The 54,368-nt window shown below is 68.9% G+C and carries 67 protein-coding genes (2 of these 67 cut by a window edge); 22 read left to right on the top strand and 45 right to left on the bottom strand.

Going from position 1 to position 54,368, the window contains the following annotated elements:
• The 3 genes in view from AC27IY_RS27475 to AC27IY_RS27465 are tightly spaced (at most 20 nt apart) and all read left to right on the top strand, a layout consistent with a single transcriptional unit that may run on beyond the window.
• Positions 1–118: the 3' portion of a hypothetical protein gene (locus tag AC27IY_RS27475; protein ID WP_487179683.1), read on the top strand. The gene continues 107 nt to the left of window position 1, outside the view; 118 of the gene's 225 nt are visible here — the last part of the coding sequence; its start codon lies off the left edge, out of view; it ends in the stop codon at positions 116–118.
• Positions 111–761 (top strand): GntR family transcriptional regulator, encoded by a 651-nt coding sequence (locus tag AC27IY_RS27470; RefSeq protein WP_423448453.1) that lies wholly within the window; start codon positions 111–113, stop codon positions 759–761. The genes AC27IY_RS27475 and AC27IY_RS27470 overlap by 8 nt, the downstream gene beginning before the upstream one ends.
• 20 nt (positions 762–781) lie before the next feature.
• Positions 782–1,981, top strand: coding sequence for an MFS transporter (locus tag AC27IY_RS27465; protein WP_487179681.1), 1,200 nt, complete (start codon positions 782–784; stop codon positions 1,979–1,981).
• Between the two features lie 9 nt (positions 1,982–1,990).
• On the opposite strand, the gene AC27IY_RS27460 is transcribed toward AC27IY_RS27465, so the two are convergent.
• A complete protein-coding gene (locus tag AC27IY_RS27460) occupies positions 1,991–3,268 on the bottom strand; it encodes a chymotrypsin family serine protease (protein WP_487179680.1) in 1,278 nt (425 codons plus the stop codon).
• A gap of 198 nt (positions 3,269–3,466) precedes the next feature.
• On the opposite strand from AC27IY_RS27460, the gene ppk2 reads away from it, so the two are divergent.
• From ppk2 to AC27IY_RS27445, 3 genes are all read left to right on the top strand, one after another.
• Positions 3,467–4,393, top strand: a complete 927-nt coding sequence (gene ppk2 / locus AC27IY_RS27455) for a polyphosphate kinase 2 (RefSeq protein WP_364452167.1) — start codon at positions 3,467–3,469, stop codon at positions 4,391–4,393.
• A gap of 114 nt (positions 4,394–4,507) precedes the next feature.
• Positions 4,508–5,074: a helix-turn-helix domain-containing protein gene (locus tag AC27IY_RS27450; protein ID WP_487179678.1), complete on the top strand. Its 567-nt coding sequence runs from the start codon at positions 4,508–4,510 to the stop codon at positions 5,072–5,074.
• A gap of 110 nt (positions 5,075–5,184) precedes the next feature.
• Positions 5,185–6,111 carry a DUF8094 domain-containing protein gene (locus tag AC27IY_RS27445; protein WP_487179677.1) on the top strand — a complete coding sequence of 309 codons (927 nt, stop codon included), beginning with the start codon at positions 5,185–5,187 and terminating at the stop codon, positions 6,109–6,111.
• 36 nt (positions 6,112–6,147) lie between these two features.
• Here AC27IY_RS27445 and AC27IY_RS27440 read toward each other — a convergent pair whose 3' ends face one another.
• Positions 6,148–6,390: a hypothetical protein gene (locus AC27IY_RS27440; protein ID WP_487179676.1), complete on the bottom strand. Its 243-nt coding sequence runs from the start codon at positions 6,388–6,390 to the stop codon at positions 6,148–6,150.
• A 366-nt stretch (positions 6,391–6,756) separates the two neighbouring features.
• Between AC27IY_RS27440 and AC27IY_RS27435 the strand changes: the two genes are divergently transcribed.
• The 3 genes from AC27IY_RS27435 to AC27IY_RS27425 all read left to right on the top strand — a co-directional run bounded on the left by AC27IY_RS27435 (position 6,757) and on the right by AC27IY_RS27425 (position 8,891).
• A complete protein-coding gene (locus AC27IY_RS27435) occupies positions 6,757–7,344 on the top strand; it encodes a hypothetical protein (RefSeq protein ID WP_487179675.1) in 588 nt (195 codons plus the stop codon).
• Positions 7,337–8,224: a transporter substrate-binding domain-containing protein gene (locus AC27IY_RS27430; protein ID WP_487179673.1), complete on the top strand. Its 888-nt coding sequence runs from the start codon at positions 7,337–7,339 to the stop codon at positions 8,222–8,224. Before AC27IY_RS27435 ends, AC27IY_RS27430 begins: the two co-directional genes overlap by 8 nt.
• Positions 8,225–8,714: 490 nt before the next feature.
• Positions 8,715–8,891, top strand: coding sequence for a hypothetical protein (locus AC27IY_RS27425; RefSeq protein WP_423448468.1), 177 nt, complete (start codon positions 8,715–8,717; stop codon positions 8,889–8,891).
• Positions 8,892–9,316: 425 nt separating this feature from the next.
• Here AC27IY_RS27425 and AC27IY_RS27420 read toward each other — a convergent pair whose 3' ends face one another.
• Complete coding sequence (locus tag AC27IY_RS27420; protein ID WP_487179672.1) at positions 9,317–9,505, bottom strand: helix-turn-helix transcriptional regulator; 189 nt, start codon at positions 9,503–9,505, stop codon at positions 9,317–9,319.
• A 210-nt stretch (positions 9,506–9,715) separates the two neighbouring features.
• The gene (locus AC27IY_RS27415; RefSeq protein WP_487179671.1) at positions 9,716–10,003 is read right to left on the bottom strand and encodes a hypothetical protein; all 288 of its coding nucleotides are present in this window, start codon (positions 10,001–10,003) and stop codon (positions 9,716–9,718) included.
• 247 nt (positions 10,004–10,250) lie between these two features.
• Between AC27IY_RS27415 and AC27IY_RS27410 the strand changes: the two genes are divergently transcribed.
• Positions 10,251–10,595 (top strand): hypothetical protein, encoded by a 345-nt coding sequence (locus AC27IY_RS27410; protein WP_487179670.1) that lies wholly within the window; start codon positions 10,251–10,253, stop codon positions 10,593–10,595.
• Between the two features lie 103 nt (positions 10,596–10,698).
• On the opposite strand, the gene AC27IY_RS27405 is transcribed toward AC27IY_RS27410, so the two are convergent.
• From AC27IY_RS27405 to AC27IY_RS27365, 9 genes are all read right to left on the bottom strand, one after another.
• Positions 10,699–10,980, bottom strand: coding sequence for a hypothetical protein (locus tag AC27IY_RS27405; protein WP_487179669.1), 282 nt, complete (start codon positions 10,978–10,980; stop codon positions 10,699–10,701).
• Positions 10,977–12,878, bottom strand: coding sequence for a hypothetical protein (locus AC27IY_RS27400; RefSeq protein ID WP_487179668.1), 1,902 nt, complete (start codon positions 12,876–12,878; stop codon positions 10,977–10,979). Before AC27IY_RS27400 ends, AC27IY_RS27405 begins: the two co-directional genes overlap by 4 nt.
• A 40-nt stretch (positions 12,879–12,918) precedes the next feature.
• A complete protein-coding gene (locus tag AC27IY_RS27395; protein WP_487179666.1) occupies positions 12,919–13,770 on the bottom strand; it encodes a hypothetical protein in 852 nt (283 codons plus the stop codon).
• Positions 13,767–14,180 carry a hypothetical protein gene (locus tag AC27IY_RS27390; RefSeq protein WP_487179665.1) on the bottom strand — a complete coding sequence of 138 codons (414 nt, stop codon included), beginning with the start codon at positions 14,178–14,180 and terminating at the stop codon, positions 13,767–13,769. Before AC27IY_RS27390 ends, AC27IY_RS27395 begins: the two co-directional genes overlap by 4 nt.
• A gap of 14 nt (positions 14,181–14,194) precedes the next feature.
• Complete coding sequence (locus tag AC27IY_RS27385) at positions 14,195–14,641, bottom strand: hypothetical protein (RefSeq protein ID WP_487179664.1); 447 nt, start codon at positions 14,639–14,641, stop codon at positions 14,195–14,197.
• A 5-nt stretch (positions 14,642–14,646) separates the two neighbouring features.
• On the bottom strand, positions 14,647–14,862 hold the full coding sequence (locus AC27IY_RS27380) for a hypothetical protein (RefSeq protein WP_487179663.1): 216 nt from the start codon (positions 14,860–14,862) through the stop codon (positions 14,647–14,649).
• Between the two features lie 161 nt (positions 14,863–15,023).
• Positions 15,024–15,449: a hypothetical protein gene (locus AC27IY_RS27375; RefSeq protein WP_487179662.1), complete on the bottom strand. Its 426-nt coding sequence runs from the start codon at positions 15,447–15,449 to the stop codon at positions 15,024–15,026.
• A complete protein-coding gene (locus AC27IY_RS27370) occupies positions 15,449–17,107 on the bottom strand; it encodes a hypothetical protein (protein WP_487179661.1) in 1,659 nt (552 codons plus the stop codon). Before AC27IY_RS27370 ends, AC27IY_RS27375 begins: the two co-directional genes overlap by 1 nt.
• Positions 17,104–17,427, bottom strand: a complete 324-nt coding sequence (locus AC27IY_RS27365; RefSeq protein WP_487179660.1) for a WhiB family transcriptional regulator — start codon at positions 17,425–17,427, stop codon at positions 17,104–17,106. The genes AC27IY_RS27370 and AC27IY_RS27365 overlap by 4 nt, the downstream gene beginning before the upstream one ends.
• 287 nt (positions 17,428–17,714) lie before the next feature.
• Between AC27IY_RS27365 and AC27IY_RS27360 the strand changes: the two genes are divergently transcribed.
• From AC27IY_RS27360 to AC27IY_RS27310, 11 genes are all read left to right on the top strand, one after another.
• Positions 17,715–18,416, top strand: coding sequence for a GntR family transcriptional regulator (locus AC27IY_RS27360; RefSeq protein WP_487179659.1), 702 nt, complete (start codon positions 17,715–17,717; stop codon positions 18,414–18,416).
• 147 nt (positions 18,417–18,563) lie between these two features.
• Positions 18,564–19,793 carry a helix-turn-helix domain-containing protein gene (locus tag AC27IY_RS27355; RefSeq protein WP_487179657.1) on the top strand — a complete coding sequence of 410 codons (1,230 nt, stop codon included), beginning with the start codon at positions 18,564–18,566 and terminating at the stop codon, positions 19,791–19,793.
• A gap of 107 nt (positions 19,794–19,900) precedes the next feature.
• Positions 19,901–20,116 carry a hypothetical protein gene (locus AC27IY_RS27350; RefSeq protein WP_487179656.1) on the top strand — a complete coding sequence of 72 codons (216 nt, stop codon included), beginning with the start codon at positions 19,901–19,903 and terminating at the stop codon, positions 20,114–20,116.
• 152 nt (positions 20,117–20,268) lie between these two features.
• Complete coding sequence (locus AC27IY_RS27345; protein WP_487179655.1) at positions 20,269–21,057, top strand: SAM-dependent methyltransferase; 789 nt, start codon at positions 20,269–20,271, stop codon at positions 21,055–21,057.
• A 172-nt stretch (positions 21,058–21,229) separates the two neighbouring features.
• On the top strand, positions 21,230–22,120 hold the full coding sequence (locus AC27IY_RS27340; RefSeq protein WP_487179654.1) for an ABC transporter substrate-binding protein: 891 nt from the start codon (positions 21,230–21,232) through the stop codon (positions 22,118–22,120).
• Complete coding sequence (locus AC27IY_RS27335) at positions 22,117–23,241, top strand: methyltransferase (RefSeq protein WP_487179653.1); 1,125 nt, start codon at positions 22,117–22,119, stop codon at positions 23,239–23,241. The genes AC27IY_RS27340 and AC27IY_RS27335 overlap by 4 nt, the downstream gene beginning before the upstream one ends.
• Positions 23,242–23,429: 188 nt before the next feature.
• Entirely contained in the window at positions 23,430–23,744 is a 315-nt protein-coding gene (locus tag AC27IY_RS27330) for a hypothetical protein (RefSeq protein WP_487179652.1), read from the top strand.
• Positions 23,745–23,962: 218 nt separating this feature from the next.
• Positions 23,963–24,229: a hypothetical protein gene (locus AC27IY_RS27325; RefSeq protein WP_487179651.1), complete on the top strand. Its 267-nt coding sequence runs from the start codon at positions 23,963–23,965 to the stop codon at positions 24,227–24,229.
• Positions 24,230–24,279: 50 nt separating this feature from the next.
• A complete protein-coding gene (locus tag AC27IY_RS27320) occupies positions 24,280–25,395 on the top strand; it encodes a radical SAM protein (protein WP_487179649.1) in 1,116 nt (371 codons plus the stop codon).
• Complete coding sequence (locus AC27IY_RS27315; RefSeq protein WP_487179647.1) at positions 25,392–25,523, top strand: hypothetical protein; 132 nt, start codon at positions 25,392–25,394, stop codon at positions 25,521–25,523. Before AC27IY_RS27320 ends, AC27IY_RS27315 begins: the two co-directional genes overlap by 4 nt.
• Before the next feature lie 77 nt (positions 25,524–25,600).
• Positions 25,601–26,422, top strand: coding sequence for a hypothetical protein (locus AC27IY_RS27310; protein ID WP_487179646.1), 822 nt, complete (start codon positions 25,601–25,603; stop codon positions 26,420–26,422).
• Positions 26,423–26,500: 78 nt separating this feature from the next.
• Here AC27IY_RS27310 and AC27IY_RS27305 read toward each other — a convergent pair whose 3' ends face one another.
• The 9 genes from AC27IY_RS27305 to AC27IY_RS27265 are packed head-to-tail and all read right to left on the bottom strand — an operon-like array spanning position 26,501 to position 35,207.
• Positions 26,501–26,758, bottom strand: coding sequence for a hypothetical protein (locus AC27IY_RS27305; protein WP_487179645.1), 258 nt, complete (start codon positions 26,756–26,758; stop codon positions 26,501–26,503).
• Between the two features lie 51 nt (positions 26,759–26,809).
• The gene (locus AC27IY_RS27300) at positions 26,810–27,106 is read right to left on the bottom strand and encodes a hypothetical protein (protein WP_487179644.1); all 297 of its coding nucleotides are present in this window, start codon (positions 27,104–27,106) and stop codon (positions 26,810–26,812) included.
• A gap of 32 nt (positions 27,107–27,138) precedes the next feature.
• The gene (locus AC27IY_RS27295) at positions 27,139–28,104 is read right to left on the bottom strand and encodes a peptidoglycan recognition protein family protein (RefSeq protein WP_487179643.1); all 966 of its coding nucleotides are present in this window, start codon (positions 28,102–28,104) and stop codon (positions 27,139–27,141) included.
• A 37-nt stretch (positions 28,105–28,141) separates the two neighbouring features.
• A complete protein-coding gene (locus AC27IY_RS27290; RefSeq protein ID WP_487179642.1) occupies positions 28,142–28,480 on the bottom strand; it encodes a hypothetical protein in 339 nt (112 codons plus the stop codon).
• Positions 28,477–29,130 carry a hypothetical protein gene (locus AC27IY_RS27285; protein ID WP_487179641.1) on the bottom strand — a complete coding sequence of 218 codons (654 nt, stop codon included), beginning with the start codon at positions 29,128–29,130 and terminating at the stop codon, positions 28,477–28,479. Before AC27IY_RS27285 ends, AC27IY_RS27290 begins: the two co-directional genes overlap by 4 nt.
• 24 nt (positions 29,131–29,154) lie before the next feature.
• Complete coding sequence (locus tag AC27IY_RS27280) at positions 29,155–31,941, bottom strand: phage tail protein (RefSeq protein ID WP_487179639.1); 2,787 nt, start codon at positions 31,939–31,941, stop codon at positions 29,155–29,157.
• Positions 31,919–32,083, bottom strand: a complete 165-nt coding sequence (locus tag AC27IY_RS27275; protein ID WP_487179638.1) for a hypothetical protein — start codon at positions 32,081–32,083, stop codon at positions 31,919–31,921. Before AC27IY_RS27275 ends, AC27IY_RS27280 begins: the two co-directional genes overlap by 23 nt.
• On the bottom strand, positions 32,083–32,556 hold the full coding sequence (locus AC27IY_RS27270) for a hypothetical protein (protein ID WP_487179637.1): 474 nt from the start codon (positions 32,554–32,556) through the stop codon (positions 32,083–32,085). Before AC27IY_RS27270 ends, AC27IY_RS27275 begins: the two co-directional genes overlap by 1 nt.
• Positions 32,557–32,558: 2 nt before the next feature.
• Positions 32,559–35,207 carry a phage tail protein gene (locus tag AC27IY_RS27265; protein ID WP_487179636.1) on the bottom strand — a complete coding sequence of 883 codons (2,649 nt, stop codon included), beginning with the start codon at positions 35,205–35,207 and terminating at the stop codon, positions 32,559–32,561.
• Positions 35,208–35,656: 449 nt separating this feature from the next.
• Between AC27IY_RS27265 and AC27IY_RS27260 the strand changes: the two genes are divergently transcribed.
• Entirely contained in the window at positions 35,657–36,505 is an 849-nt protein-coding gene (locus tag AC27IY_RS27260) for a hypothetical protein (protein ID WP_487179634.1), read from the top strand.
• 15 nt (positions 36,506–36,520) lie between these two features.
• On the opposite strand, the gene AC27IY_RS27255 is transcribed toward AC27IY_RS27260, so the two are convergent.
• The 23 genes from AC27IY_RS27255 to AC27IY_RS27145 all read right to left on the bottom strand — a co-directional run.
• The gene (locus AC27IY_RS27255; RefSeq protein ID WP_487179633.1) at positions 36,521–37,390 is read right to left on the bottom strand and encodes a phage tail family protein; all 870 of its coding nucleotides are present in this window, start codon (positions 37,388–37,390) and stop codon (positions 36,521–36,523) included.
• Position 37,391: 1 nt separating this feature from the next.
• Positions 37,392–39,764 carry a phage tail protein gene (locus AC27IY_RS27250; protein WP_487179631.1) on the bottom strand — a complete coding sequence of 791 codons (2,373 nt, stop codon included), beginning with the start codon at positions 39,762–39,764 and terminating at the stop codon, positions 37,392–37,394.
• A gap of 6 nt (positions 39,765–39,770) precedes the next feature.
• Positions 39,771–40,457: a class I SAM-dependent methyltransferase gene (locus AC27IY_RS27245; RefSeq protein WP_487179630.1), complete on the bottom strand. Its 687-nt coding sequence runs from the start codon at positions 40,455–40,457 to the stop codon at positions 39,771–39,773.
• Between the two features lie 169 nt (positions 40,458–40,626).
• Complete coding sequence (locus tag AC27IY_RS27240; RefSeq protein ID WP_487179629.1) at positions 40,627–41,136, bottom strand: DUF7426 family protein; 510 nt, start codon at positions 41,134–41,136, stop codon at positions 40,627–40,629.
• Positions 41,133–41,609, bottom strand: a complete 477-nt coding sequence (locus AC27IY_RS27235) for a phage tail tube protein (RefSeq protein WP_487179628.1) — start codon at positions 41,607–41,609, stop codon at positions 41,133–41,135. The genes AC27IY_RS27240 and AC27IY_RS27235 overlap by 4 nt, the downstream gene beginning before the upstream one ends.
• 68 nt (positions 41,610–41,677) lie before the next feature.
• Positions 41,678–42,124, bottom strand: a complete 447-nt coding sequence (locus tag AC27IY_RS27230; RefSeq protein WP_487179627.1) for a minor capsid protein — start codon at positions 42,122–42,124, stop codon at positions 41,678–41,680.
• Positions 42,121–42,483 (bottom strand): hypothetical protein, encoded by a 363-nt coding sequence (locus tag AC27IY_RS27225; RefSeq protein ID WP_487179625.1) that lies wholly within the window; start codon positions 42,481–42,483, stop codon positions 42,121–42,123. The genes AC27IY_RS27230 and AC27IY_RS27225 overlap by 4 nt, the downstream gene beginning before the upstream one ends.
• Positions 42,474–42,785, bottom strand: coding sequence for a hypothetical protein (locus AC27IY_RS27220; RefSeq protein WP_487179624.1), 312 nt, complete (start codon positions 42,783–42,785; stop codon positions 42,474–42,476). Before AC27IY_RS27220 ends, AC27IY_RS27225 begins: the two co-directional genes overlap by 10 nt.
• Positions 42,782–43,171: a hypothetical protein gene (locus AC27IY_RS27215; RefSeq protein ID WP_487179623.1), complete on the bottom strand. Its 390-nt coding sequence runs from the start codon at positions 43,169–43,171 to the stop codon at positions 42,782–42,784. The genes AC27IY_RS27220 and AC27IY_RS27215 overlap by 4 nt, the downstream gene beginning before the upstream one ends.
• Positions 43,172–43,174: 3 nt before the next feature.
• Entirely contained in the window at positions 43,175–43,516 is a 342-nt protein-coding gene (locus AC27IY_RS27210) for a hypothetical protein (protein WP_487179622.1), read from the bottom strand.
• Entirely contained in the window at positions 43,503–43,787 is a 285-nt protein-coding gene (locus tag AC27IY_RS27205) for a hypothetical protein (protein ID WP_487179621.1), read from the bottom strand. The genes AC27IY_RS27210 and AC27IY_RS27205 overlap by 14 nt, the downstream gene beginning before the upstream one ends.
• Positions 43,784–44,650 (bottom strand): major capsid protein, encoded by an 867-nt coding sequence (locus AC27IY_RS27200; protein ID WP_487179619.1) that lies wholly within the window; start codon positions 44,648–44,650, stop codon positions 43,784–43,786. Before AC27IY_RS27200 ends, AC27IY_RS27205 begins: the two co-directional genes overlap by 4 nt.
• A 122-nt stretch (positions 44,651–44,772) precedes the next feature.
• The gene (locus tag AC27IY_RS27195; protein WP_487179618.1) at positions 44,773–45,609 is read right to left on the bottom strand and encodes a hypothetical protein; all 837 of its coding nucleotides are present in this window, start codon (positions 45,607–45,609) and stop codon (positions 44,773–44,775) included.
• Between the two features lie 76 nt (positions 45,610–45,685).
• Complete coding sequence (locus tag AC27IY_RS27190; protein ID WP_487179617.1) at positions 45,686–45,856, bottom strand: Rmf/CrpP fold protein; 171 nt, start codon at positions 45,854–45,856, stop codon at positions 45,686–45,688.
• Positions 45,853–47,826, bottom strand: a complete 1,974-nt coding sequence (locus AC27IY_RS27185; RefSeq protein WP_487179616.1) for a phage minor capsid protein — start codon at positions 47,824–47,826, stop codon at positions 45,853–45,855. The genes AC27IY_RS27190 and AC27IY_RS27185 overlap by 4 nt, the downstream gene beginning before the upstream one ends.
• On the bottom strand, positions 47,826–49,400 hold the full coding sequence (locus AC27IY_RS27180) for a phage portal protein (RefSeq protein WP_487179615.1): 1,575 nt from the start codon (positions 49,398–49,400) through the stop codon (positions 47,826–47,828). The genes AC27IY_RS27185 and AC27IY_RS27180 overlap by 1 nt, the downstream gene beginning before the upstream one ends.
• Positions 49,401–49,409: 9 nt before the next feature.
• Positions 49,410–49,574 carry a hypothetical protein gene (locus AC27IY_RS27175; protein ID WP_487179614.1) on the bottom strand — a complete coding sequence of 55 codons (165 nt, stop codon included), beginning with the start codon at positions 49,572–49,574 and terminating at the stop codon, positions 49,410–49,412.
• A complete protein-coding gene (locus AC27IY_RS27170; RefSeq protein ID WP_487179613.1) occupies positions 49,571–49,768 on the bottom strand; it encodes a hypothetical protein in 198 nt (65 codons plus the stop codon). Before AC27IY_RS27170 ends, AC27IY_RS27175 begins: the two co-directional genes overlap by 4 nt.
• 71 nt (positions 49,769–49,839) lie before the next feature.
• Positions 49,840–50,130 (bottom strand): hypothetical protein, encoded by a 291-nt coding sequence (locus AC27IY_RS27165; RefSeq protein WP_487179612.1) that lies wholly within the window; start codon positions 50,128–50,130, stop codon positions 49,840–49,842.
• Between the two features lie 803 nt (positions 50,131–50,933).
• Positions 50,934–52,055: a hypothetical protein gene (locus tag AC27IY_RS27160; RefSeq protein ID WP_487179611.1), complete on the bottom strand. Its 1,122-nt coding sequence runs from the start codon at positions 52,053–52,055 to the stop codon at positions 50,934–50,936.
• Positions 52,056–52,070: 15 nt separating this feature from the next.
• Complete coding sequence (locus AC27IY_RS27155) at positions 52,071–52,550, bottom strand: hypothetical protein (protein ID WP_487179610.1); 480 nt, start codon at positions 52,548–52,550, stop codon at positions 52,071–52,073.
• Between the two features lies 1 nt (position 52,551).
• Positions 52,552–53,022 (bottom strand): hypothetical protein, encoded by a 471-nt coding sequence (locus tag AC27IY_RS27150; RefSeq protein ID WP_487179609.1) that lies wholly within the window; start codon positions 53,020–53,022, stop codon positions 52,552–52,554.
• Positions 53,023–53,180: 158 nt separating this feature from the next.
• On the bottom strand, positions 53,181–54,368 hold the 3' portion of the coding sequence (locus AC27IY_RS27145; protein WP_487179607.1) for a PBSX family phage terminase large subunit. The gene runs 99 nt beyond the window's last position; only the last 1,188 of its 1,287 coding nucleotides appear in the window; its start codon lies beyond the right edge, outside the window; it ends in the stop codon at positions 53,181–53,183.

The raw sequence follows: 54,368 nt of genomic DNA, 5'->3' as shown, positions 1-54,368 counted from the left end.
GGACGTGGCGCGGCGGCACGCCGAGTCGCGCCCCACGGTCGAGCGGCTGAACAAGCTGCTGAGCGGCATCATAGATACAAGCATGGATGCATGCCCGGTACGCTGGGCGTATGCCTGATGCCGCCGCCAAGCGTCCCTCCGCCGCCGAGACCGCGTACACGCTGACCAAGGAGCTGATCCTCTCCGGCGAGCTGCCCGGCGGCAGCCTCATCAGCGAGGGCGAGATCGCCGGCCGGGTCCAGGTGAGCAGGACCCCGGTGCGCGAGGCGTTCCTGCGGCTGGAGTCGGAGGAGCTGCTGGCGCTGCACCCCAAGCGCGGCGCGGTGGTCGTGCCGGTGCCGCCCGGCGAGGCGGCGGACGTGCTGGAGCTGCGGCTGGCGCTGGAGCGCTCGGCCGCCGAGCGCGTCGCCCGCACCGGCCTGGCCGGCGAGCACCTCGACCGGATGCGCGAGCTGCTGCGGCGGCAGCGCGCCCTCGCCGCGGCGGCGGACGTCGGCGGGTTCGCCGCCGCCGACGAGGCGTTCCACCGGTGCGTCGTGGAGGCGTCGGGGAACCGGCTGGCCGGCCGGTTCTACGCCACCCTGGGCGATCGGCAGCGCCGGATGAGCGTGTCCGCGCTGACGCCCCGGCCGGAGCGGCTGTCGCTGCTGGCCGACGAGCACGAGACCCTGCTCGGCCACCTGGTGGACGGCGACGCCGCCGCCTTCGCCGCAGCGCTGCTCGCCCACCTCACCGCCACGCACGGCTCCCCTATCAGCTGACCGTGAAATCCCCTTCTCGCATGCTCCACAATCGTCCGCCCTGGCGGGTCGTCGCCCTGGCGATGTTCGCCTGCGGCTGGGGCGGCAACCAGTTCACGCCGCTCCTGCTCATGTACCGCCGGCTGGGCGGCTACTCGGCGCTCAGTGTCGACGCCTTCCTCGGCGCGTACGTCCTGGGCCTCGTCCCCGGCCTGCTGCTCGCCGGGCCGGTGTCGGACCGGCGCGGGCGCCGTCCGGTCCTGGTGGCGGGCACCGCCGCCTCCGCCGTCGCGAGCCTGGTGCTCTGCTTCGGCGGCGGGAGCGCCTCGCCCATCTACGCGGGCCGGCTGCTCACCGGCGTCGCCGTCGGCATCGCCATGGCCGTGGGCACGAGCTGGGTCAAGGAGCTGTCCAGCGGCGCCGACCGGGCGCTGCCGGCCCGCCGCGCCTCGCTCTGCCAGACGGCCGGGTTCGCGCTCGGCGCCGGGGTGGCGGGCGCGCTGGCGCAGTGGGGGCCGTGGCCGATGGTGACCCCGTACGCGGTCCACGTCCTGCTCACCGCCGCGGTGCCGGTGCTGCTCCTGCGGGTGCCGGAGACCCGGCCGCGGGCCGCGGCCTCCCCGCGAGGTGGCCTGCTGCGGGCGCTGCTGACGGACCTGCGCGTCCCCGCCCCCGCCAGGAGGCGGTTCCGGCTGGTGGTGCTGCCGATGGCGCCGTGGGTGTTCGGCTCGGCGGGGCTCGCCTACGCCGTCATGCCGCAGCTCGTCGGCTTCCGCGTGGGCGACTGGGGGCTCGCGTACGCGACCGGGCTCACCGTGCTGACCCTCGGCATGGGCCTGGCCGTGCAGCCCGTGGCCAAGAGGCTGCACGCCAGGGCCCGCGCCGGACGCGCGCCGGTGGCCGCGATGACGGCGATGCTGGCCGGCACCGCGCTTTGCGCGGCGAACGCGGTGCTGCTGTCCGCCTGGCTCGCCGCCGCGGCGGCGGCCGTCCTGGGCGCCGCCTACGGCATCGCGGTGGTCTCCGGCCTGCTGGAGATTCAGCGCATGGCAGGGCCGGACGACCTCGCCGGGCTGACCGGCGTCTATTACACGCTCGCCTACGCCGGATTCCTGCTGCCCACCTTGCTCGCCTCCCTGTCGGGGTGGCTGTCGTACCCGGTCATGCTGACCGCGGTGGCCGGGGCGGCGCTGCTCTGCCTCGCCCTGGTCGCGACCGGCGCCCGGACCACCACCGCCTGAGCGCCGGCCTCACCACACCTGCAGCGACGCGCCGAACTCCTTGTCCACGTCCCAGACGCGAGGGAAGGTGAGCACCCGCCCGCCGTCGAGGCCGCCGCAGTACACCTGCTTGCCCCAGGCCGACACGATGCCCTGGGCCGCCACCTGCCACCAGGCCGCGCCCGGGTAGGAGAAGATCGGGCCGCCGCTGTCGCCGGCGGCCACGGCGCAGCCGCCGGCGACGTGCTTGGCGCGCACCATGTGCTTCACCTTCTGCCCGTTCGTGTACGTGCCGCTCCAGCCGACCTCGGTCACCCTGATCAGGCAGACCTGGCCGAGGCTGGCCCCGGAGTTGCAGACGAAGTTGCCGACGTGCGCCTTCCACAAGGCCACGACCTGGGCGTTCGAGGCCGAGGAAGGGCTGCCGTTGAAGGCGTTGGCGGTGGCGTCGGCGAGCACGATCGCGGCGTCGCGCTTGGTGACGTACCAGGAGTACTCGCCCATGCGGTTCGCCGGGTCGCCGGTGCCGCCGCCGTCGTAGAAGGTGTCCCAGAGCTTGCCGCAGTGGGCGGCCGTGAGGAAGCCGGGAGTGCCGTTCTTGTCGTAGACGGCGAAGCCGGAGGTGCAGCCCGCGCCGGTGGCGGCGTTCGTGGTGCGGCCGCCCGCGTAGTAGCTGGGGACGTCGTCGCGCCGGTCCCACGCCGGGCTCATCTCCTCGCCGCCCTCCACGGTGATCGGCGCGCTCGCCCCCGCGGGCCGCAGCAGCGTGCCGGGGGTGACGTCCTCGGCGGCGGCCGAGAGGCGTACGCCGCTGCCGTCGGGCGCCGGGGCGGCCCCCGTGACCTGGCCGGACTCGGTCCACTCGGCGGCCTCCGCCAGCAGCCGCGCCTGGCTGTAGGGGGCCGGGAGCACCCGTACGGGCGCGCGCAGCCGTCCCTCCTCCAGCGCGCTCTGGACGGCCGGCGGCACCTCGCCGTGCCAGTACACGCGGACCTCGTGGTTCTCCGGGGCGACGATCATCCCGGCGTACCCTTCGGCGTGCTCGGCGGAGTCGAGGACGCGGTCGGCCGCCGCGTTCAAGCGCGCCTGCTCGGCGAACAGGTCCGCCCAGCCGGCGAACCCGCCGGGCACGGGCTCGCGCGGCCCCGTCGCGTCGCCGAGCGGCGGCTTGCCGTCGGGGACGCGGGCGCGTACCGGGTCGTCGCCGGTCCCGGTGGCCGAGGCGGTTCCGGCGGCTGAGGCCGTTCCGGCGGCTGAGGCGGTCCCGGCGCCCAGGACGGGCAGCAGGACGCAGGCAGCCACAGCCACCAGACGTAAACGGATTTTTCTGGACATGATCCCCCCATGAGTTCGATGAAGGGCCATCACAGCGCGCTCCGCGACCGGCCACCGCGTCCTTCTACCGCCCGGGAGAGTGCTCCCGGAGCTTGCGCGCCACCACCCCGATTTCCGGTCTTCACCTGCGGACACGCATACCTTGAGCGCTTTCCGTGAAGAAAGAGCGTCATGGACACCAGCCCCCGAGGCGACACCCCGCTACCGGACCTGCTCGACGCCACCCCCGGCCTGTGGGTGGACGACCGCGAGGAGGACGACCCGGTGCTGCTCCGCGCCGACGGCCGCCCGGTCGACACCTGGCGCCAGCACTACCCGTACGACTCCCGCCTGTCCCGCGACGAGTACGAGCGCGACAAGCGGCTGCTGCAGATCGAACTGGTCAAGCTGCAGTACTGGATCAAGGACACCGGGCAGCGCCTGGTGATCCTCTTCGAGGGACGCGACGCGGCCGGCAAGGGCGGCACGATCAAGCGGTTCACGGAGCATCTCAACCCGCGCGGCGCGACCGTCGTGGCCTTGGAGAAGCCCAGCGAGCGCGAACGCGACCAGTGGTACTTCCAGCGCTACATCGCCCACCTGCCGGCCAAGGGGGAGATCGTGCTGTTCGACCGCTCCTGGTACAACCGGGCGGGCGTGGAGCGGGTCATGGGGTTCTGCACCGAGGAGGAGTACCTCGAGTTCATCGAGCAGACGCCGCGACTGGAGGACCTGCTGGTGGAGTCGGGGCTGCACCTGGTCAAGCTGTGGTTCTCGGTGTCGCGGGCCGAGCAGCGCACCCGCTTCATCATCCGGCAGGTGGACCCGGTCAGGCAGTGGAAACTGTCGTCGATGGACCTCGCCTCGCTGCACAAGTGGGACGACTACACCCGGGCGAAGGAGGACATGTTCCTGCACACCGACACCGAGCGCGCCCCGTGGACGGTCATCAAGAGCAACGACAAGAAACGCGCCCGGCTGGAGGCCATGCGGCACGTGCTCAGCCTCTTCGACTACGAGGGCAAGGACCGCGAGGTCGTCGGCACCCCGGACCCACTCATCGTGATCTCGGCCGGTGACATCTTCGACGAGGACCACGCCCTGCCGGACTCACCGTAGGCCCGTCAGTACACCGGGGGGAGTACGGCGGCGGCCGCTCACGGGCGGACGCCGCCCCGGCCCGAGCCGGAGACGATGTCCGGACCGGGAACCGATTCGGAAGGCGAACAGGCCATGAACGGAAACGACGAGCACACCCTCGGGACGCTGTTACGGCGCTGGCGGGAACGCGCCCTGCTCACCCAGGAACAACTAGCGGAGAAGGCGGGCCTGAGCGTCCGGACCATCCGCCGGCTGGAGCGCGGCGATCCACACCGGCCGCGTACGGCGTCGCTGCGACTCCTCAGCGAGGCACTGGACCTGAACACGGCCGAACACACACTCCTCACCGCCACCCACACCGTCCAGTCACCGACAGCGGCCCAGGAACGCCCACCCTTCGGCCCGCCCGACACGCCCGACTTCTACAGCGCGCCCGGCGCGTGCGGCCCCCGGCCTCCCACCACCCCGCTCTTCGCCACCCCGCCTCACACCACCCCGCCTCACACCACCCCGCCTCACGCCGGCCCGCCCCCTGCCACTCTCTCCCTCGCCGCCCTGCCCCTCGCCGCCCTGCCCCTCGCCGTACGGGACGCCGCCGCACGCCTGCGATCCGGGTGGGACGCCGGCCACGTACGGGACGGCGGCCACAGACGCTGCCCCGGCCCTTTCAACCGGTCCCCTGGAAACGCCGCCCCTTGACCGCGCTGCCTGACTCTCCCGTCGAGCCAAGTGCCCAGCCGATGCCGGATGTCCGATAAGTTCTCTTTCGGCCATGCCTTTGCTCGCTCACTCCCGGGGGGTCGATACCGGTGCGCCGAACGCTGCTGATCGCAGCTCTGGTCGGAAGCCTGGCCGGCTGCGCCGCCGTCCCGGGACGCATCACCTGGCCCTCCGGCGACTCCCCACCAGCTCCGGCGGCCTCACCGACGACCACCCCGCCGATCACGCCATCGGCCACTCCCACCCCCACTCCCTCCGCGACCCGCGCCGCACTGACCGCCCCGGAGGCGACGCGAGCCCTGCGCACCTGGGTGAGCACGTACAACGCGACGCTCAGGAAGCCCAAGTGGTGGCGGCAGAACGCCCGCCTCGACGCACTGTTCATCGAGGGAGCCCTGCACGAGGGCGTGCTCGAACGCAACCATGAGGATTTCGGCCGCAAGCCGGGCCACAAGCCGATCAACCTGACCACCGACCCGGTGATCTACCTGCCCCGCCCGGAGAAGCAGCCGGCGATCGGCGACTGGTTCATCGCGCAGGCCACCTACAAGGACACCAAGGGCCACGCCCGTCCACACGTGCTCGCCTTCTTCCGCTCCCCCAGCCGGCCGTTCCGGCTGGCCGTCGCGACCCCCATCCATTGGGGCCAGCGCATGCCGAAGCCGCTGCTCGACGCCGACGGCCACGTCACGGACATGGACGACGACCTGGCCGCCGCCGTGGCGAAGGAGTACCAGAACTTCTGGAACCACGAGAAGAAGGAGGGCGCCTCCGGCTACCGCCTGGCCAAGGACAGCTTCAGCCGCAAGGCGTTCCCCGCCGTCTACAAGGGGCTGTACGTCCGCTTCGCCCGCCACGGCTCGATCTTCGGCTTCCGCACCGCGGACGGCGGCTCGTTCCTCCTGTTCGCCCTGCTGAACAACAACAAGAGCGTCAACCAGGTGCTGAGCGAGGCCCTGCTGGTGCCCAAAGGCAGCAGGACCATCCAGGAGTTGGGCGCCAACTGGTTCTCCTGAGCCGGCTCCGCCACCACCACTCACACGGCCGAGCGCTCAGCGGCTCGCCATGATGATCAGCAGGACGATGACGGCGACGACGCAGAGGATGATCTCCACCCCGCTCATCCCTTCTGAGGAGTTCTGCCTGCTCACGTGCCGGTCCCAGCTCTCACGCCTTCTGCGCGAGTCGTCGTCGGACTGCCGGATGCGCCGGAGATGATCGTCCAGCCCACGCTGCCGGGATCGATCGAAGTCGTCGAAGGGCATGGCGATGTCGTCCTTATCGATCGTTGCCACTATCTGTAACAATAATACTACGCATTGTCGCCATTCACGGGTAACATCGTCGCCCCTCATTACGGGCCAAAAAATAGCCAGATTTCGGCTCGATCGGCCGAATCGGCCTGAATTGCTGAGCAAAGCGGCCAAACCCGCAACTATCAGGAATCCCCTTGCGGGTCAAATATCTGCACTGTTTAATATTCGTACTCTCGGCGACAGAGATCAACAGACCGGACACTGGGCGTGCAGCGTCAGATTCTCCCACCAGCAGGAGAGGTTTCGTTGACAACCCATAGGCGCGCAAAGAAGGACCACATCCCTTTGCGCGCCACGCTCCTCTGCGTAGGGGCCATAGGGGCCACAGTTCTCACGGTTACCTATGTGAGATCGGACCAGGTCCTCACGGGGCTGGCCACCGCGGCCCTCTCCTTCGGGGGAACCATCATCGCCGCCTGGATAGCCAGATCGAAACCGCAGGACGGACAACCCGGGCCGGCTCAATGGATCATCACGATCACCAGATGGCCGGTGATCGCCGCGCTGTTCGCACTCAACGCGATCGTCGGTGCGATCACTTACGTGAGCACCTATGTCCACGAGAACCAGTCGGTCGACGCGACCGCGCAAATACGCCTCGACAACGTGAAAGGCCTGCTGCCCGAGCAAGGGCACGCGACCGTCGAGATCACGGTCAAGCCCTGGCGAAAGAAGGCACTGATCACCTTACAGACGTCGGACCATCGACCGGAGCTGGGAACGTGCCGCATCAGCACCGATCTCCAAGTGACGCCGCTCATCGCCAAGAACCCGGGCCCGACCATTCGTACCCTGCCCGGAGAAGAGTTCCAGGTGGACATAAGGCCGGGCGCAGAAAAGCTCTCCCTCGAAGTAGTCGTGATCAACAAAGCCAAAGACGCCAACTGTGCGGTCGATCTGTCCGTCCTCAAAGTCACCCTGTCGAATGATTGAAGAGGATCAGCCGGTCATGCGTAGGATTTACAGGCTGCTCGCCGCGGCCGTCGCACTCTCGACCCTGCTCGCGTGCAGCTCCGGATTGACGTGCCCGCCGTCCTCGGGAAAAGGCGCCTCGCTCCTTTCCGGGACGATCGCAGTAGGCGTGACGAACGACTCACCGGGATTCGCCGTCGGCGGCGCATCGGGGAAACTGAGCGGCTTCGACATCCAGGTCATGAAGGCACTCGAAGATCCGGCGAGCCGCCGGGCGACCGCGGCCACCATCCTCACCGTGGCCAATCGCGCCGCCAGCCTCAAGGACGGGCACGCCGAACTCGTCATCGCGACCTTCTCCATCACCAGCGACCGCAAAGCCGACGGCATCGACTTCGCCGGCCCTTACATGACCACCCCGCAAGCCCTGCTCGTCAGAGCAGATGACAACAGAATGAACACGCGAGAGGACCTCGCCGGAAAAGTCGTGTGCGCCGTCGAGGACACCACCGGCCACAAGGTCACGATCCAGGACGCGAACTTGGACAACCCCGCCCCCACCACCAACGCGTGCGTCGACAAACTGGAGAACAAGCTCGCCGACGCCGTGTTCGACGACGAGATCATATTGCACGGCTTCATGCAGGCCCGCCCCGGCAAATACAAGATCATCTTCCCTGGCGCGTTCGGCACCATCCAGCAATACGGCATCGCCATGGAAAGAGGTCATGGAGCAGACTGTGAAGCGATCACCACCATCATCATCGACTATGTCAAGAAGCAGTGGACGACCGATTTCAAGGCCCATCTGACGAGCGCCGTGGACGCATATCCGGAAGATTTCGAGACCAGATTCAAGCCCGCACCGTCAGACATCAGCAGGGTCTCCTGCAAACCGTAGGAAGACGCCCGGCGTCGCCGGCAGCAGCGACGTGTCCTGCGGGAGCCCATCTGGTAGGCCGCACCGGACGTCTACGTCCGCAACGCGCACGCGTTCTCGCGGAACTGCACCCATACGTCGCCAACCCGCCCAACTCAATCATGTTCGGGGTCCTGAGCGATCAGGACAATTTCGTCGCCGCCCTTGCACCAGCGTGGCCACGACCGACTTAACGCCGGGGTCCGGCTTGCAGTGCACCTTGTGATTGGCCAGGAGGGAGGCGAGGAATGGGGGTGTCGTCAGCAAGAGCGCCAGAAGGCCGACCCGAAAGCCGCGCGTGCCGCAGTTCCCGCACAGGACCGACGGCATGAGCCCACCGCCTCCGTCCACTGCCATTCGAAGGTGCCGAGAGGCAGGGTCACGCGCAACTGATCACCAAGACCTCGCCAAGAGATCACCAAGGGCGCTGAAGATCATTGCTCGTGTCCGACGACACAAGGAGATGTTCCATATGAACAAAAAGCGTACGGCTGCCATGATCATGGCCGCGTTCTTCACCATCGGTGCCGCGCAGCTCATCAGTGCCGGTCCCGCAGCGGCCGCCACCTCTGACGGCGGAGGTGTTTCGTCGATCTATCCCGACTTCGACCCCATCGACTGCGACACGTCGCCGCACCACTGCCGCTGATCCGGCCACTAGTCTTGATCGACTAGCCCGGCCTTCCCCATAGGGGAGAGAGCGCGGACGGTTCTGGGGAAACAGAGGCCCTCCGCGCTCTCCACCCAGCAGCTACCGCCGAGCATCGAGCAGGGTGCGTTCACCGGACCGGGAGGCCGGTGACGGCGCGGCCGATGATCAGGCGCTGGATCTCCGACGTCCCCTCGAAAATGGTGAAGATCTACGACACACACGTGGCCGAGCTGGAGGTTCGCTCGCGAGAACGGTCTTTAGCTGGGAAAACTCTTGTCCTTACTTGCCAGCGTTTGCCACTGCTAGTCGCCCTCGGGCAGAACTGAGGCAGAACCGGAGCAGGGGAAGTCACGGCCGGAGAAGCCTTTCGGCAGCAGGAGCCCCGGATCACTCAGGGTGATCCGGGGCGGCTCCACCAAGGGTCAGCCGGCAACCTGCTCCACGTACAGCGATTCCTCCCACGCTTTCACATCGGCGATCTTGTAGCGCACATGCCTGCCGATCTTCATGAAACGCGGGCCACCGCCTCGCGAGTTCCACTGGTACACGGTCGAGACAGGTACATCCACCCGCTCCGCCAACTCCTCTGGAGTGAGATGCTTCTCCGCCACCGATTCCCCTTCACATGCCCTGCCGCCTCGCGCGACCCTTGGCGGCCCTTGCCAGCGTGACGCAGTTGAAGCAATATTCGCATACTGACGCGTCATACGCTTCAGCTCGCGCCACTCACGTAGCGCGAGCACCACACCAAAAGGGGACATGCGAAAGACCCGCCGTCCAAGGTGTGGGCAGGCGGGCCTTTACTGAAGCCGTGAGGGTGGTCAGACGCGCTTCCAGCGCCACTGCCCGTTCGCATACCGGGTGCACCGGTACTTGCGGTTGGTGACCTTGGCGTACCCGTAGCGGAGGTGGGCCGCCTTCGGACAGTAGGCACCGGGAGTAATGCACCGCCAGGTGTTGCCGACTTGCCGGTAAGAGCACGCTGCGCTGGCGACGTTAGTGGCCGCAGTCACAGCCGCGGTGGCGGTCGTGGCCGCATGCGCGGCGGCGGGGGCAGTGGTGAGGGCCGCGAGGGCGAGGGCTGTGGCGGCGAGCGTGCGAGTGATCATGCGTCTCCCTGATCTGTGTGGAGAGTGACGCATATTCGACGGGCGGTGACGGCGATGTGTTGGCCCTGGCGCCTACAGGAACTCCAGCTATTCACGGGAGCCTCTGACGCCTAGGACGCAGTACCCGGTCGAGGCGGGTTCGAGCCAGACAGCGAGATTGCGTTGCGCTTGGCGGCTACTGCGCTAGGTTGGCCAGTGGCCGCCCCGTCGGGGGGCGGTTTCCACCCCGTTCCTATCGGAGGAACCCATGGCTTTGAGCCGCCTGGCCGCCAAGTTTGCTGCGGAAATTCGCCAGCATGACTGGTCCGATGCTCACTCTCGGGCCGACCGCGCCGGCCACCGCCGCGAAGACGACCGGCCCGTCAACCAGCGTGAGCAGCTCACGCCCGAGCAGACCGACACAGTCCGCAAGAACGTGATGTGGGTCGCGGCGCAAGTCCTCGGCTACGAGGACCCCAACTTCCAACTGCATGAGTTCGCTGAGGCATGCGGAGTCAACATCTACACCCGCCACGGCCGTATCGACGGAGGCATCGAAGCCGGCATCCGCAAGACCGACGGCCGCTACCAGCGGCCTGGCGCGCGAGAGTAGCGATCATTCGAAAGGCCCCGATCCCTCAGAAGACCGGGGCCTCAGACCGTAGCCATGTGGGTGGAGGCGACCGCGGCATCTACGTTGATCTTGACTGCCGGTGTCACCCGCTGGCCAGCGCCGCAACGCTCGACACCAAGAGCACAATGCCACCGAGCACGCCCCACGTAGCGGCGACGAACATCCACACCGCAGTAACCGTCAGTACGATGCCGATCACACCCGCTCCGAGCCGCTCCAGTGCCAGCAGCACCGCGCCGACCAAGACGACGAGCAGCGGCACCACCACAGCCAGAGACACGCTGCGCACATGCGTATGCGGTGCAGCAGCCCACATCACCGCCAGCCACGCCGCCACCATCTCGACCCGGGCCAAAGCCTTCATCGGTCCCCCAGACGCTCCAGAAGCTCCTCAGGAAGGGCGTAAGCCTCTCCCCCGTCCTTGCCGACCAGCCACACCCGCCCGTCCTTCACGAGCTGCTTGAGCTGCGTGTGGATCTCACTCGGAGGAGCCGTCACCCGCTGCTTGAGCACCAGGTGCAGCAGCTCCCCGAGCTCCAGCGCCAGGCCATCCGCGTCGGCGAGCACGTCGATGATCGCCGCCTTCACGTCACCCGGCGTCGAACGCGGCTCCTCCGCACCCGGGCGCTTGCCCGCGCGCGGCTCCCGCCCGTCCTTCTTCGCGCTGGCGTACTCCTCGATCCAGCCCATCGTCAGGTCGTCGATCCGACCGGCGGCCGGCTGGCGGGCGATGAGCTTCGGCTTCTCGGTGTACAGCCACCGCATCAGGGCGGCCCGCCGGTCTATCCCAGACAGATAGGCGAGACCCTGCGTCAGCGTCCCGTTCTTGAACGTCGCCGGGAGCAGCGACGGGTCCTGCGGGAGGCCCATCTGGTAGGCCGCGCCGGGCGTCTGCGTCCGCAGCGCGCAGGCGTTCTTGCGGAGCTGCGCCCTCAAGGTGACGCTCCCGCCCAGCTCGGTCATGTTCGGGTCCTGGGCGACCAAGACGATCCCGCCGCCGCCCTTGCGCCAGGTCTTCGCCCCCGAGGCGAGCGTGGCCACGGCCTTCTTGCCGTGCACGTCGTGCGTCAGCAGCTCCGGCGCCTCCTCCAGGACGAAGAAGATCCCGGTCATGCCGCCCGCATCGGGGTCACCCGGCACGAGGTGCGTCTTGCCGATCCGCTCGTCGCCGTCCTCGTCCACCCACGGGATGCGGGCGAGGTGGCGCACGCGGCGGCGCATCACCCAGTGCCACAGGTCCAGCTCGTACGCGCAGTCGTCCTCGCCGAGCGCGCAGCGGTGGGTACGGTCGTTCCAATCCGGCGCCGAGCCGCCCTGCGGGTCGAGCAGTACCGTCGCGACCTTGTCGGACTGGTGAGCCAGGCCGAGCAGCGTCTCCACCGACCGGGACTTGCCCGCTTCGGAGTCGCCGACGATGATGCCGTGCCGCATGCCGCCCGACTTCGTGTAGAACGCCCAGTGGGCCGGGGCGAGGTCGTAGAAGTAGCCGATGTGCGCCCGGCCGTCCTTGCCGATGCGGGGCTGCACGTCCTCGAACCGGCGCACCTGGGCCAGCGTGTCAGCCTCCAGCAGGGTGAACAGGGCGCGGGAGTTGTCCCCCGAGGGCGACGGCTCCAGCACGGCGAGCTGCGTCGAGGTCTGGAAGGCCGAAGCCACCTTCCCCGCGGCCGCCATGATGTCCTTGGTCTCCTTCTCCCCCGGCACCGCCCGGATCTCCGCGCGATACCCGGCGTCGATCCGCTTCGGCGTCGTCAGCGTCATGCCGTCCAGCGCCTTGCCCTTGGCGGCCAGGCGCTCGTTGAACCGGGCGATGATCCGCGCCACCTCGGGGTCGATTTCGACCTGCTCGACGGTGATCAGCGGCTCCTCGGCCACCGGCGCGCGGCCGGGCAGGGGTAGGCGGCGGTGACGCCGCCAGTGCAGCAGCGCGAACGACAGCCAGCCGGCCACCCCCGCCTGGACCACCAGCCCTGTGGGGCCGACCGGGGCGGTGGCGATGAGCCAGGCCGCGCCGAACACCGCGGCGGCGACGTTCTGGCGGGCCTGGACGGCCTTGCGAACCGGGACCACGACCGTGGCCGCCGCGATGAGGACGGCCACGGCCGGGTGAACCGGCAGCACATGGATTCCCGCCGACAGCGGTAGCGCAATTAGCCACGCGAACGGAGCTGCCATCACCATGCGGTAGCGCTGGCGGAACGCGACGCGCCGCACCGTGCGGGCGACCTCATCGGTCGGCTTCTGCTTTCTGACCTTGGGCAATGGGAGCTCCTTTCGCGTGGTCGTCGGCGTGCGGCCGGGCTCAGCCGCCCGCGTACGCTTCCTTGTCGGCCACGTTGTTCACGCCACCGACCGCCGCGTGGCTCTCGGCCACGGTGGACTGGGCTGCGGCAAGGTCGGCGATCCGCTGGTGCTGGTCGGCGAGCTGCTTGGCGGTCTCGTGCGCGGCCATCATCGCCGTGATGAGCTCGCCGCGGCCCATGTTCTTCTGCAGCAAGCCGGCCATCTGGCCGTCGATGGCGGCGGCGACCTGCATCATGTCGGTGTTGGCGGTGTCGTGGTCGTGCTTGAGCTGGGCGAAGCTGGTGAATTCGGCGTTCACGGTGGTCCCTTCTGGGGTGTCGTACTTGGTCAGGTCGACGACGGGCTTCTGGTCGCGGATGTCGGCGGCGGCCGACAGCTCGGGCGTCTCCTCGGGGGCTTCCTCCTCGGTCGGCGGGGCTTCCTCCTCGGCTTCCTCGACCACCTCGGCCTCTTCGATCTCGCGGGTGGCCTGGTAGTCGCGGTAGGCCTGACGAGCACCCTGGGCGGCCTGGCGGCCGATCCGGACAGCACCACCAAGGACCTTGAGCAGCCCATAGGTCCCGCCCGCGACCGCCGCGGTGGTGCCGCCGACGACTCCGAAGGCGAGAGAGGTCCACCAGCGGAGGTTGCGCGGTCCCGGCGGGGCTCCGGACGCGGTCGGGCGGGTGAGGTACTTCTGGGCCTGGTCGTAGTGGGTGCGCGCGGCGGTGAAGCCGCGCCGGAACTCGAGGTCGGCCTGCGCCGCTCCTGCCCGGAGGCCGCCCACGGTGGCGGCGCGGGCGTCGGGGCGCTTCACCAGGGCGGCGGTGATGACTCCGGACAGGGTCAGCAGCAGGATGAAGGTGATCACTTGCGGCCCCCTTCGACGTTGGCGGTCAAGGTGTCCTGCCACGCCTTCTTGGCGTCGCGGCCAAGGTCAGCGGTGTTGATGCCGAACACCGTGATGGCGCTGACGACCAGCAGCGTGGGGATGAACGGGGCAACGATCGCGGTGGCGCGGCCGACCTTGTTCGACTTCCCCCACACGTCCGCGAACCAGATGGCCGCGCAAATGCCCAGCAGGATCGCCGGAACGACGGGGTGCAGGCGGCCCGTGACCGCCCGGACGATGGCCTCGAAGAACGTCCCGATCAGTCCGACGCCAGCGACGAGCATCCACCAGGCGGTGAACTTCGGCGCGGTCTTCTTCCAGATGAGCCCGATGCCGAAGGCCAGCATCAGGGCGGTCACGCCGCCGAGTCCGACGAGCAGGTTGTCCACGGTGAGGGGTCCCTTCAGGCGAAGAAGTGCAGGATGAGGTAGGCGACGATCGCGGCCGTGGTCAGCTCGGGGAGGAAGATCGTCATGGCGGGGATGTAGAACGCCGTGTAGAGCAGCGCGCGGGCCAGCAGCAGCACCCGCCAGGCCCACACCAGCGCGCCGACATCGCCCGGCAGCCACGGCGGTGACCACCGCTCCCGGACGAACGTGATGGGCGAGGGCATGTAGGAGGGCCGTTCACGGGCGATCCAGTCGACCAGCGGGCCCTGAACAAGCTCGACGAGCTGGTCCAGTCGCGGCGCTGCGGGCGTGTCGGGCACCTGGGGCTGGTCGTCGCGCAGGGGCACGACCGGGGCGACCGTCTCGACCTCGTCGGTGGCGGGCTGGGGCTGCTTGGCGCTCTGCTCGTCCTTCGCGTGCTGGTCCGACGTGGGGAACGGGGAGCGGATGCTGCGTGGCATGTTGGTCACCTCCTCTGGCGGTTGACGTCGTCGGCGTGGCTCCGGAACTCGGCGGCGTAGTGGGTGTAGAGCCGGTCACCTTCGACCTCGTCGGCGTTGTGCATGTCGGCCAACTCGGCGGTGAGGTAGCGGATGGCCTCGTGGAACGTCTCCTTGGCGGTCGGCGCACCTTTGATGCTGGCGTGGAAGCGCTTCTTGCGGGCCTCGCGGCGGGTCGACACGTGACTCCTCCCGATCGTCACGGACGGTTACTGCTGGCGGGGTCGTGCTACGATCTCGCGCACGTGCGCGCACGTGCACTGCGCGCGTTGAGGTCGCCCCGTGGTGGCGGTCTGCGGGTCTGGTCGGCGGTGAACACCGGCTGGCGGCTGGTCACAGTCGGTCACGCCGCTCGCAAGTTGGCGATCACGGCGTCCCAGTTGATCCGCGCCATTGCCTCACTGGTCGGCACCAGCTTGTAGAAGCCGGTCACGTGCCGCGCGAGAACGTCGCCGGGAGTACGGAACACCGCCAGGAGCAGGTCTCCCTGCGTGATCCCGAGCAGCACGTGCTTGCCGTCCGGGGCCGGCTGAGCCCGCAGCGCGGTGCGGTCCGGCTTCGACAGGCACTCGGCCAGGCCGTCCATGCCGTCCGCGAGGACATGCCGGGGCGCGACCACCCCGGCGGGCCAGTCCTCGATCTCCAGGTGGACGAAGTACGGGTCACCGACCCGGTACGTCATCCACCCGTTGTGGAACTCGCCGGTGGCCTCGTCCCATAGGGGGAGGTAGCAGGCCCGCTCGACCGTCTCGTCCGTCTCGCTGGTCATCAGTTCGCTTCCTCGTCGTCGCTGTTGTCGGCGGACGAGCCGTTCTCGTCCGCGCCGTTCGTCCGCTTCTCGTCCGCGCCGGACGAACCGTGCCCGTCCGCGCCGTCCGCCGTCTCCGTCCACGCGGACGAGCCGTTCCCGTCCGCGTGGACAGCGGCCGCCTTCAGCACTCGCAGCAGAGCGCTGGCGCGCTCGTTGCTGATCGTCCGTCCGTCCGCTTTCACGGCGGCCGCGAGCGCGTCGCGAGTGAGCTTCGCGCCCATCCGGTTGTGCTCGGCGAGGATCCTCCGCCCGAGCGGCAGCAGGTCGCCGAAGTCGTCCGCACCTGCGGACCGTCCGCCCGTCCGCGCCGTCCGTCTGCCGTTCGTCCGTGCGGCCCGTCCGCCGTTCGTCCGCCCGGACGAGTGACGCTCGTCCGTCCGCTTCTTGCCGGGCCGTCCGCCCGGACGAGACCTCTCGTCCGCGCCGTCCGTCCGCGTCTGCTCGGGCTTCTCGCCCGCCGCCCGTCCGCCGTCCGTCCGCTTCTCGTCCGCCGTCCGCCTGAATGCGAGCGCATCCCGCCACCGCGCGCGCCGCACCGGCTCGTCCGCCGTCCGACCACGGTCCGTCCGGCCGTCGTCCGCGCTGTCCGTCCGCTTCTCGTCCGTCCGCTCGTCCGCCGGACGAAGCTCGCCCGCGGACAGCGGACGGTACATCGGGAACATCCCACCGCCGACCCGCTGAACGAACCGGGCGATCGTCTGCTTCGCCGCCAGCGCGTCCGGGTCCACGCCGTACAACTCCTCCGACAAGGCGGCGAGTTGCGTCAGCGCGAGCTCCAACTGCGTCCGCTGCGCCGCGACGACCGCCGCCTGCGCGCGGTCCACCGCCTGCCACGTCTGCCGGACGGTGCGGCGCGACCGGACCACCTCGACCGCGAGATGCGGGCTCTGCACGCCTTCGCTGATCGCCCACTTGAAGGCGGCGAACGTCTCCTTGGTGTGCAGCAGCCAGCGCAGCACGCTGAACTTCGGCGCACGGGGGTCGATCAGCCCTTTCTCTCTCAAGTCCTGGCGGTGCAGGTGCCGCGAGTGCATCGACCACAGCCACGGCGAGGCGAGCGAGCAGGCCGCGAACAGCTCGGGGTAGTCCTGTACGTGCGTGTACGACAGGTAGCCGGCGCCCGCCCCAATCGCGTAGGACCACATGCGGATGGCCCAGGCCGCGTCGCCCTCCCGCAGCGCTACGTGGGCGTGCCAGGAGACGTACACGGCGACCGACTCGACGATCCCGGCCGCGATGATGGCCCACACCGGCGGGAGACCGCGCTGCATGAACGACATCGCCTGCCCGGAGACGGCGACGAGGTTGACCCCGAGGTTCGTCGTGCTCATGACGGCTAGACGGCCGGCCGTCCGCGTCCGCTCGGCCCAGACCGCGCGCCGCTTCCGCCACTTCGCGCGGGTGCGCTCGGCCTCGGCGTCGGCCTCGGCGACGATCCGGGTCTGCTCCTGCTCGGCCAGCTCGCCCGCCCGCTCGGAGAGGGCGGCGCGGTGCTCGGCCTCTTCGAGCTCGCGCTTGCGCCGGGCAGCTTCGCGCAGTTCCTCCTGCTCGATGCGGAACTGCTCCGCTTCGAGCCGGGCGCGCTCACGCTCGGGGCTGGGGGCGAGCAATCTCACGCCGCCGCCTCGTACGTGCCGATGCCGAGGAGGCGGCGCTGGGTCGGGGTGGTGCCGCCGATGACGCCCCAGTTGTCGAACGGCATCGCCCGCGCACGGTTCACACACTCGCCAGCCAGGCCGGTGAAGGGGCAGCCGGAGCAGAGCCCGCGGGCGTAGTCCTCGTTGTTGGCCTGGTTCTCGTCGAGGGGGTACCAGTCGTCGGGGTCGGCGTCGGGCTGGCGGCACTTGGCTGCGCGGGTCAGGAGGGCCGCGTCGAGGTCGGGCATGGGGTCGGATGTGACAACGCCGCGCGGCGATGCCACGATGTGGCTGGTCATCGGGTCTCGGTTCCTTTCACGAGGGGAGAGAGACCTGGTGGCTAGGGCCCCGCCTGGAAGTGGAGTTCCGGGCGTGGGCCCGCGAGGGCTTGTGGTGTGCGGCTTTCCGGTGGAGCGGAGGGCCGCTTTTTCGTGCCCTGCTACGATGTGTTTACTAGTAAACAGCGTCGCTGTAGCCATGCTGCATCACCGGACGATCACTGTCAAGCCCGCACGTGAGAAGCACCGATCCTGCTGCCGTACTACGATCAACGCCAGCCAGAGCAGCCCAACGAAGGAGCCCGCCCGTGCCCGTCGCGAGGTTTCCCGAGGTCCTAGTCGACCTCCGGAACAAGATCCTCGACGGCACCTTTCCAGCGGGCGACCCACTCCCCCACACCGAGGTGCTAACCCGCGTCTACGGTGTGAGCCGGCAGGTCATCACCAACGTCATGCGGGAGCTGAAGGAGGAAGGGCTGGTGTGGCGTGTCGCCAATCGCGGCATGATCGTCCAGCCTCTCCCCGTAGCCATTGAGATCGCCATGGCCATTGAGCGGCGCGACGAATCGACAGCTTGGGCGACCGCGTGCCGTCAAGCGGGCGTCAGCGGTCAACTGACCCCGACCCCGCCCCGCCAGATGCCCGCACACGGGGAAGTCGCTCAGGCGCTCCGCCTGGACGTCGGTGCCCCCGTCATGGGCTGGGAGGCGTGGGGCGAGATCGCCGACTGTCTCGCATGCTTCGACCGGACGTACGTACTTAAAGACCGGTACGACACAGGCACCTTCGACGTTGAGCGATCATCAGGCACCGTCGACCTGCGCACCCGGGTCCGGTCAGCCACCTCGGAAGAAGCAGCGGCGTTCCGAGTCAGCCTCAGCAGCCCTCTGCTCGACCTCACCCGCATCACCTACGATCACACTGGCCAGCCGCTCCAACTACTGCGCCGCCTCCTCAACCCGCAGCGGGTGCACATCGTGGACCAGCGGCTACCACTAACCGCGCCGTGACCCTCAGCACGACGAAGGAGGCGAATGCCGCCTACTTATCGCGTCGCTGCGGGCGCCCTGGGCCTCGCTGCCCTTCGCCAGAACCTCTCGCATGATGAAGCCCTGCGGGCCTAACCTGAGGTTGCGACCATCAGGAGGTGCAGGGCTATGCATGACGCTAGCACGGAGCCTGGCGCTCGACTACGAGAGCTACGCAAGCGCCGCGGACTCACCCAGGAAGACCTCGCCGAGCGGGCCGGACTGTCCGTCCCCGTCATCAAGAAGATCGAACAAGGCGGCAGCGCGAGGATGGAGACCTACCGGCAGATCGCGAAAGTCTTCGGGGTCAAGACCGTCTGGTTCGTGGCCGCAGGGCCGCCACGCCCCACCGTGGACACCGGCGACGATGTCGTGCTCACCGAGATGCGGGCCGCGCTCATCCCCCCCATCGGGCTCAACGGCATGCCCGTCGTCGGCACCGCCGACCACGACGACGTCGCGCTCCCCCGGCTCGCCGACGCCGCGGCCTCCGTCAACCGGGCCTACCACGCGGATCGGTACGACGACCTCGCGCACCTGCTGCCCGCCCTCGTCCGGTCCGCGCACTACCACGTCGCCCGCTTCAATGACGGGACAGAGCGTGCGGAGGCCCACCGCGTACGATCAGCCGTGCTCGGGCTCGCCGGCCGCTACCTCATCCAGATCCGGGCACACGACCTGGCGCTCATGACTCTTCAGGCAGCCGCACGCGACGCCATCACCGCAGGAGACCAGGCGCTCGCCGCCTCCGCCGTGTCCTCGCAGGCATGGGCCATGCTGCGGCAAGGCCGATTCGACGAGGTGGAACAGCTCTGCTCCGCCGCTGCCGACCAGATCGAGCCGCGCATGTCCCAGGCCACCCCCGACGAGATCGCCGCCTGGGGATGGATGCTCATGCGGGCCAGCGCGGGAGCGATCCGCAACAACCGGCCCGAGGAGGCGGGCGAATACCTGAGCCTCGCGAAGACCGCCGGTGCGCGACTCGGCCGGGAACACGACCTCGGCGGCCAGAAACGGTTCGGCCCGCTCACTGTTGCGCTGCAGGAACCCGAGAACGCGATGATCGAAGGTCGGCCGGACAAGGCGCTTGAGGCGATGGATGCTCTGCCTCACGGCGTCGGCAGCACCAACGCCTCCACGCTCAACCGGGCGCAGCTCGACAGGGCGCGGGCGCTGGTCCGCGTCGGCGACACCGACCAGGCGACCGAAGTGATGACACGCCTGCGACGCCAGCACGGGGCCTGGCTGCAATACCAGCAGGTCGGCCGCGACGTCACGAAGGAGATCATCGAGTCGCGGACCCGGATGCCGTCCAGCGAACAGCGCGATCTCGCCGATTTCCTCGGCCTCGACGACTGAGGGATACGTTCCGTATCCCTTACGGGCGCGGCGCAGCCAAACGGCTGCGCCGCGTTTCTGTTACTTGCCGGAGTCAGGGCATACCTTCGCGTCAGTCGGAGGTACGCATGGACACGGACAAGAACCTGCATGACCTCGGGGCTTTGCCCAGCGCTGCGGAAGTCCTCGCAGCGGACTACCCCGAGTGGCACATCTGGCGCCACCGCGACGATGCCGGCCGCCACGGCGACTGGATCGCGCAGCACATCACGGACCGTGACCGCGTTCTGCAGGCCCCCGACACCCTCGCACTACGCAAGCTCTTGGAGAACGCCACCGACTGAACATCGCGACAGAAGCGCCTCGGGCACAACCGCCACCGCACCGAGGACTTCCGCTCCTGATCGCTGGCAGGAAGAAGCACGCCGTGACACCACACCACGAAGCCCAACCGCAGAACCTCGCGCACCGATTTTCCGGCACAGCAGGCCCCGGCATGCCCAGCGCCGACTCGTCGATCGCCCGCCTCTGGGACTTCGCCACGGGCGGCAAGGACAATCTTTGGCCCGACCGTGCCGTGCTGGACAACATGGAGCAGACCGCCGACGACATCCACATCGGCAAAGCTGCGAAGGCCAGCGTTCAGGCCGTGACCCGCGCGACTGCTGTGGTGGCAGACCTCGGCATCGAGCAGTGGCTCAACCTCGGCTGCGGCTTGCCGCAGGAAGGTGAAGAGACCACCCTCCAGACGGTCGCCAAGCGCCACCCGGCCGCGCGGGTGGTGTACGTGGACTATGACCCCGTGGTCGCGGTTCGCGCGCGGGCCCTGCTGGACGTGGGGCCGCACACCGGTGTGGTCGAGGCGGACGCTCGGGACGTGGACGCGGTGCTCGGGCATCCGGGAGCGGCCGGGCTCGACCACGAGCTGCCGGTGGCGATCCTCGCGGCGAACCTCTGCCACTTCTGGCCGGACGGTGACGAGCCCGGCGCGATCCTGCGCCGGTACATGGCCCGGTTCCCCTTCGGCTACCTGATCTTCAGCCACGCGCGGGACGACCTCCTGACCTTGGAGGAGCGGGCCAAGCTCGTCGCCGACTACAAGCCGACCGGCGACATCTACAGCAGGCCGCTCGACCGGATCAGGGAGATGTTCCTCGACGGCCTGGAGCTGCTGGAGCCTGGCCTGGTCGAGGCGTCTACGTGGCGGCCCGGTCAGGGCCCTGCGGAGGACGTGGGCCGGGCGCACTTCGTCGTGGCGGTAGCCCGGTTCGGGCGCTCGTCCTGACCTTGCGCCGGTGAGGGCGATTTCCTGATATTCACCCCCTTCATTTCACAGGACCTCATACTCCATGAGACGACTACTTACAGTGATATTGGCGCTACTGCTGCCGATGGCAGCGGTCGCCTGCAGCAGCGTGCCCGCCACCACGAGCGCCGCCGGCCTGGCCAAGAGGCCGGTGCTCAAGGTCGGCTACATGCCGATCCCTGACGTGGCGCCCCTCTTCATAGCCCGTGAGGCCGGTTACTTCCGGCAAGAGGGCCTGGACGTCGAGCCCATCATGGTGCAGGGCGGCGGCCCCGGCGCGGACCAGCTCGAAGCTGGCACCCTCCAGCTCTCGATCATGAACTACACGTCCGCCGTATACGCCGAGGCGAACAAACCCGGCACGCTGAAAATCGTGGCGGACTGCTACCAGTCAACGCCCAACTCCTTCAAGATCATGGTCGCCGCCGGTTCGCCCATCACGAGCCTGCAGCAGCTCAAGGGCAAGCACATCTCGGTCATCACCCTGGCCAGCGTCGGCACCCTCACCCTCAAGAACGCTCTGGCCGTCGCCGGCCTCACCATCGACGACGTCGAAGTGTCCCAGGCGCCCCTCCCCGACATGCTGCAGAAGCTGAAGAGCGGCATCATCGACGCCGCGTGGATGGCCGAGCCCTACGTCACGCTCGCCGGCGAAACGATAGGCGCGAAGGGTCTCTACGACCCGATGTCGAACCGGACGGCAGACTGGCCCGTCGCCGGGTGGGCCGCCTCCAGCAAGTACATCGAGAAGAACCCCGACATCATCCGCCGCTGGAACCGGGCGATGGCCCGCGCCCAGCGTGACGCCGCCAGCGACGGCATGGCGGTTCGGCGCATCCTCCGCTCGTACACGAAGATCGAGCCCCGGACGGCCGCCACCATCACGCTCGGCGTCTACCCGACGAGCCTGAACGCGGCGCGCATCCAGCGGGTGGCCGACCTCATGTACGAGTTCCGCGACATCAAGAAGCCCGTCGATGTTCGCAGCTTCCTGAAGCAGTTGCCCGTCCCCGTCCCGACCTCTGCGGAGCCCACATCATGACCGCCCGTCAGACCGGCCAGCCCAAGCCGGACCCCGCCGACGCGCCCGAGCTGCCCGCCCGGGACCGCACCCGCGCCTACTACGACCCGAGCGCCAACCGCCTGGTGACCCCGTTCGAGATCGTTCAGTGGAGGATAGACGGCATCCCCGCTTTCCGCGCCATGCACGCCGGCGTCGAACTCGACGTCTTCGAGCAGCTCGCGGCCCGCCCAATGACAGGCCCCGAACTGGTGGAGGAGTGCCAGGCCAGCCCCGAACCGTTCATGCGGCTCCTGGCGTGCCTGCACGCTGATGGGTACCTGAGCGTCCGCGAAGGCTACTACCAGCTCACCGACCTCGGGCGGGTGCTCACCGCGGCCGCCCAGCCGTCCCAGCGGGACGCCGTACTCGTCACCGGCTCCGCCTACTGGGAGGAAGCCATGCAGCGCCTGCCGGAGGTGATCGCCAGCGGCCGGCCCCCCTCCCCGAACGGGCTGTCCCTGTACGACTACCTAAAGCTGCGCCCCAGGATGGCCGCCCACTTCAACGACTTCATGCTCTCCCGGTCGCATGAGGTCGGCCCCGAACTCGCCCACAAGATCGACTTCGCGGACGTGCGCACGGTGTGCGACGTCGGCGGCGGCCTGGGCCAGGTCCTCAGCGACATCCTGGACGAGCACGAGCACCTGAACGGCTTCCTCCTGGAACTGCCCGAGGTCGCCGAGAAGGCGCACAACTACGTCGAATGGCGCGGGCTCAACCACCGCGTCAAGATCATCGCCGGGGACATGTACGGCGGATTGCCCGAGGCGGACGTGTACGTGGTGTCGTCGGTGCTGCACAATCTCGGCGGCACTGACTACCTCCGGCTTGTCCTGGCCATCATGGAAGCCATGCCCGACGACGGCGGACGCCTGCTGATCGTCGAGGGCATGCTTCCCGACAAGCCGGGCACCTGGTCCGCCTGGCACTACACGAACATGCGCATGATGGCCATGTTCCCGGAGGGCTGCGTCCGGACGGTCGCTCACCACACCCAACTGCTCGCCGAGGCCGGGTACAAGGTGGCCAGCCGAAGAACGCTCGTCAACGGGCAGACCCTCCTCGTCGCCGTCCCCCGCCCCAGCCCCGAACGGGCTTGATGAGCGTGGCGTGGCCGGCCTCATCCCGACGCGGCGCGACCAGCCGCACCGGCCACGCCCTCACGCGGGCGGCCCGCTGGTGTCGTCGCCGCCGTCCCGCGTGACCGGGCGCAGGCCAGGCCGCCCTACCCGCACACCCCCTGGCCTGCGCCCACCATCCCCATCCCATCGCTCGGAAGGAGTAGACGATGAGCGTCAACGCCGCCGCCACCGGCGCTCCCGTCGAGCACCCTGGCCCCTCTCCTCACGAACTCGTCCGCATCTGGCGGCCCAGGCTGCAGCGCGGCGGCTGGTGGCTGATGTACTCCCCCCGCAGGGGCCTGTTCACCGCGTTCTACCGGGGCGCCGCTCCCCAGCCCATCGTGGTGGAGGCCGAGTTCATAGAGGAGCTGCTGCCGAAGCTGGGCCAGCAGGTGCACGCCCTGTGGGGCTCACCCGCGCAGCTCGCAGCCTCGCCTCGCATGCTGCCGTCCCCGCTCCCTTCCGCGTCGAGGGGGCGGTGACGATGAAGCCGCGGCTCACGGCAGAGGGTCCCGCTGTCGTGAGCCGCACACCATCCTTTCGCCCGCCGCCGGGCCGCTCTCATGGGCGCGCGGGGCGCCGGCGGCGTCTTCCCGCCCCTCAGCCGCCAAGAGAGGGGCGGGGCCACCCGGGGGCGGCGCTCCCCACCAGCGCCGCCCCCGGCAGGCCGTACCCCACAGCACGACGACAAGGCGCACCCATGACCGACTCCCGCCAGCACGCCCCCGTAGACACGGCCAGCCTCGTGTGGATTCCCCACGTCCCCCGCACCGCGACCGAGGCGCGCGTGCGCGACACCTCGTGCTGCGGCGCCTTCGAGCTGGGGTCCGAGGGCGGCCAGTACTTCGTCATGAGACCCGTCGGCGACGGCTACGAGGAGACCGGCCGCGGCACCTACGCCCACGCCTGCGCCATCTACACCACGCTCACATCTCAACACCGCTGCTTCCGCCAGCGGACATTCTGATCGCCGGATACCCGGCGGCCACCCCGTTCTCCTCAGATCGGAGACACGCCATGCACAACCTGATCGTCAGCCCGTACCTCAACGGCGACTTCCTGGTGCTGGCACCGGGCCGCCCCGGAGGACTGCGGGTGACAGCCGGCAAGTACGACGAACTCGCCCACGCCGACACTCCGCCCGCCTGGCTGGCCGAGGCGGTGGCCGGCCTGTGGGGCGATGTCGCCCTGCACCCGTACCGGGACAAGGTGCTCGTGCGGGCCGTCACCGGCAGCCCCTACGTGCGCGCCACCTACGAGCTGAACCTGGGCTGCAACTACGACTGCGAGCACTGCTACCTCGGCGTCAAGGAGTTCAAGGGCCTGGACTGGCCCGACCGGGAGCGGATGCTCCACATCCTGAGCGACGTCGGGGTGCTGTGGCTCCAGCTCACCGGCGGAGAGCCCACGATCGACCGGCTGTTCGCCGAGACGTACCAGTACGCCTACGAGCTGGGCATGATGATCGACATCCTGTCCAACGGCTCAAAGTTGCACGACCCGAAAGTGCTCGACCTGCTCACCACGTGCAGACCGCACGACATCACGATCAGCGTGTACGGCGCCACCGAAGCCTCCTACGACAGCCTCACCCGCCGGCCCGGCTCGTACCGCAAATTCCGGAAGGGCGTCGCCGCCGCGCACGAGGCCGGGCTGCCGCTGCGCTTCTCGCTGATCGTCACCCACCACAACGCGGCCGAGCAGCACGGCATGGAATCGCTCGCCGACGAGCTGGGCGTCCCGTACTCGACGTTCGTCAACATGTCGCCGACGATCTACGGCGGCGCGGAGACGCTGCCCGCCCAGTCGCTGGAGCACCTGCGCAAGCGCAAGCCCTTCACCGGCTGCAACGCCGGGCACACCTTCTTCCACGTGGACCCGCACGGCAAGGCGTCGATCTGCAAGATCGGCCGGGAGCCCAACGTCGACCTGATCGAGGAGGGCGCCGCAGGGCTGGCCCGGCTCGGACAGATCGCCGACTCCCTGCTCCTGCGGCAGGGCGGCTGCACCGGCTGCACTCTGCAGGACACGTGCGGCACCTGCATGCCTCTGGTCCAGCTCTACCGCAAGGCCAACTCTCGGCTGGACCGGTACTGCCAGCACCGAGAACGAGAGGAGGTGAACAGCCCATGACCGCCGTTGCGATCGACATCGTGCCCAAGCCGGCACCGCGCCCGGACGTCGAGGTGATCGACGACCTCGCCGCCCTGATCGGCCCTGAGAAGTGCTCTTGCTCGGCCGGGGACGACCAGCCGTACTAGCAGAACAAACCGATGGTCGGGGGCTGCCGCGCGGATATCGTGGGGCAGCCCCCGGCCCATGACCGAACGGAGGACGGATGGCGCTGACGCGCATCGACTGGAGCGACCTGCCCGAAGCGACGCGGGCGGCGGCGGAGAAGCACACCGGCACCGTGCTCGACTCGCGCACCGCGGCCGAAGGGCTCAACTCGGCGGTGGCGCTCCTGCTCACCACCGAGGGCGGGGAGGTGTTCGTCAAGGGGCTGCGCCGCGACTACCCGCGCCGGTGGACGCAGGACATGGAGTGGTCGATCGGCCCGTACGTCGCCGGTGTCGCGCCGCGCGTGCTGTGGCGCGTCGAGGACGGCGAATGGGACCTGCTCGGGTTCGAGGCCGTGACCGGCCGCCACGCCTGCTACGAGCCCGGCTCCGCAGACCTGCCGCTGCTGCTCGACACGATGCGCATCCTCGCCCGCATCCCCTGCCCGGCCGACGTGCCGGTCAAGACGGCCGAGTCCCGATGGAAGCCGTACCTGGACGACCCCGGCGACTTGGCCCTGCTGGCGGGTGATCGGCTGCTGCACACCGACTACAACCCCCTCAACGTCCTCATCGCCGACGGCAGGGCCCTGCTCATCGACTGGGCCTGGCCGACGCGCGGAGCTGGCTGGATCGACCCCGCCTGCCTGGTCCTGCGCCTCATCGCTGGCGGCCACACCGCGCCCCACGCCGAACGGGTCGTCTCCGAGTTGCCCGCCTGGCAAGACGCACCGATCGCGGGGATCGACGCGTTCGCCGCAGCGAGCGTCCGCCTGTGGGCGGAGATCGCCGACCGGGACGCGGTGTCCTGGACGGAGCGGATGGTCGACGCCGCCCAGGAATGGGCCTCCTACCGAAGCGCCAGAGACTCCCTACGGTGAGATCGCCGGAACAACGCAAAAAGGCGCCCCGCTCCTCCCTACGCAGGGAGGAGCGGGGCGCGCTCATTGACGGTGGAACTATCGCTCGTCGGTCGGCAGGTCGGGCCGCGGGGTGTGCCGGGCTTTCCAGCCGGCGATGGCCGCCAGCGCGGTCGGCACCAGAGGCAGCGTGATCGCCTCGATCCAGTCGGGCAGGAACGCGATCATGCTGGGGTCATCAGCGACCGCCTGCAGCACCGCCAGACCAGCGACACCAGCCAGGTAGGACGCCAGGCCCATCGCCTTGACCTTGGTCTCGACCTTCGGTCTCGGGTAGGTTACGGGCTCACCGTGCATATGCCCCTCCTTCGGGATAGCCCGCCACGGCGGGAGGAATCGGGTTGAAGATCAGGCGCGAGCCGGCCACGACCACTGCCCGTGGTCCGTGCCCTGCGACCGGGACGTCGCCCAGTAGGAGTGGTTGCCGTCGAGGAACACCTGGAGGTTGACGGCGGTGCCGCTGCCCTCGTACGTGCGCGTGATGATCGCCGGGAGGACGTCGCCGAGCTTGGCGGGCGAGCGGATGACGCCCTGGCCGCCGAACGACTGCATCGACTCCAGGTTGATCATGGAGACGTCGTGGCCGGACAGCTTGTAGTGCACGATGCGGCCGATCGTCGGCGCGGCCTCGGTGGGGGTGGACATGGAGATGCCTCCTGTAGAAAGCGGAACCGCAATCAGCGGTGGAACATGGCGATCTTGGCCATGGTCACCTTCTCGACCACAGCCACGGCGTCGGTCGGGTTGATGATCCTGAGCCGGAGCTGGTTCTTGGTGTTGAGCGCGAACTGGCCGCCCACGCTCGTCTCGACGCGCCCGTTGGCGTCGGCGCGGAAGCTGAGCCGCCACGCGTCGTCCTCGCGCTGCTTGCCGTCGCGGCTGTATCGCGACCAGGCCACGTCTATCTCCGAGCCCGGAGCCAGCCCGCGGACCTTCACCAGGCCGTCAACGATGCACCAGCGACTCGCCTTGGCCATGACCGCGACTCCGTCCGCGCTGTGGCCGGGCGGGTCGTCGGCGTACTCGGTGCGCCAGCGCACCGCCAGCTCGCCGCCGGCCGGGACGTCCTGGTCCTCACCGGCACCCAGAGAGATGACCTCGGGCACGTCTTCCTCCTGCTGCTTAATCGGGACCCCGGGGCTCTTGATCAGGGCGGCCACGCGCTCCCGGAAGTGGGTCATGTTGATGCTGTGCGGGTCCGGCTTGCCGGTGTTGACCTCCCGGTGCGCCTTCACCCGTGCGGTCGGCAGGCCGAACTCTCGGCAAAGCTCCGCGCACAGCGCTTCGTAGGCGTCGATCTGCACGTCGGGCCACGGCGTGCGGCCGTCGTTCTCGGCCTCGATGCCGATCGACGTGGAGTTCATGTGGTGCGAACTGGTGCTCGGCGCGTTGTGCCAGCACCGGCCTGCGGCGACGACCCAGATCCGGCCGGTGTGCTGCAGCCAGAAGTGCGACAGCGGGCCGTCGAGTCCGGGCCTGCCGTTCACCACGACGTGCCGGTCATTGAACCCGGCGGTGTGGTGGCAGACCACTCCCTCGACGGAGCCCTGCGGTCCGTGGCCGCGGGTTCGCCATCCGCCGACCTCGGTCACCGGGAAGCCCGTCCGGCGCGCGACCTCGGCGAGCTGCGTGAGCCACGGCATGGTTTTCTCCTTGCGTTCGTCGATGAGAGATGGCCGGTCAGCCGCGAGTGAGCTGGATGAGCGCGATCACCGTGCCCGCCACGGCGACCAGGACGGTGACGACAGCGATGATCTGCCGGGTCCGATCCGCGAGCTGGGACCGCGTCACGGCCTCACGCTCCACCATGTCCAGACGGGCCTCCAGCGCTGCATGACGGAGCTCGGCGGCGGCGTGATCCTGCTCGACCCGCTTGACCAACTCGGCGTGCCGGTCGTCCACCCATTCGAGACGCTGCAAGATCAACGCGGTGCTGCCGTTGGTGCGCTCGAACCCCAGCTCGACGGCGCTGCGCAGCTCCGCCAGCGCGAGCGCCAAGTTCGGGGACTCGTCGCTCACGTCACCACCTCGTTGGGCGTCATGCCCACGAAAGTGGCCGGGGGCTTCACGAAGAACGACGGCCGGGCCGGCTCCTCCGACGTCGCCCGCACCCAGTCGAGGAACGCCCGCTTGCCCGCCACCCGTACAGGGTCGATCCGCGTCAGCTCCTTGATCGGGGCCAGCGGGTCCGCAGGCGCAACACGGGCAGAGCCGACGAACTCCAGCGCGCCTTGCCTCTCCGGCTGCGGAGCGGGTGTGATCAGAAGCCGATGCCGCTTCACAGCGGCAATACGCGCGAGGCACGCCTCCCGGCGCGTCTCGTCAGCGACTCCCGGAGTGAACGCGCCGGGCAGGTTGTACGTCTCCTGCAGCACGGCGAGTGCCGCCGGGTCGTCGTGCACGAGCGCGTCGTCGCGGCTGGGCATGGCCACCTCGTGCAGGATGACGTCCAGCAGCGTGTCAACGTCGTCGGGGTCAAGAGAGTGCTCGGCCGCCCGCCACTCGAACGTGGCGTGCGGGAAGGCGTGCACTCCCACCTCGTTAGCGGCGTTGACCAGGTACACCCCCCACAGGGGTTCTGCTGCCCCATCAGGGGCCCCGGCTGCGGCCCCCGCTCCTGGACGCATGTAGGTGTGGCTGTAGCCGAGTTCGGCGTCCCACGTGGTCATGATCTGCGGCACTGTGTCCCCTGTTCAGTGTCGGTGGCTCCAGAAGTAGTACGCCTTGCTCGTGGTGGTGCTGCTCTTGGCTGTGAACCCGGTGTCGGACGACGCGATGACGCACCAGTAGGCGTTCGGGTTGAAAGCCGAGCCGCCGCTGTTGCCGGCGGCCCCATCCCGCATCGTGCAGACGGGGCCCATGTTGGAGGCCATCGTGGCGCCGTAGGAGAAGGCGGCGAACTGGCCGGACCCGAATGTCAGTGACCCGGCGAACACCCCGGCGGTGTTGCCCTGCTGGGTGTAGTCCCACCATTTGCCGACGTGGCGGGTTCGGCCGCTGTTGTCGAACCAGAAGTATTGCTCCCTGGCGGCGTCCTTGAAGTAGCCGTAGCGGGCGTAGCCTTCGGCGATCTCCATGAGCCCGCCGTTCGGGGTGTTCAGCGTCCGGTCCAAGACCTGCATCGACAGGAACCCAGCGGCGACCACCGTGGATGACGCCGCGGTCTGGCCCTGGTTCGTGCCCGAGGTGATCTCGAAAGTCGCTTCGCCGGGGAACCAATTGTCCCTGGTCATCAGGCTCGTGTAGTTGGTGCCGCTGCCGGGATAGAACCGGATCTCCGGGAACGAGGCGCCGGGCGGCTGCAGGTCAATTCGCCGACCTGTCGCGGCGGTCCTGATGTTCGAGCCGGTGATGGTCTTACCGTCGATCGCTGTGGCCGCCAACTTGTTCGCTGTGACCGCCCCGGCGGAGATGGAGCCCGCCGTCACCGCGTTGGCCGCGATGTGTCCGGCCTGGATAGCCCCTGCTGCGATCTTGTCGGCCTCCACCGCGTTGGCCTGGATGTGCCCGGCCTGGATCGCCCCGGCCTGGATCAGCCCGCCTGTGATCGTCCCGGCTACGATCTTCGCGTTGGCCGGGATCGTGCCGTCGATGATGTGCTCAGCGCCGTCGATGACCGCGCCAATAAGGTCGGTGTCCACGAGCGGCTGCGTTGCGATGACGGCGTGCGCTGAGGGCTGCGACTCGTTGCCGCTACGGTCCAGGGCCGTGAACCAGAACTCGCGGTCCGCGCCGTACGCCTGGTCGGGTACCACCACCGAGCCGGCGGCGTCCAGATGCCCGACCACGGCCGCCCCCGGCGCGAGCGGATCCTGCATCCACACCCGCAACACCGCGAAGTCCAGCGGCATCGGGACATCGCCGACGCCCCTGCCGTCCCATGCTGCATGGATCACGCCGAGGCGTGTCGTGAGATGAGGCTGCGTCGGAACCGGCGGCGGCGTCGCATCGTCGGGAACGAGCTGCACCACCTGGCCGGAGAACTCGCCCTTCATCCCAGCCGACGTCGCCCGCACCTTGAAGGCGTACTCGGTGCCGACGACCAGCGGGGAGAACGTCGCCGTCGTATCGTCGGTCACGGCGATCTGCATCCACAGCGATCCAGCGGTGTTGACCCGCGCGTACAGCTCGTATCCGTCGATGCTCAGCGCGACGCCCGCGACATCAGAGGTGACCGCCGCCCAGCTCGCCGTCACCTGGCCGCGGGCGAACCCGTTCTCGTCCAGGTAGGCGACCGGCTCAACGATCAGTCCGTTCGGCGCTGCCGGGGTCCGGTTGGGGGTCTCCGGGGCGGGCTCACCCCCGGATCCGCCAGACGACACCCCGCCGTCCAGAATCCCGGCGGCCTGTCTGGCCAGGCGGATCTCTCGCTCCAGAAAACGATCATTTAAGACGACGTTGCCGCCAACCTGGCCGTCCTTGTCCACCGACAACGTGATCTGCCGCAGGCGGAGCGACTGCATGGCCCCGCCGTCGCCCGGCGCGAGTAGGTAGTCCCCAGGCTGGTAGTGCTCGAACGGCAACCAGCGCGCGAGGTCGAACATCAGGCCTCGGGTGACCTGCACCCGCTCCCGGCCGATCCGCTCCAGCGCGTTCTGACCCAGCAGCCTCGCCGTACCCGCATCTGAGACGCCGCCCTGCGACTGGTAGGTCTCCCAGCGGCCCCACGGCGCGGTAGCGGCCGCGTTGGTGACCTCCACGGACAGGCCGGCCTCGCCGCCGATCAGGATGGCCGACGCGGCGTCCTCCAACGTGCCCGTGTCCGGCGCGTCGGTGATGTCGCGGCCCAGCCGAAGGTCAACCGGCGAAGGCCCGGACGCCCGATTGGCGCCGAGCACCGTGTCCGGGTTGAACACCTGCAAGGTGCGGCCCTGCATCCGCCAGTCGATCACGCCCTGCTCACTCAAGTTGATCAGAACGGAGAGCAGGTCCTTGCCCGGCTCGATCGCCAGCGTCAGCGTCTTCGACCACGACTCTCCTGCACTGTCGTGGCTGGCGGAGAAGCTGAACGACAGCCCCGCCAGCGCGCCGCGCGCCTTGCCCTCCTGGATGAAGGTCGCGAGGATCGCCCCAGCGCTGACCGCGTTGAACTGGCGCTTACCGTCCACCATCGCGCTGTTGGGGTACAGCACGACCTTCCTCAACAGCCACGCCCAGCCCGGCAGATCGTAGGACCGGGAACCGGCTCGGTCCGCGCTGTCGCCGCTCCGCTTGATCCGGAGGAACCGCGCGTTGGGCGGCTCCACCCACGAGCCGCCGCTTGCCGCGTACTCCACCGCGACCTCGCAGTGCCCGGCGATGAGGTTCGCGTTCAGCCCGCCGTCCAGGTAGATCACCCTGAGACTGGGCACGTCGTTCAGCGGGTCGCCAAGCTCGAAGCCACTGTGCTGAGGCAGCACCCCCAGCCGATCGCCGTTCGGCGCATGAGCCACCAGCCGTAGCGCGAACTTCGCGGGCTTACCTGGGATGATCACCTGCACCGCTGGTCCCCCTCAGTTCGTTGAACTCGTCGCGCTGCTGGTCGACGGCCGCCGACAGCACGGCGTTCTCGTACGTCAGCTCCTCGATGCGGCGGCGTAGCACGGCGATGATCCGGCCCGGCTCGACCACCAGGTCCTCCATCACGCCCCCGCCGACAGGAGCGCCCGCTGATGCTCCAGTCGCGTGGCAGCGGCCGTCACCGGGTCGATCCGTACGTACGACCTCAGCGGGGCGAGCACGTCAGCCGCCTTCCGCGCGGCCGCCGTACGAGCCTTCGGCACGGCAGTCGTCACGGTCGCGTGGTCGCGCTTGCACCGCTCAACCCGCTCCAGCACGGCGGCGCGGGCCTGCTCGCCGCTGAGCTGCCACGGGTTCGTCTCGGGCAGGGCCGGCTCGTAGATCGGATGGACCGCGCGGTGCATCAGCACGTCGATCACCTCGTCCGTCGAGGTCAGCGCGCACGCCACCGCGGTGGACACGATCGCCACCTTCGGCAGAAACACCCCCACCGTGACGCCATCGGCGGCCCGGGTCAGCGTGATCTCCCACGCCTCGATCCGCCCGGACTCATCGGCCGTGTCGGTCACCTCCGTGACCTGCCAGTCGTCCGGCACCGTCACCTCCAGGCCCAGATGTGGAACGTCCGCGCCGGCGGCAAGCCCCCGGCGGACGGGTCGAAGAAGAACAGGTCGCTGTTGGTCCGGGAGAACAACTGCATCGTGGCTACCTGCTCGGCCGTGAACGTGACCTTGGGCACTGTCGGGAAGGCGAAGCCGAGCGCCACCTGGTAGTAGGTAGCGCCCCGGGACACCGAGACCGACAGCATGATCAGGCCGGAGTCGTTCGCGTACAGCCACGTCCCCCGGTGGAACGTCCCGGACTGGTCGAACACGAGGAGCTGGTCCTGCTGGCTCGGGTGCACCCACCCGATCGACGCCTGCCCCTCGACCGCCGACACCGCGCCACCGCGCTGCTCCCCGTTCGACGGGTTCAAGATGGCCGCCTGCCAGAAGCCGGCCGCGTGGGTCAGGCGGCACATCGCCGTGTTGCCCGCGTTGGTGCCCGACTCCATGACCAGCGTCGCCTCCCCCGTGAAGCGGGAGCCGTCGCTGTAGATACGCGACTGGTTCGTGCCGCTGCCGGGGATGAAGCGGATCTCCGGCGCGGCTGCGCCCGCCGGGTTGACCACGATCCGCGCGCCGGTCACCCCTGATGCGAGCTGGCCCACGATGGATACCGCGCCGGTGGCCGCCGAGATGCTGGCGGTCTGCTGGCCGGAGCCGTTGAACGCCGCCAGGCCCGAGCTGTTGAGCTCGACTCGCGCCCCGGACGCGCTGCCCGCGACGACCCGCGTGGACAACGTGAGCACCGCGGCGAGCTTGTCGGCCACCACCGCGCCGGCCGTGATGTGCTCGGCCTCGACCGACCCGGCGGCCAGTTTGTCGGCGGTGACCGCATTGGCGGCCAGCGCGCCGGTCGTGATGCTCTCGTTCGCGGCGTCGCCCTGGACGAGCTGCGCCGCGGCGATCGTCGCCGACGCGGACGGGACGGATTCGTTGCCGCTACGGTCCAGGGCCGTGAACCGGAACTGCCTGTCCGCGCCGTACGGCAGGTTCGGGACGAGGACCGCCCCAGCCTCCCCCAGCACGCCGATCTCCGACCAGCCAGGCGCGAGCGGGTCCTGCATCCACACGCGGACGTGCAGGAAGTCCGGAGGCATCGGCACCGCGCCGACGCCAAGCCCGTCCCACGTGGCCCGGACCACGCCCAGACGCGTGGAGAGCTGCGGGATGGTGGGCACAGGCGGCGGCTCGTCGTCGTCGGGGATCGTCACCGCCACCGGTTCGGAGAACGCGCCGACCTTGCCGAGGTTGACCGCCCGGACCTTAAAGGCGTACGACTCGCCGATGACGAGCGGCGAGTACGTCGCCGTGGTGTCGCCCGCCTCGGTCGAGGTGACAAAGAACCACGGCGCGCCGGTCTCGTTGAGGCGCATGAACAGCTCGTAACCGCCGATCGTCAGCGCGACCCCGCCCGTGTCCTGCGTGACCGCTCCCCAGGTGACCGTCACCTGCCCGTGCGGCAGTCCGTGCTCGTCGATGTAGGCGAGCGGGTTCACGACCAGCCCGGCCGGGGCCGCCGGCCTGCGCGGCTCGGGCGCTTCCGGCGCTGGGCGGGCTCCGGACCCTCCGTCCGCGGTCGAGCCGCCGACAATCCCGGCGGTCCGCCTGGCCAGGCGGATGTCCCGCTCAAGGAACCGGTCATGCAGGACCAGCGACCCGCCGAGCACGCCCGTCGAGGTGCGCGCCAACGTCACCTGCCGGACCCGAAGCGACTCCATCGCCCCGCCGTCCCCAGGCGCGAGCACCCGGTCACCGGGCCGGTAGTCCCTCAGCGGCAGCCAGCGCGCCCCGTACAAGACGATGCCGCGGCTCCGCTGTACCCGCTCGGCCCCGGCGCGCTCGAGTGCGGACTGCGCGAGGATCGTCGCGGTGCCCTCGTCGGAGACGCCGCCCGCGCCGACGTACTGTTCCCAGGGCCCCCACGGCTGGACGGCGGCGGGGTTCGTATACGTCTTGACGAGTCCGTTGTCGCCGAGGACGAGCACCGACGACGCCGTGTCCTCCAGAGTGCCCTCGTCGGGCGCTTCGGCGACGTCGCGCCCGTACCGCAGGTCCACCGGCGCGGGCCCGGACGCCAGGTCGCGGCTCATCGAGGTGTCGGCGTTGAACACCTGGACGGTTCGGCCGGAGGTGCGGAAGTCGCACACGCCCTGCTCAGCGAGGTTGGTCAGCGCCGTCAGCGCGTCCATGCCTGGCTGGTAGTAGATCGTGATGATCTTGTCCCACGCCTGACCTGCGCTGTCCTCCTCCGGGGTGAAGTCCCATTGCAGGCCCGGCACCGCGCCCCGGCCCTTGGCCTCGGCGATGAACGTCTCCAGGATCGCCCCTGCCGTCGCACTGAGGAACGGCCTCTTGCCGTCCACCAGCGGCGCCACCCCCGGATGGAGCACGATCTTGCGGAGCATCCACACGAGGCCGGGCAGCTCGAACCTGGCCAGCCCGGTCCGGTCGGAGCCGTCGCCGCGGCGCTTGATGCGCAGGAACCGCGAGTCCGGCGCTTCAGTCCACACGGTGCCGTCCGTGCTCCACTCGACGGCGATCTCGCACGGCTGATCGAGCAGGGCCGCACCGATCGCCGTGGTGGTGTAGCTGATCTTCAGCGACGACACGTCGTTCAGCGGCCAGCCAGCCTCAACAGACAACGGATGCGGAAGCACGCTGAGCCGATCAGCAAATGGCTGGTAGGCCACGAGCCGAAGATCAAACACGGGCCTCCCATCCAAGACGTCAAGTTCAGCCACTCACGCCTAACTCCGTGCCCTGAATATTTGCTTGGTCCTCACGGAGACAACTGGTTCGGCGTAGGCTAGCTGTCCGGAGGCGATCGAGCGGAGAAACTCGCATCTCGGACAGCCCAGGACAGCACGCGAGTCTCGGCAAATAGCCTCACCGCATTCCAAAGCGCAGAAATTCTCCTTGCACAGATGAGAAAACGGATCTACGTTCACTGGTTTCTGTATTTCTACAGGCCAGACTAGGCGTGCTCGCATTCCGAACGACGAGAGGATCACCTCAAGTGGCTTCGCTTCACGAAATAATCCTTCATTTGCGGCAAACCCTAGACCATCTTGGGCCGGATACTCGCATGCATGTGGGGCATCTCTACGCGATTCTCGAGCTTGCTGAGCAGACCCCTCCGCTCGTTTCAGAAGTAGACGTGGCCGATAAGGTTCGAGACCTGGAAAGATCGGTTTTCAGTCTTCAGCATGGAGCGCGCGGGCTCGACATCAGAACTGATGCCGTCCGCAAAAAAGAGCTCCAAAGAGCAATATTCCAGATTAATGAACGCACGATAGCACTACTCAGCGCGCTCGGCCTGAGCGACTACGACAATTATCTGCTGCTGTCGATAACTCAGGGCGCCACGCACACGAACCCTCCAAACGGCACGATCGAGCAAGAATTCGCGCAGGCGCTGCGGGAAATCCAGCTCCCCCGGGTGGTTGATGTTCTGATGCCCGTTCCGCTGGTCCTGTATGTGAAGGATGGCGATCATCTGGCTGCTCGACAGGCCATAATCGACCTAGCCGAGGAGTACGGCCAGGCTGAGGAGTTTCCACCGCTCGAAGGATCATACTTTCAGCGTTTCCGTATCTGGACCAAACGCCAAGGCGCACAAGAGCTTGGTGACGCGATGCGCCGGGCGGCCCAACTTCCTCTGGAGGAGCAGCAGGCCAACGTCAATGTTCTACAAGCCGAGGCGGTCAGCAAGTTGATCTCCGCACTAGAGAACACTGAAACAGCCGCCGGTCTCGTGGGTTCCGTACTGGTGATCAAGGTCAACGGAATGCTCAACTTCCGCACCTTGACCAACCGTGAAATCATCTACCTCGGCAAGCATCCCGGCCTGATCCGGGATCCAGCGAGCATGCAGGTAGCGCTCGATGCGCTGCCAATCGACGGCGACGACCCCTGCGGCGGGTGCCGCCACGAAACCTGAATAAGCACAAGCTGATTACAAGTAAGCGCGGCGGGCCCGAATTTCCACACGCGACGAGGCGCTCGTGCTCGTTGCCGAGGTCGAGACGAGCACCGCGCGGGAGAACGGGTCGGCGACCGCGACGGACGGGGTCAGGTGCAGCCACCGGAACTGCGAGCCGGGTCCGATCGCGTCGATCTCCCCCGTCACGTCGTCCCCGCCGGTCAGGTCCCACGTGTCCGAGGTGACGACGGCAGCCTGCATCCGGCCGCAGTCGATCAGCAGTCTCTCTCCCGCGAGCAGCCCACCCGGGCGAAGCACCCAGCCGCCCGTGGCAACGTCCCCAATGGACGGCTGCACGGCCGGGCCGGTGAACCGCAGCAGCGCGTCCACGACAGGCCCGGTCGAGTTCGCGAGCGTGGTCACCGGCTGGGCGAGCTGATTGGGCTCGCCCAGCCAGGTGGACTCCGATTCGTCCCGCCACAGCGCGCCCGGCACCTCGACCACGGCCGTCAGTCGGGCGGTCGCAGCACCGGTGTTGACCTCCGGTTCGCTGGCCGCGTTGATCGTCACGTCGGCGACGCGGACGAGGTTGCCCGCCTGGTAGCGCAGTTTCATCAGCCTGTGCCGGGTTCCGAGGAGCGCCGACAGCGCCTCCAGGTTGCGCTCCATCTGCTCGTAGCCACCGTCCGCCCCCGAAGGTGTGGCCGACGTGACTTTGAACGTCAGGCCGAACGTGGTGGCCTCCAGGTCGAGGCCGACGACCGGGATGTCCCCGTGCCGGCCCGGCACGCTGACCTTCACGGCCCGCGCGCCGGGCAAGGGCCGCCTCTGCGTCCCCTTCTTGGTTCGCCAGCAGCCGGCCGGGTGGTCCAGCGGCACGCCGTCGAGTGAGTAGCTGGGCACCTCAGAGCACTCCCATCGCACCGACGTACTGGAGCGACCGGTTGACGGTCACGGAGGTCGGCTCGGCCTGCGGGTAGTGGTTCGTCACGTTGACCACCGTCCGCGACGAGGCGCGGCCTCCGCCGAGCCCGTCTGGGACGGTCACGCCGGGTACCGACAGGTCTGGCATCGCGGTCCGAGTGGCGAGCGTGGCCACCTTCTTCAGCGAGGACATGACGACGCTGCGGCTCTTGTCCACGCCGAGCGACATGCCCTGCATCATGAACGCTCCGATCTGGGCGAACACCTTGCTGGGGGACTTAATGCCGAGTGCGTCCTTGGCGCTCTTGACGATGTTGGCGAAGAAGCCCCTGACGTTGTTGTACAGGCCGCTGGCCAGCGATTGCAGCTTGTTCCAGAAGCCGGAAACGACGTCCTGGGCGATGCCCGCCATGGTCGGGCCGATGGATGACATCGCGTTTTTGATCTTGCCGGGCAGATCGCGGAACCAGCCGACCAGGGTGGTGCCGATCCACTTGCCGATGGCGTTGACCATGTCGGGGATGATCGAGTGGCCGACCAGCACGTTGTACATCCATTGGAAGACCGCGACGCCCTTTTCGATCAAGGGCTTGAGCTGGCCGACGATCTCGGCCACCTTGGCTCCGAACAGGGCGAACCCGACTCCGAGCTTGGTCAGCATGGGCAGAATGGGCACCAGCGACGGGAGGACCTGCTGGATCGCCATTGCCGCCAGATCGGTCAAAATCGGTAGAACAGGCAGTACCGCCTCAGCTAGCTGCACAAAGGCAGGAACCAGCCCATTCAGCAACGAAGGGATCAGATTCAAGATCGGCGGCAGTAGTTGCTGAAGGAGTACGCCCGCCATCTGCCCGAAGGACGCGTAGAGCGGAGCCATGATCGGCGCAAGCTGGGACAAAGCGGATGAAACGGACGCTAGGGCAGGTTGCAGGGCACTCGACAAGGCACTGATCACGGGACCGAGTGCAGCCGAGAGGTTACTCAGTGCGATGCCGAGGACTTGGCTCAGGATGCCCGCCAATTGCGCTACCACAGGTAGCAGCGGAGCGACCGCAGCAAGGGCAGCTGACAGCCCCTGCCCGAGCGCGAGCAGCCCCGCTTGCAGCTCGGGAGATGCGAACGCCTGAGCGAGCATCTGGGCGACCATGGTCAACCCAGGACCCAGGGCGGCCAGAGCCGGACCGAGCGCCGAGACCGCGGCGGCCAGCCCCGGACCCAGGGCCGTCGCGATGGACGCCACATGCGGCGCCACCAGCGCCAACGCGCCACCCAATGCCTTGAAGATCGACATCAAGGCCGACCCGACCTGCGACAACGCGGTGAAGATCGAGACGAGCGCCTTCTGACCCTCAGCGCTCGCGAGGAACGCGTTGAGCTGGCTCAGGAGTTGCCCGAGCACCCCCAGCGCGTTCGACCCGCCAGCCGACATCGCCGAGAAGACCGACTTGACGATGCCAACCAGGTCACCGCCGACCTGGCCGAGCTGCTTGAACACGTCGAGCGCGCCCTGCATCCAGCTAAGAGCGGCACCGCTATTAGCCGCGTTGGACAGGAACTCTCCGAACCGCTGAGCTGCAGCCGCGATGCCAGGTACGAGCCCAGATGACCAGGACGCGCCGACCACAGCGATATCGCGGAACCCGGCCAGGAGCGGCTGGATCGCCGGCTGGATCGAGGCGACCGCCGACCGCAGCGAGCCGAAGATGGACGAGATAGCGGCCACCGTCGCCGACGAGGAGGCGAACCGTGCCGCCTCGGCACCGGCGAGACCGAACTCCCGCGCGACGCCCTGCATGCCGGAGCGCAGCGGCCCGACCACGGCGTCTGCCACCGCGCGGATCTGGCCGGCCAACGGCTGGAAGAAGGCGTCCTGGACAGCGGACCGCAGCCCGTCGATCGCGGGCTTGACCGAGTGCAGCTCGCGCGCGGCGGCGGCCGCCGCGGGTGAGAGCCCGGCCAGGCTCTCCTCGAACTTCTTCGGGTCGTCGCTCAGGGCCGCGCCGAAAGCATCCCCGACCCCGGCCAGGGCCACCTTGAGGGTGGCCATCGCGGCGACACCGAGCCCGATCATGCCCGGCAGGGCAGCGACGATGCCGCCCGCCGGGGCCAGCGCTGCGACGAGCCCGACCGCGCTCTGCGCAGCCGCAGCCATCGAAGCCGCCAGCATCGCCGCCTTGAGCGCCGCGCCGGTGAACTGGACGCCCATCGAACCGGCGCTCTTGGCGACCCCGCCCACGTCGATGTCGATCTTCTTCGCGGCGTCGCGCACGAAGGTCATGAACCGGCGCACAGCGGTCGTGCCCCGGTCCTTCACGTTGATCTCAGCGAACAGCTCGCCGACGTTCAGCGCCACCGGGTCTCACCTCCTGGAGGTCTCGGATGGGGTGAAGCCAGCGGCGGGAAGCTGATCGCGGACAGCACGCCCGATCAGCTCCGTGTAGGCCGGGGGGATCGCCTGCCTGACCTCGCGGCGCGCGGCGGGCCAGTCGATGCCCATGGCCTGCCGCCACAGCGACACCGCGCCCTTGCCACCGCCCTTGCCGTACACCGCGACGTACGGGCCCTCGTGCCACTCGCCGTGGCGGAACCCTGCGACGCGACCGCGATGCTTCGGATGCTCGGGTTGGGCGACGCGGACGCCGCCGAGCTCGAACCACCGGTGCCGCAGCACCGCCAGCTCGGGGAACATGGCGCCGCACAGCAGCAGGTCCCGCCTGATGGGCGCGCTCGGGACGTTCTCGATGACCCACGGCCGGCCGGTCCCGCGCAGCACCTGCCGCGTCATCGGGATCAGCTCCGGGTAGGCGCGGCCCTGGTTCGTGCCGAGTGTCAGGGTCGTGTGCGCCTGACAAGGCGGCGAAGCGTGAACGAAGTCGAACTCATGGCCGTGCCGGGCGATGAACTCGATCGCGTCGCCGCGCACGAACTCATCGCCGCGGTACCGCCGCATCGGCCGGACATCCACGCCCACGACGTAGAAGCCCGCACGCTGGTAGCCGCGAGCCGCCCCGCCCACGCCGCAGAACGCGTCGAGGACCCGCTTCACCGCCGCCCCTCGCCGGGATCCAGGGCGCGCGCCAGGCGCGAGTCACACGTCAGCAGCCCATGTAGCCGGGTCCGGAGCCAGCGCCACGACCGGGCACGCAGCACGCCGGGCTCGCCGAGGTCGATGCCGTACACCTCGTGCAGGTCCGGCTCGACGAGCGCCCAACGCGTCAGGATGTCTTGCCACGAGACGGTGCGGCCTTTCGAGACCGAGAGGCCGTCGTCCGGGTCGTAGTAGTCCCGGAGCCCCGTGACCGGGTCGAGGTCGCCGCCGCTGCCCGCCGCGTCGCCCGGTTCGGGGCCGGGGCTTCCCCCGAGGTCACCGTGGCCCAGATCTTGGCTGCGGCCTCCTCGCCGGCGGCAACCCACACGAGCGCGGTCTTGCCGATGTGCTGGATCTTCGGCCACGTCACCTTGTCGGCGCGCAGCTCCTCCCACACCGGGCCGAGGATGCGCTGGTACAGGTCGCGTTCGTCGTCGTCGTCGAGCACGACCTGGACCAGCTCGTTGAGCTTGGGGTCGTTCACGGCTTCGCCCTGCTCGGCCGCGAGGCTGGCGTGCATGAGCCGCTGGCACAGCAGGCCGACCTCGGCGTCCGGGGCGGGGATGGCGTACCACTTCCCGCCGACCGGAAGCCGCAGGCTGTCGTCGAAGAACTCGTCGAGGTCCTGAAACGTCACGGCGTGATCACCGGGTTCTCGATCTCGACGGGCGCGCCCTGGCCCAGCAGGGTGAACGAGAACGGCTCCAGGTCGGTGACCGAGCCGCCCTTGACGAACTCGGAGACGGTGCAGACGCCCTCGTAAGCGTCGGGAGCGCCGTCCCGCCGGTACCACCTGACCTTGATGTTCGCGCCGAAGCCGACCTTGCGGGCCGCCTGTCGGATGGCTTCCTGGCCAGGGTCGGCGGTGAACACCGCGGCGTCGGTTCGCTTGCGGCGGCCCTCAGCCTCGATCTGCCAGGTGCGGCCGGTGACGACAGAGGAGCCCCAGCCCTCCTCGTCGTCGAAGTCGCCGTCGTCCTCCGTGTTGTCGTCGGTCGTCTCTTGGAAGGAAGTCAGACCCTTAACCCCCGTCCAGACAGGGCTCTCGAAGTCGGGCCCGGTGTTGACGTCGAGCTTCCAGTCCTTCGCGAGTAGGGAACGCAGGCCCATGATCACTCCTTAGAAGGGCATGCCGGAATGCCGACAGCGGGACCGCTATCGGCTAAGGAAGAGGGAGGTCAGGCGTCGCGGTGCGGCGACGGCCGGTAGCACATCAGGTCGAAGGAATCAGCCCGCTCCCACCGGCCGCTGGAGTCACGTCCCAGCGGAGCGACCAGCGTCCGCCGCGCGAGCAGCACGTGCACGCCCGTCGAGAGCGTCACGTTGGCCAGGCCGTGGATAGCGTCGAACACGCCGTCCGCCAGGTCGTCGACAACCCGCGGGTCCGTCTTGGCCCGGAACCGGGCCTGCATCTGCACAGCCGAGTCCGGCTGCTCGACATCGTCGCCCGCCTGACCCACTCCGTACACCGCGAGCGCGATGGCCGTGTCCGGGGACGCCGGGAGACCGCCGATCGTGAGCGCCGTCTGGTTGGCCGTGTAGACCCCGTTCGGGTTCCACGTCGCCACCCCGGCCTCGCCGAGCAGGACCGCGAACCCGGTCAGCAGATCACGAGTCCAGGTCACTTGAGCACCTGCCGGATCTGCTTGGCGATCAGCAGCTTGACCACCTCGGCCTCCTCACGCACCGCCAGCTCCAGGAACTTCGCAGTCCGGCCGGGCTTGTGCCGGTAGTCGAGGCTTTCGTGCTGCACAACCGCGTACGGGGTGTCGTAGGAGACGATTCCGCGCAGCTCATTCTCATCGACAACGGCCGCGCCTGACCGCTCCAGCGTGCCCTCATCGTGCGGGACACGCTGTGCGGACACGGACAGGACGTGCTCGGTGGCGTGGCGAAGGCCCCGGCCTGCCGCGCGCCGAAGCTCCGCCGTCACCTCCTCCGAATTGACCTTCGCGTTGAACCTGGCTCTGGCCATCAGCGGCACACCACCTCGACGTGATCCGGCGTCGGCAAGCCGCCGCCGTCGCGAGCGAAGGACGTGATGACGGTGGTCTGCCGCCCGTTGACCGTGACCCGGCTCCCCTCCGGGCAGATCGTGCCCGGAGGGAGAAACACGGTCGTGTCGGAGACGACCTCGGCGCCCTGGGCGTCACGCACCAGGCGCCGCTCGTCATCCACCAGGCAGCGAGACTCGAACGCCGGCCCGAACACGGGTCCGTACGCGCCGTCCCCCTGGAATGGCTCGATGGTCGCCGTGTGGCGTAGCAGCCACTCGGGCAGCATCACCACACGCTCCCGTCGAGGATGTAGCCGGGCAGCAACCCGGCCCGCCGCAGGATGGAGGAGGAGTCCGGTGAGTACCGCGGGGGCGGCGCGTCACTGGAGCCGCCGCGGTCAAGCCGGACCGAGCCGATGCTGACCGCCTTGAAAGCCGCCGCCACACCGAACTCGTCGCCCACGGCGATCGTCCACGCGACCTGCGCGCACGTCGCCCGCTTCATCGCCTCGACGTCCTCCGGCCGCGTCGGCATGCCTGCCTCGTCGGTCGGGTAGATCGAGGCGAACAGCATCTCGTCAATCCGCTCGGACGCCCGCTCCAGCCGCCGGTCGATGTCGTCAGGCGCGGCCTTGCCGCTGTATGCCGTGTAGTCGGCCGCCGTCGCGTATGCCATGGGCTACGCCGGCTGCTCGATCACACCGACCGTCAGCCCTGCCGGGTCTGCGTAGTCGATGTACACCTTGCCGTTGGCCTGCCGGTAGACGGCACTGAACGGCGGCAGCAGCAGGGAATCGTTCGCCGGGACGGTGACCGGCAGGTCCACTACGTCCTGGCCCTCGACCGTCGCGGGGATCTGCACGGTCGCCGTCGCGGGCGAGCCGTTGCTGTTCTTGAGCAGCAGCATGCGCCGCGCGGTGTGGTCGAAGGCGTTGCCGTCCGCGTTGGCCGCGACCAGGCTGACGCCGAGCGCGACGCCGGTCCGCGGCATGGGCCGGACGGCCAGGTCAGTCCTCGCCATCTGGGTCCTCCCCGAATTCCTCGATCAACGCGGCCTTCGACAGCGCCTTGGCGTCGCTCTCAGGCATGCCGCGCGAGACCGCGTACTCGATCCACGCCGCCTTGTTGTCGTGCTCAGACGGGCGGGCCGGCCCGGCCGAAGCCGGGCCGGACGCGTCGGCGGGCTCGGGCCCGCCGATGATCTGCCAGTTGGCCAACATGGCCAGGCAGGGGTCTCGCTGTTCGAGCGGGACCACCTGCCCGGTGTTGGCGTTGCGGTAGATGTAGGTCACGCCGCGACCCCGTGGATCAGCACCGCCCTGTTCGGGTCGAGCGTCTTGACGCCGTAGAGGCAATCCACCGACACGATGTCCTGCTTCTTCGAGATGTCGTAGTCCATCACCACGCGGACGCCGAAGCCCTTGTAGCTCTCCACAGCGGCGTTGGCCGCACCCTGCGGGAGCACCAAGGGACGCGTCACCAACGCGAACGCGGTCCTGTGGAAAGCCACTCCGACCTCGGTGTTCGGCTGGCCGGTGGTCGGCGTGCCGCCCGGGGCCTCGATGTTCTGGGTCTGGAACGCATCGTGCCCGAAAACTCTGCGGCCCAGCGACGCCTCGCGGAGACCGTCCGTGTCGCCCCTGACGTCAGCCTGATGGAACAGCGGGTCCGACAGCCACAGCGCCTCGATCTCCGGGCCGATCACCAGGTACCGGTCCGCGGACGGCACGTTGCGCTGGTTGAGCACGCGCCGGGCGTCGATCGCCGTCTTGGGGTCGTCGTACGGGTGGATCACCTTGCCGGTGACGCCGGGGACCGTCGCGTCCGGCACGCCCACACGCTGCACGATGTCGTTCCTGAGGCTCAGAATGTCCCGGTCGATCTTCTGACTGATCGCCTCCATCGCCGGAGACAGGAGCTGCGTGCCGAAGTCCTCGATCTCCAAGGTCAGTTCCTCGGCGGTCACGCTGAAGCTGACGTCGGCGAAGTGGTTCAGCGTGATCGGCACGCTGCCCTCGGACGCGTTCTGGATCTGGATGCCCGTCGCCCGGTCGAACTCGTTCGCCTGGAAGACGGCGGGCTTCCTCACGGAAATCGTGTCGCCCACGCGAGAGACGAACTCCTGCTCATAGTCACGGTGGACGAGCTGGGCCATGACGCAGGTCTCGTAGAGCGTGGCCAGCGCCGCCTTGGCGATGATGCTCGGGGTCAGGAAAGTGTTAGCCATTCGGGCCTTTCACCTCTTCAGGAGGCTAATTACGGTCGCGCAATTAGCGGTTAGGACGAGGCGCGCTTCGCCTTACGCCTGGCGCGGAACTCGTCGATGGAGGGCTCGGAACTCGGCGCTCGCTCACCAGGCCCGCCGGTGAACTCGCCTCCGCTCCTGGCTGGCGGCCCCGCCTGGGAGCCGCCCTTGAACTTCGGGTTGTTCTCCACCGCCGTCTGGATGACCTCGGTCAAGCTGGTGGAGAAGTCCTCGCCGTCCGGGTCCATGTCCCGGACGGCCTTCAGGAACGACCTGCTGTCGAGCAGGGCGTCCGGGTCCGCGCCGACCTTCTGGCTGGCGCGGTGAACCGCGAGCTCGATCAGAGCCCGGCGGTGCCGCTCGCGCTCCTTGTCGCGCTCCTGGGCCGTGGTGTCCCGCTCGGCCGTCAGCGTCTCGATCACCTGCTGCGGGTCGAGCGGCTTCTCCTCCTCAGCCGCCAGACCCAACGCCTTGGCGATCTGCTGGGCGAAGTCCGTCTTGACCTTCTCGGTGATTTCCTCCGGAGACGGCCCCTGCTTGGCGGTCGCCTCGTCGGCGGCCTTCTGCGCGTCCTTCAGCTTGGACCGCCAGTCGGCCGCCTCCGCACGGGTGTCCTTGATGAGCTTCTGCGCCCACGGCGGGAGCTGGTCCACGCGCTTGGCGTCGGGGTTGACCGCGTCGTCGGCCGCCGGCGTCTCGGGCGGCGTGACCTCGGCCTGCGCGGGAGGAGTCTGCTCCTCCTGCTGCGGCTGGCCTTCGCCGTTCTCGTCGTCCGGCGCGCCACCGGCGATCAGGTAGATCGGGGTGACGCCGTCCTTGCGGTAGCCGAGGAACGCGCCTGGCGTGGTCGGCAGGGTGTTTTCGAGCATGACGAGATCGCCCTCCTGGAGCGTGTCGTCGGGACATGGGAAAGGCCCGCGCCCGGCGGGCCATGAGGAAGGGCGTCTACGCCCCAGAGCTGTGCCGCACGTACGCGCGCATCCACAGCAGCCGCAGCGCACGCTCCCGGTCATCGCCCCGCACCGGGTACGGGCAGGCAGTGACCGACACGCCGCGCTCACCGGCCAGGCGGCCGAACGTCACAGCGGCTCTGCGGTCGGTCTCGGAGATGGTCATACGCCGAACTCCCTCCCGGCGCCGCCCGCCCGGATCTGCTCGGCCGCCCGCCGGTCGGACTCCCGCCCGAGCCACTGCGCGCGGAACTCCGTGAGGGTGAGCCGCGCGTTGTCCGCCCACCAGCGCAGCAGTTCCTCGCTGGCGTACTTCCGGGCGCGAGCGGCCGGCCCGGAGAACAGCGACCGCTCGTTGATCCCAGCCGCCTGCCCTTCGGCGTTCAGCAGGAAGCCGTTCGTGTCGGCCTCGGCCCGCTCGTACGCCTGGTCGAGCCATTCGGCGTACAGACGGCGCACCGTCTGGTCGATGTCCTCGCCCGGCCGGCGGTCCGCCTCCAGCAGGGCCCGCCGCTCCTGGCGGTCCAGCTCGGCCGGGTCCAGCCCGTGAACCTCGGCGTACGCGTCCATGTAGGAGTAGCGGCCCGACGCGATGAGGTCCGAGATCGCCCGGTCGGCGTCGGTCTCCTCCTCGCGCCAGTTCCACGACCAGTTCTCACGCTGGCGGGTCTGCCGCTCGATGCGGTCCAGCTCGTCGAGCACGCGGGCCATGCCCTGCTCGTCATCGCGGTACCGCTCCATCAGCTCGATCACGTGGTCGTCGGTCAGGTCGCCCAGGTCGTTGACCTCCGACAGCGCGGCAATCGGGTCGTCCTGCGCGGCCGGGCCGGCTGCCCGCGCTGCCGCCGCGTCGGCCTCGTCGCGGCGGGTCATCTCGCGCTCAAGCCTGGCCAGCGCCTGCTCGTCGTGGCCGAACTTGCTGGCTAGGTCCGTGAGCTCCTTATCGGTCAGCTCGTCCAGGTCCGCGGGCGGGGCGTCGGCCTTCTCCCGGTCGGTCTTGCGCCGCTGCCCGGTCGCCTTCGTCAGGTCCTTGAGCTGCGTCTGGTAGTCGGCCGTCTTCGCGTCCGCCTTCGCGCGGGCGTCGTCGTCGAGCGCGACCGCCGCACGCCGCTTGTGTTCCCGGACTTTCCGCTCCAGGTAGCGCTGCCGCTGCGAGTCCTTGTAGCTGGTCTTCGACTGCACCGCGGGCGCCGGCTTCGACACGCCCGGCAGGTAGGCGTTCAGGCTGTGCCCGCAGTTCGGGTGCAGCAGACCCGCCAGCCGGGCCTCCGCGACCGTCCCCGCCACCTGCACGAACACCTGCACCCCCGTGGCCGGGTTCTCCTCCACTCGGGTGCCCGCCGAGCCAGCCAGGGCCAGGACCTCGCCCTCCCAGCGGGCGCACCGGTCGCAGGTGTACGGCAGCCGCGACACGCTAACCAGGCCGATTCCGGCGTCGCGCAGCGTGGACAGGTGACCATCCACCGCCGCGCGCGCGGTTGCCGTCCGCATGGCCATCTCGGCGTAGCCGGCCATGCTCCACGTGCGGGGCGGGTTGGCCGAGTCGGTGAACCCCGTGATCCCCTGGGCTGCGAACCGGTCGAGCGCCCGCTGCACTGCCTCCCGCCGCGTCTCTGCGCCGATCAGCGCACGGCCGGCCGTCTCGGCGATGACGTTGCGGTAGATGTCGTCCACCGCGCGCAGCGCGCCCTCATGCACCGCAGTGACCATCCTGGCCGCCTGCGCGGCTAGCTCGGCGACGCCCTGACCGGCGCTGATGCCCCGCTTCGCGCCGAGGTTCTTGGCGTCTTGCAGCACTCGCTCCAGCCGCTTGCGGACCTTCCGGTCATGGACCTGCAGCACGGCTCCGCGCACCGCGGCGTCCATACCTTCGGCCCACGTGTCCATCACCGCCGCCTGCGCAGCCGCTTTCGCAGCCGATTCCAGACGGCGGATGATGGACTCGGCTTCCTTACGGAGCTGGGCCACCTCGGCCAACCGCTTGTCCGCCCAGGTGTCTCCGTCGTCGTCGAGATCCTTGCCGACTCGGGCGGCGACGCGTTCCAGCAGCGCCGTCTCAGCGTCGGCGTACATCGCGGCGACCTTCCGCGCCTGTTCCAGGCCCTCCTCGATCGCGGCGGCTGGAGTGATCGACATCAGTCCTCGCCGGCCGCGTCAGGAATCCACGTCTCGCCCAGCGTCGCCGGGTCCGGCACGTTCAGCCCGAGCTCGTCGCGCAGTCTCTCCTTCTCAGCCTGGATCTGCGCGTCGTCCCAGTCGGGGTGAACCCACCGGACCTTCGTGTCCAAGCTGACGGCTTGCGCCCGGTTCAGCATGTCCAGGGTGCGGCCCATGCTCTCCGGGTCGGGCATGACGCCGTCCGGCCACTCCACGGTCGCCCGCTCCGCGACGACCTTCGTCCCGAACACCGCATGATCGACGGCCAGCATCGCCTCCGACAGCCACGCGAGTCGCGGGGTCCAGTAGCCGATCTTCCGTCCGCGCGTGCTGTACGAGCGATGCTTCTGCATGTGGATCTCGGTCGCCGTACGAGCCTGCCCGTCCCCGCCCTCACCGAACGACTGAACCGAGTATCCGGCTCCGCGAACGATCTGCTCCACCAGGTGCTTCGACGTCTCCGAGTGCTCCTGCACCCTGATGGAAAACTGCGACAGGGTGATCATGCTGCCGGGGTTCTGCGGCGACGGCAGCATGCCGCCCAGCGGACTGTAGATCTCCCGGTCCGGGTCCCAAGACGCGGCCTGGCCGCGGCCAGCGGTCGTCAGGTACACCTCCGGCACGATGATCCGCGCCTTACCGAGCCGCAGGTCACGCATCCACGACGTCCACGTCTCGTCGAGCGCGTCCATCAGCGGTTCGACGCCCGCGTAGTCCGAGCGGCCGATCGCCGTACCTCGGATCATGCGGTGCGGCCTCATGTTCGGGACGTACTCGACCAGCAGGCCACGCTCGTACCCGCTGTCGAACCCGCCGTCCTCGTCCACCAGCGGAGCGAACTCGGCGGTGGCCGGGTGGTCCTCCAGCGGCATCTGCCGGCCCAGGTGGTCCTCGTCGCCCAGGTACAGCCCGTGGTAGATGCGACCCTTCTCGTGGCGCTCCAGGTGCCGCCAGACCTCGCCCGACCTGTCGTCCTCGTACACGACCTTCCAGAACGTCACCGCCGTCAGCCGGCCGTTGTGGAACTCGGGCACGCCGGCGTCCGGAGGCAGCGCGTCCACGACCGGGTGGTCAGCCGTCGTCGTGTCCCAGCCCACCCGCAGGTAGACGCCCCCGTACGCGGCGGCCAGCTCGGCGGCCTCCAGCAGGCTGCCGTACACGCCGGCCTCGTGCAGCACGCTGTCGAGCCGCTGCTGCCCCTTCTTGCCCTTGAGCTTGAGTGTCGGCGGCTCGCTGAACAGCAAGTCAGCCGAGGTGGCGGCGATGTCAGCGGCGAGCGGGATGTGGAGCTTCGTCGCACGAGCCTGCGCCGCCGGGGTTGGCGTCCCCCAGAAGTAGCGGACCATCCGGCCGAAGTAACCGCCCGCGCGAGTGATCGGCCGGTCCCAGCCCTTCGGGTCCATGCCCACCCTGGGCGTTGCCTGGTTACCGCCGTACACCTGCGCCAGCTTGTCCGGGTCGCCCGAGTACCAGGCGCCATGCGTGTCGTAGAGCCGCATCTCCTGTCGGATCGCTGGCGGCGGCCACGCCTGGTTACGCTCGGGAAGCGGCATCGGCCCTCCTCATGTCTTCTCGATCTCCGACAGGGCGAGCGCTAGTTGCGTCCAGCCGTCAGCGATGGCGACTTTGGCCTCGACCATGTCCGGGTTGGGCTCGCAGTCGGCGCGCTCCAGGACAGCGGCGGCATGGGCTGCGGCTTGTCGCCAGGTGATCGCCCGTTCGCTCATCCGGCAGCCGGCCAGTGCCAGGTGCCCGGTTCCGTGCCAGGCGCAACGTTGAACTCGTGGAACCCACCCACCACGCCGGGTGTGAACACCCACAGGTGCACATGCAGTGGCGAATCCAGCGGCGGGACAGCGCCGACCTTGACCCCCTCCGGGTCCAGCGTCGTCGTGTCCGCCGTGACGATCGCTGCCCTCATCGCGTGGAGACCCTGCCGGCCTCGATAGCGAACGATGTGGCCCGTAGCAGGAATGCGATGCATTTCGCTCCTCAGATGATGGGAATGGGCCCGCAGGGGATCACGGGCCGCTCGACGGCTCCGGTGATGCGGACCCACATCAGATAGGTGCCGTCCGGCAGAGTGACGGTGCCGCCAGGCCCGATGAGGATGCGCGCTCGCGCGCCCCCTGCAGCGGCGTCGGCCCACTCGGCGGGATACCAATCGGTGTCGATCGGTTCAGCGCCGAGGTTCGTGAAGGCGACTTCGACCAGCTCCGTCCCGGACGCGCCCCTGACGAAGGTGTAGACGTACGGGCGGCTGAGAGAAGAGATCGGTTCCACGGCAGGATCTCCTATGAGCTTGTCGGAGGTTCGGCAGACCACGATGTGTGTGGGGCAGAGGCGTGCCAGACCACGACAGGCCGCGACGCTGCCCATGCCGTGAACGGGGCGCTGACCTGAATCGGCGGCGTCAGACGCCGCACCCTTCTGACGAGGCCGATCTCTGTGATCATGCCGAGCACACCCACGATGGGCGGCTGCGGCGCGATCGAGCGTGCTGCTCCGGTGCCAACGATCGCGTCGAGCGGCCGGGCCTTGATCCGGCCAAGCGGGCGTCCCTGCCCCGACTCGACGAGCTGGACCAGACGGCTGCCCCGGGCCAGGCTGATCGGGCTTGCCTGCCCACCCCCGGCCGCCTCACCCAAGGAGCGAGTCTTAGCCGCGAAGATGGGCCGAACCGCGCCCATCTCGTCCACTTGGCGTATCGCCGCCCAGCCCCGGAACGGACGTGCAGCACCGGATTCGGCCGCCTGGCCAGCAGCGCGAGCCTTGACACGAACGATCGGCTGCAGCAGGCCCGACCCAGCGGCGACGCCCACCGCTCGGGCCTTGGCCGCCGCTGCAGGACGGACGTTCCCGGGCTCGTCAACGACCTGGCCGACGACCCTGCTCAGCACCCGGACCAGCGGGCGAGCGAGTCCAGCATCGGCAGCCTGGTTGAGAGGCCGCGTCTTCGTGTTCGTGAGCGGCAGAGATGCGCCCGATTCGACGACTGGCGCGAGCGTCGGGCCTGAACCGCGCGGGCGAACGAGGAGAGGCCGAGCAGGGTAACTACGACCTGCGCGTGGCATTGGTCACCCCCGTCACCAACTCGCGGCCCGGTGAGCCGCGGCCGAGGCACCCGCATACCGACGCGCACGGGAAGCTGCGGTCGCGGTCGCCGGCCCCAGCTTGGCCGCGTCAACTGCCACCTCGTCCATGTAGACGCCGCCGCTGCCTGCGCCGTCTCCGCGCGGGTGGAACTCGACCGTGTAGGGTTTGCCGCCTGCGAATGTAGTGACCGAGCTCATGACGTAGTCGTCGTGGTCCAGCGACTCCGGGTCCAGGTAGGCCCACATCTCCGCCGTTCCCGACCCGCTGGCGTCGATCGTGAAGCGCCACTCCAGCCGCACCCACTGCCCGACCGGCACCATTCCAGGGATGCTGGAGATGACGAGCGGCGACGCATTACCTGCGTAAACGGAGAAGTGGCCCGCTGGGAAAACCCACGCCTTGGCAGTGATCCCGTTCGGGCCGAGCAGCGCGAACAGGGGTGCCGAACCGGTCAACGGCACGTCCAGGAACACATACATGCGGACGCACAGAACGCCTGTCGCCGATTCCGCGCCGATCCAGTCGACGTGGGTGTCAGCGCCCGGCGTGCTGGCCACCATCGACAACCCTGTCTCGCCTCGGGCTCTGACGGCGGAGTAGCGGGGCGCGCCCACGATGTTGTCGAACGGGGTGCCGTTGCTGCCGCCCGAGTTGGCTGTGGTGATGGTGCTTCCGGCGGTGCCGCCGTTGAAGGTGTTGGACAGGGTCGTCAGCGGCGCGAAGGTGATCGTGAAGTCGTCGATGTAGGCAGCGTCATCGCCTGTGCTGACGCTGCTGTCCTTGCTGTAGCGGAACTGGACCTGGGTCACGCCGGTCACGTCGAACACGGCCGACTGGGTCCAGCCCACCGATCCGGAAGCTGTCATCCTGACTGAGCCGTCGATCAGGAATTCCAGCTTGTCGTGGGTGGGTTCGGAGGAGACGTAGTACCAGAACTGGAACGTCGCCGCCCTGGGCGGCAAGGTGAACGTCACCAGCGCAGTTCCGTTGTCGCCGATGTCTCCGTTCGTGAACGACCATGACCCGCTGTGGGCCCGGTTCGTTGTCCATCCCCAGTCGCCCGACCACGCCAGACGCAGAGGGCTCGACTCGAAATTCTCGACCAGGGGCATCGCGGTCCCCCCTCGTCAGGCGCGTTCGAGCCAGAAGCCCGCGGAGATGTTCACGGCGGCGGCGAACTTCGCCCTCAGCACGAACCCGGCACCCGGCCCGGCGTCCGGGGTGTCGCCGAGCGGAATGTCGTAGTGGGCGAGTCCGCCGTTCGGGCTCAGCGGAAACGTGTCGATCACGGTGAGCACGGCCGGTTCGGTCGTCCACGCTGCCGCCGCGAGGAAGCCAGGCGGGATGACGCGGCCATAGAGCTGCTGCGGCGTCACGACCGCCGCGTACGCCATGGACGCGGCGGGCGCGTTGGATGCGAAGGTGGCGCTGCACAGCTCGATGTCGCCCGGCACCCCGGAGGCGGAGATTCCGTACAGGCCGACCCGGATCTTCTTGAGGTCGAGGCCGAAGGTCGCCGGGGCGAGCGCCCCGAGGATGCTCTTGGGGGCGTTCGCGACGAGGGCGATTGGCGTTGGGGTGAGGATGGAGTATCCGGTCTTCGCCATGTCACATCGCCCGGAAGAAGCCGCTGGGGTCGACCTGCGCGACGACGTTGCTGCCGTCTGGCTTGATCGGGAAGTCGTGGCTCGTCAGGGGCACGATGGCCGAGTCCGGCGCCGCCGTGGCGGGCCGGTAGCAGATGAGGATCTTCCACCAGTTCGTGCCGGCCTGCACGTTGGTCCAGGTCAGGTCAGGCAGCGCCACATCCACCCAGTCGTTGACGTGGTCGGGCACCACGTCGGACAGGTCCGCCGCGCCCAGCACCTTCCTGCTGTAGCCAACGTTCGCCACCTCATTGGTCGCGCCAGCCAGCACGGCGGCGAGGCTGTCCTTGTCCTTCAGCACGGCGTCGGTCTCGATACCTGCCTCGTCCAGGGCGACTGCGAGCAGCGCGCTGGTCGCCGGGTCACCGACCCGGACACGGTTGTACAACTCAACAACGCGGCCCTTTGCCACGTTGAACTGGAAGTCGGCCATGACCCTCCTCATCGTTGGAAAGCAGCGGAACGGCCTCGGCCTCCTCGTAGCCCCTCAACTACGCGAAGGCCGAGGCCGCCGGGCTCAACGCACGCGAGTGGACGTGCGGAGCGGCGCACCCCTCGCCCCGCCACAGAACGGGAGTGCGCGATCACGGGTCAGTAGACCGGTTGCAGCAGCGGCAGCCAGGCCGCTTGCGTGGTGTGCAGGCCGTACCGGGCGGCGTCCAGCGCGTGGTCATCGAGCTTCACGGGGACGTCCTCGCCCTTCTCGGCGCGCTTGTCGTCCCACGCGTACGAGCCGACCTCGTCGAGGAACCCGGACACCGAGCTGTGCACCCGCAAGTGATCTCCGCCGAGCAGGTTGGACACGGTGCGGATGCCGTCGTTGACGGAGTTGTCGCCCATCGTCGGGGTGAAGCCATCGCGCTGGAGCTGCGTGATGAAGCTCGCGGCGGACGGGTCCACCACCACCCACTGCGGCCGTACCCCGCGGGTGCCGGGCCCGTAGGTGTCGGGGATGTTGTCCAGCCACGCCCCGAGCTTCTGGCTGTACTCGGCGTCGGTGAGCTGCCTCCGCTCGGCGCGGGAGTCCCAGCGGAACTCGCTGGCGAGGTAGAGGCGCCGCTGGCCGGCGTCGTCCGGGGTGGACACGCCGATGAGGATGGCGTCGAACGGATTGACCGTGCCATAGTCCACGCCCAAGGCCAGCCACCTCTCCATGGGCGGCAGCAGGTCCACGACGTGCCGGTCCGGGTCGAACATGTCGTAGATGGCGCCCTCGGCCATCACCCAGCGACCCTCGATGAAGCGCTTGTACCAGAGCCCGGTGTACTCGGCCTTGAGCGCCTTGACGTACGCCGGGTCCAACGCGGTGTTGTCGTCGAGCCTGAAATGCCAATGCCGCAGGTCAAGCTCGTACTTCCGGTCGAGGAACTGCCGCTTCAACCAGTGGTTCGGAGCGTCGGGGTTCGTGGTGCCGAACAGCTTGGCGCCCGTGACGCTGAGCCGGGCCAAGAGCTGGTCCCAGAACTCGCGCTCGATCAGCGTGATCTCATCGACGTACGCCCCGGCGCAGGTCATGCCACGCAGCCGGTTCTCCGACCGGGCGTCGTTCGAGGAGATGATCTCGATGCGACGCCCGAGGATGTTCGCCGTGGGGGCACCTCTGGTGTAGATGATCCGCCGCGCGATCGGGCCGGTGATCGCGGGGTCTTGCAGCACGTCGAAGACGTTTCTGGCGATCGTGTCGCTCGTCTTGCCCACGATCACCAACGAGCCGCCCCGCGGCGCGTTGGCGACGTACATGACCCACCGCAGCAGCGAGGCGATCGTCTTGCCCGACCT

The sequence above is a fragment of the Nonomuraea sp. B208 genome (genome assembly GCF_057536035.1).
The sequence above is the reverse complement of the archived record's forward strand: the minus strand, read 5'-3'. Positions and strand labels throughout refer to the sequence as shown.

Excerpts from the sequence above, each read along its gene's own strand:
- AC27IY_RS27470 (WP_423448453.1), top strand. The coding sequence starts at position 111 with ATGCCTGATGCCGCCGCCAAGCGTCCCTCCGCCGCCGAGACCGCGTAC.
- AC27IY_RS27465 (WP_487179681.1), top strand. The coding sequence starts at position 782 with ATGCTCCACAATCGTCCGCCCTGGCGGGTCGTCGCCCTGGCGATGTTC.
- ppk2 (WP_364452167.1), top strand. The coding sequence starts at position 3,467 with ATGGACACCAGCCCCCGAGGCGACACCCCGCTACCGGACCTGCTCGAC.
- AC27IY_RS27450 (WP_487179678.1), top strand. The coding sequence starts at position 4,508 with ATGAACGGAAACGACGAGCACACCCTCGGGACGCTGTTACGGCGCTGG.
- AC27IY_RS27430 (WP_487179673.1), top strand. The coding sequence starts at position 7,337 with ATGATTGAAGAGGATCAGCCGGTCATGCGTAGGATTTACAGGCTGCTC.
- AC27IY_RS27425 (WP_423448468.1), top strand. The coding sequence starts at position 8,715 with ATGAACAAAAAGCGTACGGCTGCCATGATCATGGCCGCGTTCTTCACC.
- AC27IY_RS27415 (WP_487179671.1), bottom strand. The coding sequence starts at position 10,003 with ATGATCACTCGCACGCTCGCCGCCACAGCCCTCGCCCTCGCGGCCCTC.
- AC27IY_RS27410 (WP_487179670.1), top strand. The coding sequence starts at position 10,251 with ATGGCTTTGAGCCGCCTGGCCGCCAAGTTTGCTGCGGAAATTCGCCAG.
- AC27IY_RS27405 (WP_487179669.1), bottom strand. The coding sequence starts at position 10,980 with ATGAAGGCTTTGGCCCGGGTCGAGATGGTGGCGGCGTGGCTGGCGGTG.
- AC27IY_RS27385 (WP_487179664.1), bottom strand. The coding sequence starts at position 14,641 with ATGCCACGCAGCATCCGCTCCCCGTTCCCCACGTCGGACCAGCACGCG.
- AC27IY_RS27375 (WP_487179662.1), bottom strand. The coding sequence starts at position 15,449 with ATGACCAGCGAGACGGACGAGACGGTCGAGCGGGCCTGCTACCTCCCC.
- AC27IY_RS27365 (WP_487179660.1), bottom strand. The coding sequence starts at position 17,427 with ATGACCAGCCACATCGTGGCATCGCCGCGCGGCGTTGTCACATCCGAC.
- AC27IY_RS27355 (WP_487179657.1), top strand. The coding sequence starts at position 18,564 with ATGCATGACGCTAGCACGGAGCCTGGCGCTCGACTACGAGAGCTACGC.
- AC27IY_RS27350 (WP_487179656.1), top strand. The coding sequence starts at position 19,901 with ATGGACACGGACAAGAACCTGCATGACCTCGGGGCTTTGCCCAGCGCT.
- AC27IY_RS27345 (WP_487179655.1), top strand. The coding sequence starts at position 20,269 with ATGCCCAGCGCCGACTCGTCGATCGCCCGCCTCTGGGACTTCGCCACG.
- AC27IY_RS27335 (WP_487179653.1), top strand. The coding sequence starts at position 22,117 with ATGACCGCCCGTCAGACCGGCCAGCCCAAGCCGGACCCCGCCGACGCG.
- AC27IY_RS27330 (WP_487179652.1), top strand. The coding sequence starts at position 23,430 with ATGAGCGTCAACGCCGCCGCCACCGGCGCTCCCGTCGAGCACCCTGGC.
- AC27IY_RS27325 (WP_487179651.1), top strand. The coding sequence starts at position 23,963 with ATGACCGACTCCCGCCAGCACGCCCCCGTAGACACGGCCAGCCTCGTG.
- AC27IY_RS27320 (WP_487179649.1), top strand. The coding sequence starts at position 24,280 with ATGCACAACCTGATCGTCAGCCCGTACCTCAACGGCGACTTCCTGGTG.
- AC27IY_RS27315 (WP_487179647.1), top strand. The coding sequence starts at position 25,392 with ATGACCGCCGTTGCGATCGACATCGTGCCCAAGCCGGCACCGCGCCCG.
- AC27IY_RS27310 (WP_487179646.1), top strand. The coding sequence starts at position 25,601 with ATGGCGCTGACGCGCATCGACTGGAGCGACCTGCCCGAAGCGACGCGG.
- AC27IY_RS27305 (WP_487179645.1), bottom strand. The coding sequence starts at position 26,758 with ATGCACGGTGAGCCCGTAACCTACCCGAGACCGAAGGTCGAGACCAAG.
- AC27IY_RS27300 (WP_487179644.1), bottom strand. The coding sequence starts at position 27,106 with ATGTCCACCCCCACCGAGGCCGCGCCGACGATCGGCCGCATCGTGCAC.
- AC27IY_RS27295 (WP_487179643.1), bottom strand. The coding sequence starts at position 28,104 with ATGCCGTGGCTCACGCAGCTCGCCGAGGTCGCGCGCCGGACGGGCTTC.
- AC27IY_RS27285 (WP_487179641.1), bottom strand. The coding sequence starts at position 29,130 with ATGACCACGTGGGACGCCGAACTCGGCTACAGCCACACCTACATGCGT.
- AC27IY_RS27275 (WP_487179638.1), bottom strand. The coding sequence starts at position 32,083 with ATGGAGGACCTGGTGGTCGAGCCGGGCCGGATCATCGCCGTGCTACGC.
- AC27IY_RS27235 (WP_487179628.1), bottom strand. The coding sequence starts at position 41,609 with ATGGGCCTGCGTTCCCTACTCGCGAAGGACTGGAAGCTCGACGTCAAC.
- AC27IY_RS27215 (WP_487179623.1), bottom strand. The coding sequence starts at position 43,171 with ATGGCATACGCGACGGCGGCCGACTACACGGCATACAGCGGCAAGGCC.
- AC27IY_RS27210 (WP_487179622.1), bottom strand. The coding sequence starts at position 43,516 with ATGGCGAGGACTGACCTGGCCGTCCGGCCCATGCCGCGGACCGGCGTC.
- AC27IY_RS27200 (WP_487179619.1), bottom strand. The coding sequence starts at position 44,650 with ATGGCCCAGCTCGTCCACCGTGACTATGAGCAGGAGTTCGTCTCTCGC.
- AC27IY_RS27195 (WP_487179618.1), bottom strand. The coding sequence starts at position 45,609 with ATGCTCGAAAACACCCTGCCGACCACGCCAGGCGCGTTCCTCGGCTAC.
- AC27IY_RS27190 (WP_487179617.1), bottom strand. The coding sequence starts at position 45,856 with ATGACCATCTCCGAGACCGACCGCAGAGCCGCTGTGACGTTCGGCCGC.
- AC27IY_RS27185 (WP_487179616.1), bottom strand. The coding sequence starts at position 47,826 with ATGTCGATCACTCCAGCCGCCGCGATCGAGGAGGGCCTGGAACAGGCG.
- AC27IY_RS27180 (WP_487179615.1), bottom strand. The coding sequence starts at position 49,400 with ATGCCGCTTCCCGAGCGTAACCAGGCGTGGCCGCCGCCAGCGATCCGA.
- AC27IY_RS27175 (WP_487179614.1), bottom strand. The coding sequence starts at position 49,574 with ATGAGCGAACGGGCGATCACCTGGCGACAAGCCGCAGCCCATGCCGCC.
- AC27IY_RS27170 (WP_487179613.1), bottom strand. The coding sequence starts at position 49,768 with ATGAGGGCAGCGATCGTCACGGCGGACACGACGACGCTGGACCCGGAG.
- AC27IY_RS27160 (WP_487179611.1), bottom strand. The coding sequence starts at position 52,055 with ATGCCCCTGGTCGAGAATTTCGAGTCGAGCCCTCTGCGTCTGGCGTGG.
- AC27IY_RS27155 (WP_487179610.1), bottom strand. The coding sequence starts at position 52,550 with ATGGCGAAGACCGGATACTCCATCCTCACCCCAACGCCAATCGCCCTC.
- AC27IY_RS27150 (WP_487179609.1), bottom strand. The coding sequence starts at position 53,022 with ATGGCCGACTTCCAGTTCAACGTGGCAAAGGGCCGCGTTGTTGAGTTG.